This window comes from Streptomyces muensis (assembly GCF_021474425.1).
GTDB classification, from domain to species: domain Bacteria; phylum Actinomycetota; class Actinomycetes; order Streptomycetales; family Streptomycetaceae; genus Streptomyces; species Streptomyces muensis.
Genome location: NZ_JAKEIP010000026.1, coordinates 1 through 57671, shown reverse-complemented (window position 1 = coordinate 57671; position 57671 = coordinate 1). Strand labels below are relative to the sequence as shown.

Sequence of the window (57671 nt, the reverse complement as noted above, 5' to 3'; positions counted from 1 at the left end):
GAGATCCTGGTGAACCTCTCCGAGTCGGAGGACGTACGGATGCGGATGAGCGACCTCGCGTCCGCCACCCTCCAGTCCAAGAGCCGCCTGTCCCACCAGATCACCCGGATGGAGAACGCGAACCTGGTCCGGCGTGAGAACTGCGAGTCCGACCGCCGCGGGCTGTACGCGGTGCTCACCGAGCACGGCATGGAGACGATGCAGAAGGTCGCGCCGCACCATGTGGCGTCGGTGCGCAGGCACTTCATCGACCTGCTGTCCCCCGATTCCCTGACCGAGCTCGACAAGGCCCTCAAGCCCATCGCCGAGCATCTGCGCGGCCAGCGGGGACGCCCGTAACCCCTGGCGGAGCCCGGCGTCTAGTGAGCCCGCGGCAGGCGGAGTTCGAACAGGGCTCCGCCCGCCGGCGCCCGGCCCACGGTGAGCGTGCCACCGTGCCGTACGGCGATCTCGCGGGCGATGGCCAGGCCGAGACCGGCACCGCCGTCGTCGCGGCTGCGGGCCTCGTCCAGCCGGACGAACCGCTCGAAGATCCGCTCCCGGTCGGCCTCGGCCACCCCGTCCCCGTCGTCGCCGACGGCCACGACCGCCCACTCCCCCTGCCGGTCGACGGTCAGGGTGACCGCCGAGCGGGCGTGCCGTGCGGCGTTGTCCAGCAGGTTGGTGAGCACCCGCCCGACCTGCGCCCGTGACCCGGCCACCTCCACGACCCCCGCGTCCACCGTCACACCCGTACGCCCCTCGGCCTTCTCGCACGCCAGGGCGCCCAGGTCGAAGCGTGCCGGGGGTCCGGGGGCCGTCCCCGGGGAAGACGCGCCGGGGCCCTCCCCGGCGTCCAGCCGGGCGAGCAGCAGCAGGTCCGCCGCGAGGTCCTGGAGCCGTACGGTGTCCTCCACCGCGCCGTCGAGGTCGAGCAACTCGGGGTGGGCGGCGCCCACTTCGAGCTGGGTGCGCAAGGAGGCGATCGGGCTGCGCAGCTCGTGCGAGGCGTCGGCGACGAACCGGCGCTGGCGTTCCACCGAGGCTTGCAGGGCGGCCAGCGTCTCGTTCGTGGTCAGCGCGAGGCGGGCGACCTCGTCGTGCGTGTCCGGCACCGGCACGCGGCGCGCGAGGTCCTCGGAGGCGGTGATCGCGGCCATCTCGGTGCGGATGCCCTCGACCGGGCGCAGGGCGCGCCGGGTGACCAGCCAGGTGACGCCCGCGACGACGCCGAGCAGCAGCGGGAAGCCGATCAGCAGGACCGTCGACGCCGTGCCCACGGCGCTCTGCTCGGCCGAGAGCGGCGCCCCGGCGTACACGGTGAGGGTGCCCCTGTCCTCGAACTCGACCTCGACGGCGGCGAAACGGTAGTCGGCGGTCTTGCCGTCGAGGGTGGCGGAGCCGTTGCTGTAGTCGGTGTCCGTGCCGATCTCACCGGCCTCGGCGGCCTTGCCGGGTGCTCCGTCGTCGTCGGAGTCGTCGGCGTCCTCGCGGACGGTGCCACCGGTCGACGGCCGCGGGCGTACGGCGTCCACACCCGTGCCGCTGATGCTCTCCAGGTCCTCGCTGGCCGCGACCAGCGTCCCCTGCTCGTCGACGATCTGGACCGGACGGTCGTCGTCGTCGAGCGCGGACAGCTGGTCGTAGGGCCGCCCGTCGGACAGCTCGACGGCGATGTTGCGGGCGGTGCCCGCGGCATCCGCCGCCGCCTGGCCGGTCAGGTTGGACCGCAGCGACAGCAGTACGGCGGTACCGGCCGCGACCAGCGCCACGGCGACGACGAGGGTGGCGGCCAGGGTCGCCCGGGACCGGACCGAACCGAAGAGCCGGCGGCTCACGGCGAGGCCTCCCCTCTCTCCAGCCGGTAGCCGGCCCCGCGCACCGTCCGGATGAGCCCGGCGCTCAGCTTGCGCCGCAGGGTGCTGACGTACACCTCGACGATGTTCGGATCGCCCTCGTACGCGAAGTCCCAGACGTGCTCCAGGATCTCCGCCTTGGACACCACCTCACCGGCCCGCACCACGAGCTGCTCCAGGACCGCGAACTCCTTGGCGGTGAGGACCACTTCGCCGTCGCCGAGGAAGACCCGGCGCGCCGCGGTGTCGACCTTCAGGTTCCCGTGGACGTGCACGGGCGAGGCCCCGGCGCCCTGTCCGCCGCGCCGCAGCAGCGCCTTGACGCGGGCGACGAGGACGACGTACGAGAACGGCTTGGTCAGGTAGTCGTCGGCGCCGGTGTCCAGCCCCTCGGCCTCGTCGTACTCGCCGTCCTTGGCGGTGAGCATCAGGATCGGCACGTCGTGGCCGGCGGCGCGCAGGGCGGCGCAGACGCGGTAGCCGTTCATGCCGGGCAGCATGATGTCGAGGATCACGAGGTCGTACGTTCCCTCGCTCGCCCGGTAGAGGCCCTCCCGCCCGTCGTGGACGACGTCCACGGCGTATCCCTCGGCCGTCAGGCCCTTGGCGAGCGACAGGGCCAGCCGCTTCTCGTCCTCCACGATCAACAGGCGCATGCGTAAAGGTTCGCAAAGCGAAGCTGAAGATCTCTTCAGGGGGCTTCAGGTTCCTCTCAGCGTCGGTTCGGCAGATTGGTCCGCGTCGAAACGAAGTCATACGAGACGACGCAGAACGCGACCACCCGGGAGGGAACCCCATGAAGCGCAACATCGTCATCGCCACCGTCGCCGCCGCGGCCCTGATCGGAGGCGGCACCGTCGCGGCCTACGCGTCCGGTGACGACGACAGCGCGTCCACGCAGCGTCAGTCGACCGTCCGGGTCGCCGACGACCGGGACGACAGCGCGCAGGAAGTGGCGGAGGACAAGGCCGAGGACAAGGCGGAGGACAAGGCCGAGGCCGCGGACGACAGGGCGGACGACCGGGGCGACGACGCCACCGACGACCGTACGGCGGCCGACGGCGCCAAGGTCACCGCCGCCGACGCCATCGCGGCCGCGCTGAAGCACACGCCGGGCACGGCCGTCTCCGCCGACCTGGACGACGACCGCTCCGGCGTCTGGGAGGTGAGCGTCGTCAAGGCCGACGGCACCGACCACGACGTCCGGGTCGCCTCGGACAACGGCAAGGTGCTCGGCGCCCAGCGCGACGACGATGACGACAACGACGGCCGTGAGGACCTCGCCGCGCTGAAGGGCGCGAGCGTCGACGCCCGCGAGGCCGCCGAGGCCGCGGCGGCGAACGGCACCGTCACCGACGTCGACCTGGACGACGACGGTCCCGCCGCCTGGAGCGTGGAGACCACGAAGGGCGAGTGGAAGGTCGACCTCTCCACCGGCAAGGTCACCCAGGACCGCGACGACGACTGACCCGGCCGTCACACGACAGCCACACCGTCGCGAAGGGCGCCCTCTCCCCCGGGCGCCCTTCGTCATGCGATGAGGGCGGCGGCCAGTCGCCCGGGATTCAGCTCCGGGTCAGGCCCTCCACCAGTTCGTCCGCCGCGCGGTAGGGGTCCAGCTCGCCGGCGACGATCTTCTCCGCCAGTGCGCCGAGCCGGCGGTCGCCGTGGAGGTCGGCGATGCGTTCGCGCAGGGCGGTGACGGCGATGGTCTCGACCTCGCGGGCGGCGCGGGCGCGGCGGCGTTCGGCGAGGACTCCGCGCTCCTCCATCCACGCCCGGTGCTTCTCCAGGGCCTCCAGCACCTCCTCGACGCCCTCGCCGCGCGCGGCGACGGTCTTGACGATCGGGGGGCGCCAGTCGCCGGGGCCGCGGGACTCGCCGAGGCCGAGCATGTGGTTGAGCTCGCGGGCGGTGGCGTCGGCGCCGTCGCGGTCGGCCTTGTTGACGACGTAGACGTCGCCGATCTCCAGGATGCCCGCCTTCGCCGCCTGGATGCCGTCGCCCATGCCCGGGGCGAGCAGGACCACGCTGGTGTCCGCCTGCGAGGCGATCTCCACCTCCGACTGGCCCACACCCACCGTCTCGACGAGGATCACGTCGCAGCCCGCCGCGTCCAGAACGCGGATCGCCTGCGGGGCGGCCCACGCGAGGCCGCCCAGGTGGCCGCGGGTCGCCATCGAGCGGATGTAGACACCGGGGTCGGAGGCGTGGTCCGACATCCGCACGCGGTCGCCGAGGAGGGCGCCGCCCGAGAAGGGCGAGGACGGGTCGACGGCCAGGACGCCGACCCGCTTGCCCTGCTTGCGGTACGCCGTCACCAGCGCCGAGGTCGAGGTGGACTTGCCGACACCCGGTGAGCCCGTCAGCCCGACCACGTAGGCGTTGCCCGTGAGCGGCGCCAGTGCCGCCATGACCTCCCGCAGCTGCGGGGACGCCCCCTCCACCAGGGAGATCAGCCGGGCCACGGCCCGCGGCCGGCCTTCCCTGGCCTGGGCCACCAGGGTGGAGACGTCCTGCATCACAGCTCCGTTCACGAAAGAGGTCCTACGGGGTCGCGCCGAGCGGACTCAGGACTTGGGTACCCGCACGATCAGCGCGTCACCCTGACCGCCACCGCCGCACAGCGCGGCCGCGCCGACGCCGCCGCCCCGCCGCTTCAGCTCCAGGGCCAGGTGCAGGACGAGCCGCGCACCGGACATACCGATCGGGTGCCCCAGGGCGATGGCTCCGCCGTTGACGTTCACCTTTTCGGAGGACACTCCGAGGTCCTTCATTGACTGCACCGCGACGGCGGCGAAGGCCTCGTTGATCTCGATCAGGTCGAGGTCGGAGACCTCCAGGCCCTCCTTCTTCAGGGCGTGGGCGATGGCGTTGGACGGCTGGGACTGCAGGCTGTTGTCCGGTCCTGCCACATTGCCGTGGGCGCCGATCTCGGCGATCCAGTCCAGGCCGAGCTCCTGTGCCTTGGCCTTGCTCATGACGACGACCGCTGCGGCGCCGTCGGAGATCTGGGACGACGTGCCCGCCGTGATCGTGCCGTCCTTGGTGAACGCCGGGCGCAGCTTGCCCAGCGACTCCGCGGTGGTCTCGGCGCGGATGCCCTCGTCCTTGCTGAAGACGACGGGCTCGCCCTTGCGCTGCGGGATCTCGACCGGGGTGATCTCGGCCTCGAAGATGCCGTTCTTCTGGGCGGCGGCCGCGCGCTGGTGCGACTGGGCGGCGATCTCGTCCTGCTCGGGGCGCAGGATGCCGAGGCGGGCGTTGTGCTTCTCCGTGGACTCGCCCATGGCGATGTTCTCGAAGGAGTCGGTCAGGCCGTCGTACGCCATCGCGTCGAGCATCTCGATCGCGCCGTACTTGAAGCCCTCACGGGACTTGGGGAGCAGGTGCGGGGCGTTGGTCATGGACTCCTGGCCGCCCGCGACGATCACGTCGAACTCGCCGGCGCGGATCAGCTGGTCGGCGAGCGCGATGGCGTCGAGGCCGGACAGACACACCTTGTTGACGGTGAGCGCCGGGACGTTCATCGGGATGCCGGCCTTCACGGCGGCCTGGCGCGCCGGGATCTGCCCGGCCCCCGCCTGGAGCACCTGGCCCATGATCACGTACTGCACCTGGTCGCCGCCGATCCCCGCACGGTCGAGGGCGGCCTTGATCGCGAAGCCGCCGAGGTCGGCTCCGGAGAAGGACTTCAGTGAACCGAGCAACCGTCCCATGGGCGTACGCGCGCCCGCGACGATCACAGAGGTAGTTCCAGAAGACATGAGGTGCGATCCCCTTCCAGCTGGACAGCCGAGGAGTGAACGAGGGTTTACTTCGAATGTACTGAGTGGCACTCCGTGCCGTCACCGGGCCGTCGGTGTGATCGCGCGCACGTTGCGTAACCACCTCCGGGGCGCTGCACTGAATTCCATGCTGACGCGAATCGACCACATCGGGATCGCCTGTTTCGACCTGGACAAGACGGTGGAGTTCTACCGGGCCACCTACGGCTTCGAGGTGTTCCACTCCGAGGTCAACGAGGAGCAGGGCGTCCGCGAGGCCATGCTCAAGATCAACGACACCTCCGACGGCGGTGCCTCCTACCTGCAGCTTCTCGAACCGACCCGGCCGGACTCGACGGTCGCGAAGTGGCTCGACAAGAACGGCGAGGGTGTCCACCACATCGCTTTCGGTACGGCGGATGTGGACGGGGACGCCGCCGACATCAAGGGCAAGGGCGTACGCGTTCTGTACGAAGAGCCCCGGCGCGGCTCCATGGGGTCACGAATCACCTTCCTGCACCCCAAGGATTGCCATGGCGTACTGACAGAACTGGTCACTTCGGCGCCTGTTGAGTCACCTGAGCACTGACCCCCGTACATATGGGCCGGTAGGGTTGGGGGCGGTCGCCGCTCAGTCCAGGGTGACCCGGCCCCTCCGTCAAAGGTGGGACCGTTTCCGGGGTCCGGGTTTCGGGGGACGAGGGTGGGGCAACAGCCCGTGCTCCGCCGTTGATCTGACACCATTCCCCGGGGGCCCCGTTCGGCGGATGGACGGTGCTCGTATGGAGAGACTTGCGACCAGGGGACGGATGGGACCGCGCAGTGCGGGGCTACGAACGCCAGGAGCGAGAGCCGGCGGCTGACGTCGACCACCTCTCTCGGTTCGAGGCCGAGATGGATCGGCTGAAGACCGAGCGGGAAAAGGCGATCCAGCACGCCGAGGACCTCGGCTACCAGGTCGAGGTGCTGCGCGCCAAGCTGCACGAGGCGCGGCGGACCATCATGTCCCGACCCGCCTTCGACGGCGGGGACATCGGCTATCAGGCCGAGCAGTTGCTGCGCAACGCGCAGGTCCAGGCCGACCAGCTGCGCCAGGAGGCCGAGCGCGAGCTGAGCCAGGCCCGGGCGCAGACCCAGCGGATCCTCCAGGAGCACGCCGAGCAGGCCGCCCGGCTCCAGGCCGAGCTGCACCAGGAGGCGGTGACCCGCCGCCAGCAGCTGGACCAGGAGCTGGCCGAGCGCCGCCAGACCGTCGAGTCGCACGTCAACGAGAACGTGGCGTGGGCGGAGCAGCTGCGCGCCCGCACCGAGCAGCAGGCCCGCCGGCTTCTCGACGAGTCGCGCACCGAGGCCGAGCAGGCCATGGCGACCGCGCGCGCCGAGGCCGAGCGGCTCACCGGCGAGGCCCGCCAGCGCCTGACCAGCGCGGCCGAGGAGGCCCGCGCGGAGGCCGAGCAGATCCTGCGCCGGGCCCGGACGGACGCCGAGCGGCTGCTGAACGCCGCCTCGACGCAGGCCCAGGAGGCCACCGACCACGCCGAGCAGCTGCGCAGCTCCACGGCGACCGAGTCGGACACGGCCCGCCGGCAGGCCACCGAGCTCAGCCGGGCCGCCGAGCAGCGCATGGCGGAGGCCGAGGAGGCGCTGCGCAAGGCGCAGTCCGAGGCCGAGAAGCTGGTCGCCGAGGCGAAGACGGCCGCCGAGAAGGCGCTCTCCAGCGCCGAGTCGGCCAACGAGCAGCGCACCCGTACGGCGAAGGAGCAGGTCGCCCGGCTGGTCAGCGAGGCCACCAAGGAGGCCGAGTCCACCAAGGCGGACGCCGAACAGGTCGTCGCGGACGCCCGCGCCGAGGCCGAGAAGATCGTCGCCGAGGCCGCCGAGAAGGCCCGCACGATCACCGCCGAGGAGAGCGCGACCCAGCTGTCCAAGGCCGCCAAGACCGCCGAGGACGTCCTCAACAAGGCGCAGGAGGACGCGCAGAACACCACCAAGGCGGCGGCCGAGGAGGCCGAGCGGATCCGCACCGAGGCCGAGGCCGAGGCCGACCGGCTGCGGTCCGAGGCGCATGACATCGCCGAGCAGCTCAAGGGCGCGGCGAAGGACGACACCAAGGAGTACCGCGCCAAGACGGTCGAGCTCCAGGAGGAGGCCCGTCGGCTGCGCGGCGAGGCCGAGCAGTTGCGCTCCGAGGCGGTCGCCGAGGGCGAGAAGATCCGCGCGGAGGCCCGCAAGGAGGCCGTCCAGCAGATCGAGGAGGCGGCCAAGACCGCCGAGGAGCTGCTGTCCAAGGCCCGGCAGGACGCCGACGAGCTGCGCCAGAAGGCCACGACGGACAGCGAGAAGGTCCGCACCGAGGCCATCGAGCGGGCGACGACGCTGCGCCGGCAGGCCGAGGAGACCCTGCAGCGCACCCGCCAGGAGGCCGAGCGGCACCGCGAGGAGGTCGTCGAGCAGGCCGAGGGCATCAAGTCCGACGCCGAGCGGGCCGCGCGGGAGCTGCACGAGGAGACCGAGCGGGCCATAGAGGCCCGCCGCGCCGAGGCCGCCGAGGAGCTGACGCGCCTTCAGACCGAGGCCGAGCAGCGGCTCACGGCGGCCGAGCAGGCCCTCACCGACGCCCGCGAGGAGGCCTCGCGCATCCGGCGTGAGGCCGCCGAGGAGACCGACCGGCTGCGCTCCGAGTCCGCCGAGCGGATCCGTACGCTCCAGCAGCAGGCCGAGGAGGAGGCCGACCGGCTGCGCACCGAGGCCGCGTCGGACGCGTCCGCGTCCCGTGCCGAGGGCGAGGCCGTCGCCGTACGCCTGCGGTCGGAGGCCGCGGCCGAGGCCGAGCGACTGAAGTCGGAGGCGCAGGACACCGCGGACCGGGTCCGTGCGGAGGCGCAGGCCGCCGCCGAGCGGCTCGCCACCGAGGCGTCCGAGACGCTGGCCGCCGCGCAGGAGGAGGCCGCCCGCCGCCGTCGCGAGGCCGAGGAACTCCTCGGTTCCGCCCGGCAGGAGGCCGACCAGGAGCGCGAGCGGGCCCGCGAGCAGAGCGAGGAGCTGCTGGCCTCCGCCCGGAAGCGGGTGGAGGAGGCGCAGGCCGAGGCGGTGCGGCTGGTCGAGGAGGCCGACCGGCGCGCCACCGAGATGGTGTCGGCGGCCGAGCAGCACGCCCAGCAGGTCCGCGACTCCGTGTCCGGGCTGCACGAGCAGGCCCAGGAGGAGATCGCCGGGCTGCGCAGCGCCGCCGAGCACGCGGCGGACCGTACCCGCCGGGAGGCGCAGGAGGAGGCGGACCGGGTCCGCTCCGACGCCTACGCCGAGCGGGAGCGGGCCAGCGAGGACGCCGGCCGTGTCCGGCGCGAGGCGAACGAGGAGACCGAGGCCGCCAAGGCCCTCGCCGAGCGGACGGTCGGGGAGGCCATCGCGGAGGCGGAGCGGCTGCGGTCGGACGCCGCCGAGCACGCCCAGCGGGTGCGTACGGAGGCCTCCGACGCCATCGCCGAGGCCGACCAGGCCGCGTCGCGCACCCGGGCCGACGCCCGTGAGGACGCCAACCGGATCCGGTCGGACGCGGCGACGCAGGCCGACACCCTCATCACCGAGGCGCGTTCGGAGGCGGAGCGGCTCCAGTCGGAGACGATCGCGGAGGCCGACCGGGTGCGCACCGACGCGCTCGCCAAGGCCGAGAAGCTGGTCGGGGACGCCACGTCGGAGGCGGAGCGGCTGCGCGCCGAGGCCGCCGACACGGTGGGGTCGGCCCAGCAGCACGCCGAGCGGGTCCGCAGCGACTCCGAGCGCGTCAAGGCCGAGGCGGCCGCGGAGGCGGAGCGGCTGGTCAACGCGGCGCGCGAGGAGGCCGAGCGCACCCTCGAAGAGGCCCGCAAGGACGCCGGCAAGCGCCGGCAGGACGTGGCCGAGCAGGTCGACAAGCTCATCACGGAGACCACCGCCGAGGCGGACAAGCTGCTCACCGAGGCGCAGACGCAGGCGCACAAGACGACCGCGGACGCCGAGGCGCAGGCCGACACCATGGTGGGCGCGGCCCGCAAGGAGGCCGACCGGCTGGTCTCCGAGGCGACGGTCGAGGGCAACTCGATGGTGGAGAAGGCCCGTACGGACGCGGACGAACTGCTCGTCGGCGCCCGCCGGGACGCCACCTCGATCCGGGAGCGCGCGGAGGAGCTGCGCGACCGCATCACGAGCGAGATCGAGGAGCTGCACGAGCGGGCCCGCCGTGAGTCGGCCGAGACGATGAAGTCGGCCGGCGACCGCTGCGACGCGCTCATCAAGGCCGCCGAGGAGCAGTTGGCCAAGGCCCAGGCGAAGGCGAAGGAGCTGGTCTCGGAGGCCAACTCGGAGGCGGGCAAGGTCCGTATCGCCGCCGTGAAGAAGGCCGAGGGGCTGCTGAAGGAGGCCGAGCAGAAGCGGTCCACGCTGATCCGGGAGGCCGAGGAGCTCAAGGCCGAGGCGATCCGCGAGGCCCGGCGCACGGTCGAGGAGGGCAAGCGCGAGCTGGAGGTCCTGGTCCGGCGCCGCGAGGACATCAACGCCGAGATCTCCCGGGTCCAGGACGTCCTGGAGGCGCTGGAGTCCTTCGAGGCGCCGTCCGCGGCGAAGGACGGCGGGGTCAAGGCAGGTGCCACGGTGGGGGCACCCCGATCGGGTGGCAAGTCGTCAGACGGCTAGCGGGGCGTGCGCCTTCGGGTGTCTCCTGGGGCCTTTGACCAAGTTTTTGGCAAGCCGTCCGACGGTTAGCCACTCAAAAGGGGTCTCATTCTCCAGATCAAACACGTATCCGCTCGATGACACACCGCTTCGGCCCCTAGGATTCCACTTATCACCTCACCGGTCTCATTTGACAGGAACCCCATGAGCGACACTTCCCCCTACGGCTTCGAGCTTGTGCGGCGTGGGTACGACCGCGCGCAGGTGGACGAACGCATCTCGAAGCTCGTCTCCGACCGCGACAGCGCTCTGGCCCGCATCACCGCTCTGGAAAAGCGCATCGAGGAGCTCCACCTCGAGACGCAGAACGCCCAGGCCGCCGTCACCGACGCAGAGCCGTCGTACGCGGGTCTCGGCGCGCGTGTCGAGAAGATCCTCCGCCTCGCCGAGGAAGAGGCCAAGGATCTGCGCGAGGAGGCCCGCCGCGCCGCCGAGCAGCACCGCGAGCTCGCCGAGTCGGCGGCCCAGCAGGTCCGCAACGACGCAGAATCGTTCGCTGCGGAGCGCAAGGCCAAGGCCGAGGACGAAGGCGTCCGGATCGTCGAGAAGGCCAAGAGCGACGCCTCCCAGCTGCGTGCCGAGGCGCAGAAGGACGCGCAGTCCAAGCGCGAGGAGGCGGACGCCCTCTTCGAGGAGACCCGTGCGAAGGCCGCGCAGGCCGCCGCCGACTTCGAGACGAACCTCGCCAAGCGCCGCGAGCAGTCCGAGCGCGACCTGGCGTCGCGTCAGCAGAAGGCGGAGAAGCGTCTCGCGGAGATCGAGCACCGCGCGGAGCAGCTGCGTCTGGAGGCGGAGAAGCTGCGCACCGACGCCGAGCGCCGGGCCCGCCAGACGGTGGAGACCGCCCAGCGTCAGGCCGAGGACATCGTGGCGGACGCCAACGCCAAGGCCGACCGCATCCGTTCGGAATCCGAGCGCGAGCTCGCGGCGCTCACCAACCGCCGCGACAGCATCAACGCTCAGCTGACGAACGTCCGCGAGATGCTGGCCACGCTCACGGGCGCCGCGGTGGCCGCCGCCGGCACCCCGGCCGAGGACGAGCCGATCTCCCGTGGGGTTCCCGCCCAGCAGACCCGGTAACGATCCGGCGCACGTCTGCTGAATTTTGGCAAAGCCCTCTGCCACTGGGGTGGCAGAGGGCTTTGTCCCGTTTTAGCGTGGGCGGCATGATCGAGCTCGAGGGGCTGACCAAGCGGTACGGCGAGAAGGTGGCGGTCAACAACCTCACCTTCACGGTGAGACCGGGCATCGTCACCGGCTTTCTCGGCCCCAACGGCGCCGGGAAGTCCACGACGATGCGGATGATCCTGGGCCTCGACCACCCCACCGCCGGCCAGGTCCGTATCGACGGCAAGCGCTACGACCAGCTCAAGGATCCGCTCACGTACATCGGCGCGCTGCTGGAGGCCAAGGCCTGGCACGGCGGGCGCAGCGCCTTCAACCATCTGCTGTGCCTCGCGCAGAGCAACGGCATCGCGACGAACCGGGTGCGCGAGGTGCTGGAGACGGTCGGGCTGACGGCGGTCGCGAAGAAGAAGACCAAGGGCTTCTCGATGGGCATGGGCCAGCGGCTCGGCATCGCGGGCGCGCTGCTCGGCGACCCACGGATCCTGATGTTCGACGAGCCGGTCAACGGGCTCGACCCCGAGGGCATCCACTGGATCCGGAACCTGATGAAATCGCTGGCCGCACAGGGCCGGACGGTGTTCGTCTCCTCCCACCTGATGAGCGAGATGGCCCTGACCGCCGACCACCTGGTCGTCATCGGACAGGGGCGGCTGCTCGCCGACACGTCCATGGCCGACTTCATCGAGCGGAACTCACGGTCGTACGTCCGGATCCGCACCCCGCAGCGGGAGCTGCTGCTCGACGTCCTGCACACGGCCGGGATCATGGCGGTTCAGACCGGGGACGGGGCGTTGGAGGTCGACGGCAGCAAGGCCGAGCAGATCGGTGAGCTGGCGGCGCGGCACGGGGTCGTGCTGCACGAGCTGAGCCCGCAACAGGCGTCCCTGGAGGAGGCGTTCATGCAGCTGACCGCGGAGTCGGTGGAGTACCACGCGCACGCCGACGCCGTGCCCGGCGGACAGCAGCGGCCACCGGGACAGGAACGGCAGTCGTGGGGCAGCGAGTGGAGGAGGAGCTGAGCATGGCAGCCACCCAGGTCGTCCGCTCCGAATGGACCAAGATCCGCTCCGTGGCCTCCACCGTGTGGACGCTGTCCCTCGCCGTGGTGGTCACCATCGCCCTCGGGATGCTGATCTCGGGTCTGTCGGCGCACGAGTTCGACAACATGAGCGAGCGGGACAGGCTCTCCTTCGACCCGACGTTCATCAGCTTCGCCGGGATGAGCCTCGGTCAGCTCGCGCTGATCGTGTTCGGTGTGCTCGTCGTGTCGAACGAGTACAGCACCGGCATGATCCGCACCTCCCTGGCCGCCGTGCCGAAGCGCGGGACGTTCCTGGCCAGCAAGGTCGCGGTGGCCACCGGCCTCGCGCTCGTCGTCGGCGTCGCCACCAGCTTCGTCACCTTCTTCCTCGGGCAGGCGATGCTCGGCGACCACCGGGCCGAGATCGGCGACCCGGGGGTGCTGCGGGCGGTGCTCGGCGGCGGGCTGTACATGGCTCTCATCGCGATGTTCTCGATGGGCGTCGCCGCGATGCTGCGCTCGCCGATGCTGTCGCTGGGCATCCTGATGCCGTTCTTCTTCCTGGTCTCCAACATCCTCGGCAACGTCTCGGCGACCGAGAAGATCGGCCGCTATCTGCCCGACCAGGCCGGCAGCAGGATCATGCAGGTGGTCACCCCGATCGACGACGACAAGCCGTACGGCCCCTGGGGCGGGCTCGGGATCATGGTGCTGTGGGTGGTCGCGGCGCTGCTGGGGGGTTACCTCACGCTCAAGAAGCGGGACGCGTAGGCGCTCCGCTGGGAAGAGCCGCCCATGCCGTGGTTCGGCTGCGGCGCCGTCGTGGCTGTTCGCGCAGTTCCCCGCGCCCCTTTGGGGCGCGTCACCGAACCCGCGTCAGCGAGGGCCGTCTGCCGAGTTTTTACCTGCCCTTGAGTGGAACCGTCAGCGCCTAGGTATCCTCCTAACCCTTACGGGGGGCGTGTGCCCCGCTGTCCTGATCCTTTCGATGGGTGCGGAGCATGATCGAAGCAGTCGGCCTGACCAAGCGCTACGGCGACAAGACCGCTGTGTACAACCTGTCCTTCCAGGTGCGGCCCGGTTCCGTCACCGGCTTCCTCGGCCCCAACGGCTCGGGCAAGTCGACGACGATGCGGATGATCCTCGGCCTGGACAACCCGACCGCGGGGCACGTCACGATCGGTGGCTATCCGTACCGCAAGCTGCCCAACGCCCCCCGCCAGGTCGGCGCGCTGCTGGACGCCAAGGCCGTGCACGGCGGCCGCGCCGCCCGCAACCACCTGGTGTCCCTCGCCCAGCTGTCCGGCATCCCGGCCCGGCGCGTGGACGAGGTGCTGGGCGTGGTCGGCCTCCAGGACGTGGCCGGCAAGCGCTCCAAGGGCTTCTCGCTCGGCATGGGCCAGCGGCTCGGCATCGCCGCCGCGCTGCTCGGCGATCCTCAGGTGCTGCTGTTCGACGAGCCGGTCAACGGCCTCGACCCCGAGGGCATCCTCTGGGTGCGGAACCTGATGAAGTCGCTGGCGGCCGAGGGCCGTACCGTCTTCGTCTCCTCGCACCTGATGAGCGAGATGGCGCTGACCGCCGACCACCTGATCGTGATCGGGCGCGGCCAGCTGCTCGCCGACATGAGCGTCAAGGACTTCATCGCGGCGAACTCCGCGGGCTTCGCCCGGGTGCGTACGCCCGACACCGAGCCGCAGCTGCGCGAGAAGCTGGCCGGGGCGCTGACCGAGGCGGGCGGGCATGTGCTGCCCGAGCAGGACGGCGCGCTGCGGGTGACCGGGCTGCCGCTCCCCCGCATCAGCGACATCGCGCACGACACGGACGTACGCCTCTGGGAGCTGTCGCCGCACCAGGCCTCGCTGGAGGAGGCGTACATGCGGATGACGCAGGGCGCGGTCGACTACCGCTCGACGACCGACCAGAAGGCAGGGCTGCAGCAGCAGCTGCCGCCGGGCGCGCAGCCGCCGATGCCGGTGCCGGGGCAGGGCCAGCCCGGCTGGTACGCCCCGCCGCCGCCCCAGCAGGGCGGGCAGCCGTTCGCCGCGCCGCAGGGTCAGCCGGGGCCGTACGGCGGCCCTGGCGCGCCCGCTGCGGCGCCGGCGGCGGACGCGCCCAACCCGTACGCCCAGCAGACGCCCCAGGCGCCCCAGGCCCCGGCCCAGCCTCCGGCCGCGCCCGCACCCTCCGCCCCTGCCGCCCTGACCAAGCCCGAGGACGCCCGATGAGCACGCCCCAGCCCCCGATGCCGCAGACCGCCGCACCGAACTGGCAGGCGGCGCCCGGCTCCTCGTACCCCACCTACACCTCGCCGATCCCCGTGGTGCGCACGCACCTCGGGCACGCGCTCGCCTCGGAGTGGACGAAGATCCGCTCGGTGCGCTCCACGATGTGGACGCTCGGCGTGTTCGTGCTGCTCGTCGTCGGTATCGGTCTGGCGGCCGCCGCGCTGGTCGCCGCCAATTCCGCGGACGGCGGCGTGGGCGATGAGAACCCGCTGTCGCTCGGCTTCTTCGGGCTGCTGCTCGGCAGCATGTGCATCATCACGCTCGGCGTGCTGACCACCGCCTCGGAGTACGGCACCGGCATGATCCGGACCACGATGACCGCCTGCCCGTCCCGCGGCCGGGTGCTGGCGGCGAAGGCGATCGTGTTCTTCAGCGTCGCGTTCGTGGTGACGCTGGCGGCGTCCCTCGTCGTCGCCCTCGCCGATGTGTCCATGCTGGACGCGCGCGAGCCCACCGGCCAGGAGTGGCTGAAGGGCACGGTCGGCATCTCGCTCTACATCGCGCTGCTCGGCCTGCTCTCGCTCGTCGTCGGCTCGATCATCCGGCACTCCGCGGGCGCGATCACCATCATGATCGGCGTGCTGCTGGCCCCGCTGGTCATCGCGCTGTTCATGTTCTCGGAGTCGCTGCAGGACCTGCAGCAGGCCCTGTTCGAGTACTCCATCCCGAACCAGCTCAGCGTCTTCTACTCCCAGTCCCTCAGCAGCTCCGGCCCGTCCGGCTGGGACCCCCTGTGGATCATGCTGGTAGTGACGGCGGCCGCCTTCGCCGCCGCCTACGCGCTACTGGAGAAGCGCGACGTGTGAGCCTGCCCGGCAGACTCTGAGAACCTCAGAACTTCGGCGCGTCACGGGACCGCCGCACCCGCGTGGTGCGGCGGTCCTTGGCGTTCCAGCAGGCCTTGTGCCAGTGGCGGCGGTCGTCGACGCCCGCGTGGGAGGGCCAGGCGACGACGTGGGGGACGCCGTCGGGGATCAGTTGGTCGCAGCCGGGGCAGCGGTAGGCCTTGCCCTGGGCGCTGGCGCCCGCCACATGCCGTACGTTCCAGTCCTCGCCCTGCCAGCTCTCCGTGGACTGCCAGCCGCCGTAGCGGCCGGAGCGGTCGTCCTCGGCGCTGTGTCCGGACGAGCCTGCTCCCTTGGGTCGGTTGCGACGCGGGGACACGGAACACCTCACGGGGCTATACAGGATGCAGGGGCCATGTCCAGCCTACGCGGCGCGGGCGGGGGCACTCGTACGGCACCAACCCCCACAAGTCCCCCACGCCGACGATCGATTCTGCAGACAATCCGCAAATCTCTTCGCCAAGCCGTGTCCTCGGCACGTGTCAGACGGTTATGCCGGGTGGGGGAGCTCCACGTCGGAGCCAAGGAAGCAGGAAAAGGCAATGCGCGTAGGTAGTTTCGTGTTGGCGGCCCGGTTCCCGGGACAGGGCGAGGGGGAGGCGCTGCACCGCGCGGTCCGCTCCGCCGAGGTCGCCGAGGAAGCGGGGCTCGACACGGCCTGGGTCGCCGAGCACCACTTCGTGCCGTACGGCACCTGTCCGTCCGCGATCACCCTGGCCGCCTTACTGCTCGGCCGCACCCGGCGCCTGAGGGTCGGCACGGCGGTCAGCGTGCTGCCCACCGTCCACCCGGTGGCCCTCGGCGAGCAGGCCGCGCTGTTGCACATCACCTCCGGCGGGCGCTTCTCGCTGGGCGTAGGCCGCGGCGGGCCATGGGTCGACCTGGAGGTGTTCGGCTCGGGCCTCAAGGCGTACGAGGAGGGCTTCCCCGAATCCCTCGATCTGCTGCTGCGCTGGCTGCGCGAGCCCTCGGTCGCCGCCGCCGGCGAGCGCTTCGGCTTCCGCGAGGTCCCCGTCGTCCCCAGGCCGTCGGAGTGCCTCACGGACACCGAGGGCCCCGAGGTCGTCGTCGCGTGTACGTCACCCAAGAGCGTGCGGCTGGCGGCCGAGCGCGGGCTGCCGATGCTGCTCGGCATGCATGTGGGTGACGAGGAGAAGGCCGAGATGGTCGCCCTGTGGCGGGAGCACGCCCGCGCGGCCGGGCGACCGGCCGACGAGATCCGGGGCGCGGCCCATGTGTCGGCCGGTGTCTGCCAGATCGCGGACCGGCGCACGGACGCGGTGGAGACGCTGACGAAGGCGATGCCGGGCTGGCTCCGGCAGGGCCTGGAGGCCCATGTGACGGTGGACGGCCGCCATCGCGCGATGCGCGACCCGCTGGCGTACACCGAACTGCTCTGCGGACTGCACCCGGTGGGCACCCCGCGACTCGCCGCCGACCGCCTGGCGGCGACCAGCGAACGGACCGGCATCTCCCGTTTCGCCCTGCTCGTCGAGGGCTCGGGCGACCTGGCGGCGACCGAGGAGAACGTCCGTCGACTGGGCGCCGAAGTGCTCCCGCACCTCGGCTGAAAGGCCCTGTCCTGTCCCACCGCGTCGCCAAGGGGCTTGCCGCCCCGTACTGATTGCACCTCCCGCGTACGGAGCGGCAAGCAAGCGGCTTACTGCGTCAGCAGTCCCTGAGTTCCGGCGACTGGTTCAGCAGCTGGTTGCGCACCGAGGTGAAGCGGGCGAGCGTCTCGTCGACCGAGGCGTCAAGCGGGAACACCGCCACCCGGTGGCAGTTCTGGAAGGCCAGTCGCACCCCGAAGTGCCGCTGCAGCGCGCCGCGTATCGCGTCACTCGCGAGTGCACGCAGCAACTGGCCACGTGCCTGCTCGTCCGGCGGGGGCGTCTGGTTGTCGGCGAACTGACCGCCGTCGACCTTCAGCTGGGCCACCAGGGAGCTGATCATCTCCCACGCATAGGGCAGGGAGGTCCGGACGCAGTCGACGAAGGCTGCTTCATCGACCTCGCCTCGCTCGGCCTGTTCGAGTAGGGCCGGTGAGACGTCGAGCGACATGGGTTCTCCTCTCGCACCCCCGAAGAGCAGGGGTTGCCTGACAGATAAGGGAGTTCGCGATACCGAACACTCTGTGTACACGCCTCGCGACCTCCCGTTTAATACGGTAGGCAACAGACGGTGACGGCACCAGGAGAATGCGTACATGGGCGGTCTTCGTTAGGCGCACAATCGGCCAGAAATGAACAGGGGCAGTCCGGGGTCATACGGACTCCCCCAGGGCGAATCGCGTCGACACCGGCCCGTCGAGTAGCGTTGCGGACCATGCGTCTCGTCATTGCCCGATGCTCCGTCGACTACGCGGGCCGGCTCACCGCCCACCTGCCCTCGGCGCCCCGTCTGATCCTGGTCAAGGCGGACGGAAGCGTCTCGATCCACGCGGACGACCGGGCCTACAAGCCCCTGAACTGGATGTCGCCGCCGTGCACCCTGAAGGAGGGTGACGGCGAGCAGCAGGACGTCTGGACCGTCACCAACAAGGGGGGCGAGAAGCTCATCATCACGATGGAGGAGATCCTCCACGACTCCTCGCACGAACTCGGCGTGGACCCCGGCCTGATCAAGGACGGCGTGGAAGCACACCTCCAGGAGCTCCTCGCCGACCGCATCGAGACCCTCGGCGAGGGCTACACGCTCATCCGCCGCGAGTACATGACGGCCATCGGCCCGGTCGACATCCTGTGCCGGGACGCGGACGGGCAGACGGTCGCGGTCGAGATCAAGCGGCGCGGCGAGATCGACGGCGTGGAGCAGCTGACGCGCTATCTGGACCTGCTGAACCGGGATCCCCATCTCGCGCCGGTCCGCGGCATCTTCGCGGCCCAGGAGATCAAGCCCCAGGCCCGCGTCCTCGCGACGGACCGCGGGATCGGCTGCCAGGTGCTGGACTACGACACCATGCGGGGGATCGAGGACGACAAGCTGCGGCTGTTCTGACGCGCGGCGGTCGGCAGTTCCAGTTCTACGACGGTGAGGGCCGGGTCCGTTGAACGGACCCGGCCCTCTTGTCTTGATCAGTGCTCAGATCACAGCGTCCGAGCTGCTCGGTGAGCCTGCCTCACTCGTCTCCGGTGCGCTGGCCGAACTGCTCGCAGGGGCACTGGAGCTCGCCGGGCCGCTGGCCGAGTCCGAGGTGGACGGTGTGGGCGTCGGGGTTGGCGTCGGAGTCGGAGTCGGAGTCGGCGTGGGAGTCGGTGTCGGGGTCGGCGTGGGAGTCGGTGTCGGTGACGAGGACGACGGCTTCGATGTCGGCTTCGTCGGAGAACTCGTCGTACCGCCGCCGGAACTGTTCGTACCGCTTGGGTCGTCCGACGGCTCCGTGGCACCGCCCGTCGGCGTCGGGTCGTCCGACGTGCCGGGGGTGCCGTCGGGCCCCGGATCCGTCGGCCGGCTGGTCGCCGTGCCCGTGTCGCCGGAGGACTTGCCGTCGTCGCCCTCCACCTTGTCCGCGCCGATGCTGTCGTCGCCGATGCCCTGGCTGGCGGACGGATTGACGCCGACCTGGGTGGACGGGTCGCCCGGATCGTTGTCAGAGGTCGCGCCGAGGGTCACCACCGTGCCGAGCACCGCGACGAGCAGCGCGCCCGCGCCGGCGGCGACGAGGTTGCGGCGTGCGAAGTTCCGGACGCCGCCGCGGCCCTTGTGCGAGGCCGCCGACGACGGCGAGGAGGCCTGGTGGGTGACCAGGGTCGTGGCGTCCCCGCCCGGCGGCGGGAACGCGGCGGCCGGTACGCCTCCGGGCGGCGACTGCGACTCCTCGTACCGCGCGTCCGGCACCTCCTCCCCCGCCGTCGCGCCGAACGCGGCCACGCCCGGCGTCGTGCCGGAGCGGTCCGAGACCAGTGCGAGGGCGCGGCGGCCGGCGACGGTGCCGCGCTTGTCGGCGAGGGCGCCGCGCAGGCCGATGGAGGTCTCCAACTCGGCGCGGGCCCGGTCCAGCCGGCCGCCGCAGAGCGCGAGGATGCCCAACTCGTGGTGGAAGTAGGCCTGTTCGGTGACGTCACCGGCCAGGCGGGCGGCCTCGGCGCCGGCCCGCAGCGCCCGCTCCCAGGCGCTCCAGTGCAGCCCGGCCGCGAACGCGGGTCCCGCCGTGCGGGCGAGCTGCACGGACGGGCTCTCCTCTCCCTCGGCGGGCGCGGTCGTACCCGGCACGAGCACGCCGAGGGCGGCGAGCACGGCGTCGGCCTCGGCGCACACGCGCTCCGGGGTGACCGAGGGGTGGCCGGCCCACCAGGCGTAGTGCTGGGCGGCGGTGAGGGCGTTGTCCTGGACGTCCTCGGCGTATCCGGCGGCCTCCAGCTGGGCCTGCACACCGGCGGCCAGCCGGTAGCGGGAGCCGACCGGCGAGACAAGACCGCAGTCGGCGAGCTCGCCCAGCGCGGCGTCCGCGTGGGTGTCGCCGACCAGCGCGGGCAGATGCGCCTGGTGCGGCACCTCGCCGCCGAGGGCGACGGCGAACCTCAGGGCGCTGCGGGCCGAGGCGCTGAGCCGTGAGGCCAGCAGCGGCGCGGGGCCGGCCGCCTCGCCGAGGGAGGGCAGGGGCGTGTCCTCGCCGCGGCCCTCGCCGCCGTACGCCCCGTCGAAGGGCGCGTCGAACGGGGCGTCGGCCGGTGGCGGGGTGTCCTCGAAGACGCCGTACTCGTCGACCGCGTCGGCGCCGGCCCGTAGCCGGTCCCGCTGCCGCAGCAGGGCGCCGGCCTGGACGAACCTGAGGGGCAGGCCCTCCGACTCGAACCACAAGTCGCCCGCCCAGTTCGCCTCGTCCTCGGTGAGGACCCGGCCGACCTGGCGCTCCAGGAGCTCGACGCTCGCGGCCCGGTCGAACCCGCTGAGGGCGACCTCCTCGATGCCGGAGTCGGCGGACGGCGCGGGCACGTCGGGCGTGACGCCGAGCAGGAACGCGCACTCGGGGGTCGCGTCCAGCAGCTCGTCGAGGGCGGCGCCGCCGAACTCGATGTCGTCCAGGACGACGACCGCGCCGATCTCACGCACGAAGCCGAGCAGTTCGTCCTGATCCGGGCGGTGCAGGGGTGCGCTGTAGACGGCGTAGAAGAGGTCGTACAGCAGATCGTCCGGGGTGCGGTGGTAGCCGGTGAGCCGGACCACGCCGTCGGGGGCGAGGTCCGAGCAGTCCTCGGCGACGAGGTCGAGGAGGCTGGTGCGGCCGGCTCCCGGGGCGCCGACCAGGCGTACGGAGCGGCCGCGGGCGAGCATCCGTACCAGCTGTTCGCGCTCGTCCTGGCGGGCCAGCAGCGGCTCGGCGGGACGGGTCGGGCCGGGTGGGACGGGCGGCTTGGCGGCGCGGTCGACCTCGGCGCGTTCGGCCGGGGTCAGCTTCTCGGGCCGCGAGGGCCGCTCCGCCGGCGGGCAGACCTCGATCTCGCTGCCGTCGACGGGGTTGACGGTGAGCAGGAAGTCGCCCGAGACCAGCTGCACCGTGCGGGCGAGTGCGGGCGTGTGCTGTCCGAAGTCGGGTGTGAGGGGGTCCCTGGGCGGGCGATGGCGCGACGACTGGCCGTCACCGTCATGGCCGTACTCCTCGGGTCCCCGGTTGTTCGGGTCCATAGGTTTCAAGCCCCCCAAAAGCGTCGTGTGCGTAAGCCAAGCCCCTCCCGGCCTTGCTGCACACCGCGCTGTCGCTTCTGGTCCGGGCCCGCTGAGAAGGGTTTGTCTGGGCAGCGGGCAGCCGAACCCTAAACCTTTGCACAGTATCTACGACAGACCGGGGTGCCGCGCCGTCCGAGACATCACAGTCTCGTGAGGATTGTGCGTGACGTGCCCTTCGCAACCGGAACGCCCGACTGTCCCGCCCCACCCGTGCCGGGTGTCACACCCGAGGCAGGGACTCCACCCCGATGCCACCCTCGATCGCCAGGATCCGGTGCAGCCGGGTGGCCACCAGCAGGCGCTGCATCTGCGGCGGCACGCCGCGCAGCACCAGGCGTCGGCCGCAGCGGCCGGCCCGCCGGTGGGCCCCCATGATCACCCCGAGTCCGGTGGCGTCCCAGGAGTCCAGCTCGGACAGGTCGAGCACCAGATCGCCGACTCCGTCGTCGACGGCCGAGTGCAGGACCGTACGGGCGTCCGCCGCGCTGCGGACGTCGAGGACGCCCCCGACGACCAGTTCGGCGTGGTCGCCCCTGATGTGCATATGCGCTCCCCAAGCGTGCGTTGGTGCTCCGCGATGCGTTGCCTGTGCTGTTCCTGTGCCTGTGTTCGCTATGAGTCTTCGCTGTGGCCGGTGATGCAACCTCTGACTGCGTTGAGCGGTCAGAGGTTGCCGTCTGTAAGCGAACCGATACCGAATTCACCCCATCGCGTGATGGGCGTGGGGGCTGTGCGGTGGTCTACGAAACCTCAGTAGCTGTAAAAGCCTTGCCCGCTCTTGCGGCCGATGTCACCCGCGTCCACCATCCGGCGCATCAGCTCCGGCGGGGCGAACTTCTCGTCCTGGGACTCGGTGTAGATGTTGCTGGTGGCGTGCAGCAGGATGTCGACGCCGGTGAGGTCGGCCGTGGCGAGCGGGCCCATGGCGTGACCGAAGCCCAGCTTGCAGGCGAGGTCGATGTCCTCGGCGGTGGCGACGCCCGACTCGTAGAGCTTGGTGGCCTCGACGACGAGGGCGGAGATGAGCCGGGTGGTCACGAACCCCGCCACGTCCCGGTTGACGACGATGCAGGTCTTGCCGACGGACTCGGCGAACTCCCGCGCGGTGGCGAGGGTTTCGTCGCTCGTCTTGTAGCCGCGGACGAGTTCGACGAGCTGCATCATCGGCACCGGCGAGAAGAAGTGGACGCCGACGACCCGCTCGGGGTGCTCGGTGGCCGCCGCGATCTTGGTGATCGGGATCGCGGAGGTGTTGGAGGCGAGCACGGCGTCCTCGCGCACGATCTTGTCGAGCGTGCGGAAGATCTCGTGCTTGACCTCGAGCTTCTCGAAGACGGCCTCGATGACGACATCCGCGTCGGCGGCGGCGTCCAGGTCGGTGGTCGCGGTGATACGGGCGAGGGCGGCGTCGGCGTCGTGCGCCTCCAGCTTGCCCTTGCTGACGAACTTGTCGTACGACGCCTTGATGCCGTCGGTGCCACGCGTGAGAGCCTCGTCGGTGACGTCCCGCAGGACGACGTCCCAGCCCGCCTGAGCGGAGACCTGGGCGATCCCGGAACCCATCAAGCCGGCGCCGATGACGGCAAGCTTCCGTGCCACTGTTGCGACTCCCCTTTGAAACGCCTTACACCCTGTTTACGTTGCTCTTCGGCGGACCTTAGCGCTCGTGAGGGACTGTGTGACCGGTTAGTAACGCGAGTCACGTCTCATCTGACGGACATCACACCGGCACGGGTCACTGAGCGCCCCGGACGGCGTAGTTGAGCACCTTCTCGCTCAACAGCTCCTCGATCTCGTCGAGAAGCACGAGCATCTCTCGTGACACTTTGCCCGGATTGCGCCCGGCGACCGTCTCGCGCCCGATGCGGACGAACACCGCTTGGTGGATCCAGGCGATCTGACCGGCGATCAGCCCCGGCAGCGGGTCCGCGGCGTCCGCGCCGACCTCCTCGCGCAGGGTCGACTCCAGGTGGTCGTGGATCTCCTGCTGCATGCTCCACAGCCGTGAGCGCAGCGGCGGCGCGTCCTGGATGCAGCGCATGAAGCGGTCGTAGCCCTCCATGAGCCCGACCCGGGGCGAGACGACCTCGACCTCGGCGCGCAGCTCGCGCAGCACGGCCCGGGCGGCCGACCTCCCCGCCGCCCGGCCGCGCACCCGGACACGTCGGCGGAGCATGCCTCCGGCGGGAGAACCAGATCCGGGGGCCAGCCCACTGCTCAGGCAGCCCGCCAGGGCACCGTGCGATCGACCTCACCGTCCGGGAGGGCGAGATCCTCGGCTTCCTCGGCCCGAACGGGGCCGGCAAGACCACGACCCTGCGGATGCTGACGACCCTGCTGGCGCCCACCGGAGGCGCGGCCACCGTGGCGGGCTGCGATCTCACTACCGAGCGCGCCGAGGAGTTGGCCCGCGACCTGGGCCTGACCGACCTGCTGGACCGCAAGGCGGGTGCCCTCTCCGGGGGCCAGCGTCGGCGCCTCGACATCGCGATGGCGCTCACACACCGCCCGAAGGTGCTGTTCCTCGACGAGCCGACGACGGGACTGGACCCCGGCAGCCGGGCCGACCTGTGGGACCTGATCCGGCGGCTGCGCGACGAGTACCGCACGACCGTCTTCCTCACCACGCACTACCTGGACGAGGCCGACGCCCTCTCCGACCGACTGGTGGTCGTGGACAAGGGCACGATCGTCGCGGAGGGCACCCCGAGCACGCTGAAGCTCCGGTACGGCGGCTCCATCGACGCGACCCTCCAGGACACCTGCCTCGCCATCACCGGCCGCGGCCCCGCCCCGGCCGACGCCGCCCCCGTAGCCGTATAGGAATCCCACGAGATGCTGCTGCACGACACGGCCCTCATCTACGGCCGCTACGCCCGCAAGACCCTCCGCTCCCGCTTCGCCCTGTTCTTCGGCGTCCTGATGCCGCTGCTGTACCTGCTGTTCTTCGGTCCGCTGCTGACGGATCTGCCGCTGGGCGGGGAGGGCAGCTCGTGGCAGGTGCTGGTGCCCGTTCTGCTGCTCCAACTCGGGCTGTTCGGGGCGTCGTTCGCCGGCTTCACGATCATCATCGAGAACGGCTGTCGCTGGCCTCCCTGTCGTACGCGCTCGCGATGAAGGTCCGCACTCCGCAGGAGTTCGGGCCGGCGATCAACGCCATGACGATGCCGATGATGCTGCTGTCGGGCCTAATGCTGCCGATGACGCTGGGGCCGCGATGGCTGGACGTGCTGTCCCACTTCATCCCGTTCCGCTATCTGGTGGACGCGGTGCGGGACGCCTACGTCGGCTCGTACGCGACGACGCACATGCTGTACGGCGTCCTGGTCGCCGTCGCGTTCGCCGCACTGGCCGTGACGGTGGGCACACGCGTGTTCCGAACCGCCGGAGCGTAACTACGCTGGTCACATGGTCAATCTGACGCGCATCTACACCAGGACCGGCGACCAGGGCACCACCGCCCTCGGCGACATGAGCCGGGTCGCCAAGACCGACCTGCGGATCTCGGCGTACGCCGACGCCAACGAGGCGAACGCGGTGATCGGCACGGCCATCGCGCTGGGCGGGCTCGACGAGGAGGTCGTCAAGGTCCTCACCCGGGTGCAGAACGACCTGTTCGACGTGGGCGCGGACCTGTCGACGCCGGTGGTGGAGAATCCTCAGTTCCCGCCGCTCAGGGTCGAGCAGTCGTACATCGACAAGCTGGAGGCCGACTGCGACCACTTCCTGGAGGAACTGGAGAAGCTGCGCTCCTTCATCCTCCCCGGCGGCACCCCGGGCGCGGCCCTGCTGCACCAGGCCTGCACGGTCGTACGCCGGGCCGAGCGCTCCACGTGGGCCGCGCTGGAGGTGCACGGCGAGGTGATGAACCCCCTGACGGCGACGTACCTGAACCGCCTGTCCGACCTGCTGTTCATCCTGGCGAGGACGGCGAACAAGGAGATCGGGGACGTGCTGTGGGTGCCGGGCGGGGAACGCTAGCCGCCTAGCCCCGGGCCTTCTCCTTCTCCGTCACTGGGCTGTCGGCGGGCTCGCCCTTGGGCTGCTTCGGCCAGATCAGGTACGCCAACGCGACCAGCCCATGAATCCCCGCCGCCCGCAACGCCACCCACTGGAACGACCGCAGCGACGACGTGTCGCCGTCCCCGACGTACCAGATCGCCCCTTGGAGCAGGGCGAGGGCCACCGCCGCCGCGAGCAGCGTCCGCAGCCACAGCCGGCCCTCGTGCCGGGCCCGTGCCATGCCGTACTGCGGCGGCTTGGGCGGGCGGGGCGCGCCGGCCAGGCGATGGGCCGCGTGGCCGTCCAGCCAGCGGATCGTGTAGTGGCCGTACGCCACGGTGTAGCCGATGTAGACCGCCGCCAGCCCGTGCTCCCAGCCGGGCTCCGCGCCGTTCTTCAGGTCCACCGCCGTCGCCACGAACAGGACCAGCTCCAGCACCGGCTCGCACAGCAGCAGCACCACACTCGTACGGCGCCACTTCAGCAGGTAGCGGACGGCCAGGCCCAGGGCCAGCAGCACCCAGAAGCCCACCTCGCAGGCGATGATGAGGGCGACGATCACGACATGCTCCCTTCGGTCACCCTTCCAGGCTCCCGGCGGCCACGGCCCCTTTCGTCGTCGGCGGTGACGAAACCGCGGTACATCGAAAGATGCAGTCCAGGACCCTCCCGCGGAATCAGGCGTCGGCCGCGGCCACCGTGTTGGATGGAGTCATGGCCCTCCCCCGCCCGCACCGTTTCGACGTGTACATCGCCATCGGCGGGCTGCTCGGCGGCCTGCTGCTGGTGGGCATCGGCCTGGGCACGCGGACCGCCAAGGACCCGATCACGCTCTTCGACGGCCCCTGGCCGATGCTGGTGCCGCTCACCGTGATGGCGGGCTGCGAGCTGCTGCGCCGGGCGGCGCCCCGCGCGGCCCTGCTGATCGGCACGCTCGCGATCTGCGCGGACGTCTTCACCCAGGGCAGCCTGGCCACGCTCCTGATGTTCACCGACATCGTCTACGCGGCCGTGCTGTACGGCCCGCTCGCCTCGGCCCGCCGCATCCAGTGGATCACCGGTCTGCTCACGGTGGCCGGGACACTGGTGCCGTTCGCGGTGCTGCGTGTCCCGGAGGCGCTGCTGATCGGTGTGGTCGTCGGCGTCGTGGCGTACGCGCCCGCCTCCACGGGCTGGATCGTCCGCAACCACCGTGACGCCGCCGAGGCCGCCCGCCTGCGCGCCGAACAGACCGCGCTGCTCGCCGAGATGGACCGCGCCCAGGCCGTGACCTCGGAACGCGCCCGTATGGCACGGGAGTTGCACGACATGGTGGCCAACCATCTCTCCGCCATCGCCATCCACTCCACGGCCGCGCTCTCCCTCGACGATCCGAAGACCTCCCAGGAGGCGCTCTCGGTCATCCGGGAGAACAGCGTCGAAGGGCTCGCCGAGATGCGTCGGCTCATCGGCATCCTGCGGGACGCCGGCGGCGACACCGAGCCGGTCGCCGCGCCCACGCTCGACGGCCTCGACGCGCTGGTGGAGGGCGCCCGCGTCAACGGCCTCGACGTCCACCTCGACGCCGAGCCCGCCGACGTCCCCGCGCCCGTCGAACTCGCCGCCTACCGCATCGTCCAGGAGGCCCTGACCAACGCCCTCAAGCACGCCTCCCCCGGCCGGGTCACGGTCGCGCTCGCCATGGGGGCACCTCCCACGCCTTTCGGGCAGTGGGGGAGGGACGGCTGCCTCACCGTCACCGTGACCAGCCCCTTCGGCGACCGCGACGGGCCGCGCGCGCCCGGCTCCGGCGCCGGGCTGGTCGGGATGCGGGAACGGGTCGAGCTGCTGGGCGGCGCGTTCGAGGCCGGTCCCGTCGACGACCCGGACTCGACGGACGGCAAGATCTGGGTCGTACGCGCCACGCTTCCCGTGACCGAAGGAGACAGAGAATGATCCGCGTCCTGGTCGCCGAGGACCAGTCCGCCGTACGCGCCGGGCTGGTCCTGATCCTGCGCAGCGCGCCCGACATCGAGGTGGTCGGCGAGGCGGCGGACGGCGAGCAGGCGGTGGCCCTGGCCCGTGAACTGCGGCCGGACCTGGTGCTGATGGATGTGCAGATGCCGCGCCTGGACGGGGTGTCGGCGACCCGGCAGGTGGTCGCCGAGCGGCTGGCCGACGTGCTGGTGCTGACCACCTTCGACCTCGACGAGTACGTCTTCGGGGCGCTGCGGGCCGGCGCGTCCGGGTTCCTGCTGAAGAACACCGAGGCCAGGGACCTGCTGGCGGCGGTCCGCACGGTGGCGCGCGGCGAGGGCCTGATCGCCCCGGCCGTCACCCGGCGGCTGATCGCCGAGTTCGCCGCGAAGCCCGTACGGGAGCCGACGGCCGACCCGGCCGCCCTCGCCGCCCTCACCCGGCGCGAGCGCGAGGTGCTGTCCTGCCTTGGCGAGGGACTGTCCAACGCCGACATCGCGTCCCGGCTCGACATGGCCGAGGCGACCGTGAAGACCCACGTCAGTCGCCTGTTGGGAAAGCTGGAGCTGCGCAGCCGGGTTCAAGCGGCCGTGCTGGCCCAGGAGTTGGGGATCTAGGAGTCGGGGCACGGCCGTATACGGCCGCTGCCGACTGAGTGGTCCAGACCTATTGACCCGTGGTCCAGACCTTTCTATTCTCGCGGCACCGTGGGCGCGAAGGCTCAGTCGTGCCCCATACATCCCCAAGGAGGCGCAGCATGCGCTTCAGACACAGAGCCGTGGCGGGGTTCGCGACCCTGCTGCTGCCGCTGGCCGGTCTGGTCGGCCTCGCGAGCCCGGCAGAGGCCGCGACATCCGCCACCGCCACCTACGCCAAGACCCAGGACTGGGGCTCAGGCTTCGAGGGCAAGTGGACGGTGAAGAACACCGGCACCACCTCCCTCAGCTCCTGGACCGTCGAGTGGGACTTCCCCTCCGGCACCTCCGTCACCTCCGCCTGGGACGCCGACGTCACCTCCTCCGGCACCCACTGGACCGCGAAGAACAAGTCCTGGAACGGCACCCTCGCCCCCGGCGCCTCGGTCTCCTTCGGTTTCAACGGCGCCGGCTCCGGCTCCCCCGCCAACTGCAAGCTGAACGGCGGCAGCTGCGACGGCGGCACCACCGAGCCCGGCGACAGCGCCCCGAGCGCACCCGGCACCCCCAGCGCCTCCGACATCACCAACACCTCGGTGAAGCTCAGCTGGTCCGCCGCCACCGACGACAAGGGCATCAAGAACTACGACGTCCTGCGCGACGGCGCCAAGGTCGCCACCGTGACGACCACGTCGTACTCCGACACCGGCCTGACCGCCGGCACCGACTACTCGTACACCGTCCAGGCCCGTGACACCGCCGACCAGACCGGCCCGGTCAGCGGCGCCCGCGCGGTCCGCACCACCGGCGGCACCACCGAGCCGCCCACCGGTGACAAGGTCAAGCTCGGCTACTTCACCGAGTGGGGCGTCTACGGCCGCAACTACCACGTCAAGAACCTGGTGACCTCCGGCTCGGCCTCGAAGATCACCCACATCAACTACGCGTTCGGCAACGTCAAGAACGGCCAGTGCACCGTCGACGACACCTACGCCGCCTACGACAAGGCCTACACCGCCGACCAGTCCGTCAGCGGCACCGCCGACACCTGGGACCAGCCGCTGCGCGGCAACTTCAACCAGCTGCGCCAGCTGAAGGCCAAGTACCCGCACATCAAGGTGCTGTACTCCTTCGGCGGCTGGACCTACTCCGGCGGCTTCGGCCAGGCCGCCGCCAACGCGGCCGCGTTCGCCAAGTCCTGCAAGGCCGTCGTCGAGGACCCGCGCTGGGCCGACGTCTTCGACGGCATCGACATCGACTGGGAGTACCCGAACGCCTGCGGTCTGACCTGCGACACGTCCGGCCCCGCGGCCTTCAAGAACCTGATGTCCGCGCTGCGCACCGAGTTCGGCCCGAACTACCTGGTCACCGCGGCCATCACCGCCGACGGCTCCTCCGGCGGCAAGATCGACGCGGCCGACTACGGCGGCGCCTCCCAGTACCTCGACTGGTACAACGTGATGACGTACGACTACTTCGGCGCCTTCAACGCGCAGGGCCCGACCGCCCCGCACTCGCCGCTCACCTCGTACGCAGGCATCCCCCAGGCGGGCTTCAACTCCGCCGACGCCATCGCCAAGCTCAAGTCCAAGGGCGTGGCGTCCAAGAAGCTGCTGCTCGGCATCGGCTTCTACGGCCGCGGCTGGACCGGCGTCACCCAGGCCGCCCCCGGCGGCACGGCGACCGGCGCGGCCCCCGGCACCTACGAGGCGGGCATCGAGGACTACAAGGTCCTGAAGAACTCCTGCCCGGCCAACGGCACCATCGCCGGCACCGCATACGCCTACTGCGGCAACAACTGGTGGTCCTACGACACTCCGTCGACGATCGCCGGGAAGATGACCTGGGCCAAGAACCAGGGCCTGGGCGGCGCGTTCTTCTGGGAGTTCAGCGGTGACACCGCGGGCGGTGAGCTGGTGACCGCCATCAACGACGGCCTCAACTAGCAGACGTACCGAGCGACACGGACGTACTAAGCGACATTGACGCGCTGACCGGGCGGGGCTGCCTCAAGCCACGCGAGGAAACCGGTCAGCGCGTCTTCGCTCATGGCGAGTTCCAGGCGCGTGCCCCGGTGCAGACAGGTGAGGATCACCGCGTCGGAGAGCAGCGCCAGCTCCTCCTCGCCGTCGGGGACCCGACGGCCTGCCACCTCGATGGCGGAGCGCTCCAGGATGCGGCGCGGGCGGTAGGCGTAGGAGAAGACGCGGTACCACTCGATGCGGTCGCCGTTGTAGCGGGCGACGCCGTAGGACCAGCCCTTGCCGTTGGTGTCGGGTTTCTCCGGGACGTCCCAGCGCAGGGAACAGTCGAAGGTGCCGCCCGAGCGCTGGATGAGTCTGCGGCGCAGGCCGAAGACGAACAATCCCAGCACCACGAGGGCGACGACGATTCCGCACACAGTCAGAGCGAGGACCATCGACACCGACCTCCTCGTCTCCTAGGTAACGGAACGTAAAAAACTTCCATATCTGCCTCAGCCGCGACCGGCACCGGATTGCTCCGGTCCCAGCCGCGGCTGAGTGACGTCATCGCGTGCGCTCCCCCAGAGCCTAAAGGGCTCGGGAGGTGACCTGGGGGGTCAGCGCGCCGTCGCCGCCCGCAGGCGGACCTCCGCGCGGCGCTCGGCGGACGCGTCGTCGTCCCCCTTCGCGCGCTCGAGCGCCCGCTCCGCGCGCTGGACATCGATCTCGTCCGACAGCTCGGCGATCTCGGCCAGCAGCGACAGCTTGTCGTCCGCGAAGGAGATGAAACCGCCGTGCACCGCGGCGATGACGGTTCCACCTTCACTCGTACGGATGGTCACCGGGCCCGACTCCAGCACACCGAGCAGCGGCTGGTGACCGGGCATGACGCCGATGTCGCCGGACGTGGTGCGCGCGACGACCAGGGTGGCCTGGCCGGACCAGACCTCACGGTCGGCGGCGACCAACGCGACGTGCAGCTCAGCAGCCAAGGTGGCTCCTCGGGTCACCACCCGGCGGTTGTGCCGGGTGTTGGTTACAAGTCTAGTAGGCGTGGAAGAGGGGGCGGGACGTGCCCCGCCCCCTCACCAAGAGCTCAGTGGCTCACAAGGACCGGTGCGTCAGGAGACGCCCAGTTCCTTCGCGTTCTTCTTGAGGTCCTCGAGACCACCGCACATGAAGAACGCCTGCTCCGGGAAGTGGTCGAACTCACCGTCGCAGATCGCGTTGAACGCGGTGATCGACTCGTCCAGCGGCACGTCCGAGCCGTCCACACCGGTGAACTGCTTGGCGACGTGCGTGTTCTGGGACAGGAAGCGCTCGACGCGGCGGGCACGCTGGACGACCAGCTTGTCCTCCTCGCTGAGCTCGTCGATACCGAGGATCGCGATGATGTCCTGGAGGTCCTTGTACTTCTGCAGGATCCCCTTGACGCGCATCGCGGTGTTGTAGTGGTCCTGCGCGATGTAGCGCGGGTCCAGGATCCGGGACGTGGAGTCCAGCGGGTCCACGGCCGGGTAGATGCCCTTCTCGGAGATCGGACGGGACAGAACCGTCGTCGCGTCGAGGTGGGCGAAGGTGGTGGCCGGGGCCGGGTCGGTCAGGTCGTCCGCGGGGACGTAGATCGCCTGCATCGAGGTGATCGAGTGACCACGGGTCGAGGTGATGCGCTCCTGGAGGAGACCCATCTCGTCGGCCAGGTTCGGCTGGTAGCCCACCGCGGAGGGCATACGGCCGAGCAGGGTCGACACCTCGGAACCGGCCTGCGTGAAGCGGAAGATGTTGTCGATGAAGAACAGCACGTCCTGCTTCTGGACGTCACGGAAGTACTCGGCCATGGTCAGGCCGGCCAGCGCGACGCGCAGACGGGTGCCCGGGGGCTCGTCCATCTGACCGAAGACCAGCGCGGTCTTGTCGATGACGCCGGACTCGCTCATCTCGTCGATGAGGTCGTTGCCCTCACGGGTGCGCTCACCGACACCGGCGAACACCGACACACCGTCGTGGTTGTTGGCGACGCGGTAGATCATCTCCTGGATGAGCACCGTCTTGCCGACGCCGGCACCACCGAACAGACCGATCTTTCCACCCTTGACGTACGGGGTGAGAAGGTCGATGACCTTGACGCCGGTCTCGAACATCTCGGTCTTCGACTCGAGCTCGTCGAAGTTCGGGGCCTTGCGGTGGATGGACCAGCGCTCGCCGTCGTACTGCTCGTCGACGTTCAGCACCTCACCGAGGGTGTTGAACACCTTGCCCTTGGTGAAGTCGCCGACCGGGACGGTGATGCCGTCGCCGGTGTCGGTGACCGGGGCCTGGCGGACCAGACCGTCGGTGGGCTGCATGGAGATGGTGCGGACCAGGCCGTCACCCAGGTGCTGGGCGACCTCCAGGGTCAGCGTCTTCTTCTCGCCGGCGTTGGCCGGGTCGGCCACCTCGACGTGAAGGGCGTTGTAGATGTCCGGCATCGCGTCGACGGGGAACTCCACGTCGACGACCGGGCCGATGACCCGGGCGACGCGGCCCGTAGCCGTCGCGGTCTCAACAGTGGTGGTCATTTATCGGTCACTCCCCGCGGTCGCGTCGGCCAGGGCGCTGGCGCCACCGACGATCTCGCTGATTTCCTGGGTGATTTCGGCCTGGCGGGCCGCGTTGGCAAGACGGGAGAGCGTGTTGATCAGCTCGCCCGCGTTGTCGGTGGCCGACTTCATCGCGCGCCGCGTGGCGGCGTGCTTGGAGGCGGCCGACTGGAGCAGCGCGTTGTAGATACGGCTCTCGACGTACCGCGGCAGCAGGGCGTCGAGGACGTCCTCCGCCGAGGGCTCGAAGTCGAACAGCGGAAGGATCTCGCCCTTGGGGGCTGCTTCCTTCGCGACCTCTTCGAGGCTGAGCGGCAGGAGCTGGGCGTCCAGCGCCTGCTGCGTCATCATCGACACGAACTCGGTGTAGACGATGTGGAGCTCGTCCACGCCGCCCTCGGCCGTCTCCGTCTCGATCGCCTCGATCAGCGGGGCCGCGACCTTCTTGGCGTCCGCGTACGTGGGCTCGTCGGTGAAGCCGCTCCACGACTCCGCGATCTTGCGCTCACGGAAGTTGTAGTGCGCCACACCACGGCGGCCGACGATGTAGACGTCGACCTCCTTGCCCTCGCGCTCCAGGCGCTCGGTCAGCTGCTCCGCCGCCTTGATGGCGTTGGAGTTGAAGGCGCCGGCAAGGCCACGGTCGCTCGTCAGGAGCAGCACCGCGGACCGCGTGACCGTCTCGGCCTGCGTGGTCAGCGGGTGCTTGGTGTTCGAGCCGGTGCCGACCGCCGTGACCGCGCGGGTGAGCTCGGTCGCGTAGGGCGTGGAGGCCGCCACCTTGCGCTGCGCCTTGACGACGCGCGAGGCGGCGATCATCTCCATCGCCTTCGTGATCTTCTTGGTCGCGGTGACGGATCGGATGCGACGCTTGTAGACCCGGAGCTGGGCTCCCATGAGTCAGGTCCCTTCCTTACGTCACTTGGAGGCGCTGGTCGCCTTCGGGCCGGCCTCTTCGCCGAGCAGCTTGCCGTCCGCGGTCTCGAACTGCTTCTTGAACTCCGCGATGGCGTCGGCGACGGCGGTGAGGGTGTCGTCCGACATCTTGCCGCCCTCCTTGATGGAGGTCATGAGGCCCTGCTCCTTGCGGTGCAGGTACTCCAGGAGCTCCTTCTCGAAGCGGCGGATGTCGGCGACCGGCACGTCGTCCATCTTGCCGGTGGTGCCGGCCCAGACGGAGACGACCTGGTCCTCGGTGGACATCGGCTCGTACTGCGCCTGCTTCAGCAGCTCGACCATGCGCTGACCGCGCTCCAGCTGCGCCTTCGACGCGGCGTCCAGGTCGGAACCGAAGGCGGCGAACGCCTCCAGCTCACGGAACTGGGCGAGGTCCACGCGCAGACGGCCCGAGACCTGCTTCATCGCCTTGTGCTGCGCGGAACCACCGACTCGGGAGACGGAGATACCGACGTTCAGCGCGGGGCGCTGACCGGCGTTGAACAGGTCCGACTCCAGGAAGCACTGGCCGTCGGTGATGGAGATGACGTTGGTCGGGATGAACGCCGAGACGTCGTTGGCCTTGGTCTCGACGATCGGCAGACCGGTCATCGAACCGGCGCCCATGTCGTCGGAGAGCTTGGCGCAACGCTCCAGCAGACGGGAGTGCAGGTAGAAGACGTCACCCGGGTAGGCCTCACGGCCCGGCGGGCGGCGCAGCAGCAGGGACACGGCGCGGTAGGCGTCGGCCTGCTTCGAGAGGTCGTCGAAGATGATGAGGACGTGCTTGCCCTCGTACATCCACTGCTGACCGATGGCCGAACCGGTGTACGGCGCCAGGTACTTGAAGCCGGCCGGGTCGGACGCCGGGGCGGCGACGATGGTCGTGTACTCCAGCGCGCCGTTCTCCTCCAGCGCGCGGCGGACCGACGCGATCGTCGAGCCCTTCTGGCCGATGGCGACGTAGATGCAGCGGACCTGCTTGTTCGGGTCGCCGGTGCGCCAGTTGTCGCGCTGGTTGATGATCGTGTCGACGGCCAGGGCGGTCTTGCCGGTCTGACGGTCACCGATGATCAGCTGACGCTGGCCACGGCCGATCGGGGTCATCGCGTCGACGGCCTTGTAGCCGGTCTCCATCGGCTCGTGCACCGACTTGCGCTGCATGACCGTGGGGGCCTGCAGCTCAAGGGCACGACGACCGCTGGTCTCGATCTCGCCGAGGCCGTCGATCGGGTTGCCGAGCGGGTCGACGACGCGGCCGAGGTAGCCCTCGCCGACGGCCACGGAGAGGACCTCACCGGTACGGGAGACCGGCTGCCCCTCCTCGATGCCGCTGAACTCACCGAGGACGATGGCACCGATCTCGCGCTCCTCGAGGTTGAGGGCGAGGCCGAGGGTGCCGTCCTCGAACTTCAGCAGTTCGTTGGCCATGGCCGAGGGCAGGCCCTCGACCTTCGCGATGCCGTCGCCGGCAAGGGTGACCGTACCGACCTCCTCGCGCGAGGCCGCGTCCGGCTTGTACGACTGGACGAAGTTCTCCAGCGCGTCCCGGATCTCCTCCGGCCGGATCGTGAGCTCCGCCATCTGGGTTCCCTGCTCTCCTTGTTGGGCCCGAAGTTTCACTTTGGGGGTCTGGGGGCGACCCCCAGGATTCTTCTGCACGGCCCAACCAGGGCCGTCGTAAGTACGTACTGCCTATGAAGTTGCTGCTCAGCTCGCCAGTCGGCGGCCGGCGTCCTCGATGCGGTCAGCGAGGGAGCCGTTGATGACCTCGTCACCGACCTGCACCCGGATTCCGCCGACGACCTCGGGGTCCACGTCGAGGTTGAGGTGCATCGGGCGGCCGTAGAGCTTCGCGAGGGCGGCGCCCAGGCGCTGCTTCTGCCGGTCGCTCAGCGGCACCGCCGAGGTGACCACGGCCACCATGCGGTCCCGACGGTCCGCGGCGAGCTTGGACAGGGACTCCAGTCCCGACTCCAGGCTACGTCCACGCGGCGCGGTCACAAGACGCGTGACCAGACGCTCGGTGGTGACCTTGGCCCGGCCGCCGAGCAGGCTGCGCAGCAGCTCGCCCTTGGCCGATCCGGTGGCGGCGCGGTTGGTCAGCGCGGCACGGAGCTCGGTGCTCGAGGAGACGATCCGGCCGAACCGGAACAGCTCGTCCTCGACCTCGTCGAGCGTGCCCGCCTGCTGCGCGGCGGTGAGGTCGGCGGTGTTCGCCAGCTCCTCCAGCGCGTCCACCAGGTCGCGGGACTGCGACCAGCGGGAGCGCACCATGCCGGCCAGCAGATCGGCGGTCTCGCCGCCGACCTGACCGCCGAGCAGGCGCTGGGCCAGCTCGGCCTTGGCCTCGCCGGCCTGCGCCGGGTCGGTGAGGACCCGACGCAGCGACACCTCGCGGTCGAGCAGCGCGGTGACGGCGGCCAGCTCGTCGGCGAGCTTGGCCGCGTCGACGGACGTGTTGTCCGTCAGCGCGTCGAGACGCTCACGTGCGGCTGCCAGGGCCTCGCGGCTCGCTCCGTTCATCGCGCGGCCTCGGCCTTCTCCTCGAGGTCCTCGAGGAAGCGGTCGATGACACGGCTCTGCCGGGCGTGGTCCTCCAGGGACTCGCCGACGAGCTTGCCGGCCAGTTCGGTGGCGAGCTTGCCGACGTCCTGGCGCAGCGCGGAGGACGCGGCCTTGCGGTCGGCCTCGATCTGCGCGTGACCGGCGGCGACGATCTCCTCGCGCTGCCGCTGGCCTTCCGCGCGCATCTCGGCGATGAGCGTGGCGCCCTGCTCCTGCGCCTCCTGGCGCAGACGCGCGGCCTCGTGCCGGGCCTCGGCGAGCTGGGCCTTGTACTGCTCGAGGACGCTCTGGGCCTCGACCTGCGCAGCTTCGGCCTTCTCGATTCCGCCTTCGATCGCCTCGCGGCGCTCCTCCAGAACCTTGTTGATGTTCGGAAGCAGCTTCTTCCAGAAGAAGAAGAACACGATGGCGAAGGCGATGGTGCCGACGAGCAGCTCCGGGCCCGGAGGAACGAGCGGGTTCTGCTCTTCCTCGGCCGCCAGCTGTACCAGGTTGGCGATCACATCAATGCCTTTCGTGGAAAGGGTGGCTCGTCAGGGTTCGATCATCCGTAGACGAACGGCATGACGATGCCGATGAGGGCGAGCGCCTCACAGAAGGCGAAGCCGAGGATCTGGTTGGCACGGATCAGGCCGGCGGCCTCGGGCTGACGGGCAAGCGCCTGGGTGCCGTTACCGAAGATGATGCCGACGCCGACGCCGGGGCCGATGGCGGCGAGGCCGTAGCCGACGGAACCGATGTTGCCTTCGAGGGCGGCGAGGGTCTCCATGGCAGCCATGCTGATTCTTCCTTCTCTTTCATGGACCGGCGGGGGTTGGCCACCGGACGTTCTTGGGGGCTTGTGGTGCGGGGGAGGCTCAGTGGTGCTCGGCGAGCGCGCCCTGGATGTACGAGCAGGCCAGCAGCACGAACACGTACGCCTGGACGGCCTGCACGAAGAGCTCGAAGAGGATCATGACCATGGTCATGACGAAGGAGACACCGGCCGCCGGGATCATCCAGCTGTTCAGCAAGTACCAGGAGGCGACGGTGAACATCACCAGCATCAGGTGGCCGGCGAACATGTTGGCGAAGAGTCGCACCGCGTGCGTGAACGGGCGGACCAGCAGGTTCGAGAAGAACTCGATGACCATCACGAGCGGCAGTACCGGGCCCAGCGTCTTGTCGTAGCCGGTGACGTTCTTGAAGAAGCCGACGAAACCGTGCCGCTTGAAGGTCACCGAGACCCACACCACGTAGACGATGGCAGCCAGGACCATCGGGTAGGCGATGATCGACGAGACCGGGAACTGGGCCAGCGGGATCACGGACCAGATGTTCATGATCCAGATGAAGAAGAAGAGCGAGACCATGAAGGGGACGTACTTCTCGCCCTCCTTCTTGCCGAGGGTCTCGTACACGATGCCGCGGCGCACGAAGTCGTAGCCGGCTTCAGCGACCATCTGCAGCTTGCCCGGCACCACCTTCGCCTTGCTGAAGGCGAGCGTGAAGAAGGTGACAACCAGCAGCGTGGTGATGAGGGCAAGCAGCATCACCTTGTTGAACTCGAACCCGCCGACCGTGGTGATCGGCTTGAAGAGGAACGAGTGCAGGCCCGGAGCCGGGAAGCCGCAGCCGTTGTCGGACATGATCCGACAGCTCCAGTCAAAGGCGAGCTGGGTCTGGTCAGCACTCACCGCGGACTCCTTCGGCATGACGCATGGGTACGGCAACCTCGTTGTGTCGGCGCGGCGCGCAGCCGCGGTTCGGCACGGGACTGGTGTTACGGATGTGGGGGCGGCTGAGGGGCATCGAGCCTCGCGATTGAGCAGGCGTCAGCTCAGATGCCCGCGCCCGCGATGCCGCAGTTGGCACCGGACGATAGCAGGACTTCTCACACGCATTTATCTCGCCCCTACCCCTCACGACGAGTGCCCCGATTTTTCGGGCTTGTCGCCCGAGGAGTCGGGTTCGACGTAGAGGATCTTGGCTTTCATATGGGCCCGGGTCTGGGCCGCGATCCACGCGAGGGTGGTGGCGATCAGAGTGATCGCGAAAGCCTTGGGGTTGAACAGCGTGGTGTTCTTGAACACGCTCAGAAAGACGAACAGCAGCAGGATCTGCGCCGCGTAGAGCATCAGGCCCATCATCTGGAACAGATGCGGAAGCGATTTGGCAGTCCGCTGCAGGACGTAGAGGCCGATACCCATGAAGAGGATCGTGAGCACCGCCGCCACGAGGGCCCCGATCGCCCCCTTGCCACCGGCGACCACACCGCTGACGACGGCGGCAATCGCGCCGACGGCAGCCGTGGGCACGGCAGCCTGAAGGAGGATCCGGACGTCATTGGACGGCATGGCGGCAACTCCGCTTTCACGGTGGGGGCAGGGTGTCGTCATGGACGAGCGTAGTCCCGGGTCGAGAGAGAACCTCACGCCGGTGGACCGTCGCACTGCGGTCCTTCGGCTCTATCCGGGGGTTCTCGTGAACCGTATCACAAACTATTTGATGAGGTCTTTACCTGAACTGTGTGCTCGGTGTCACACATGAGGGTGACCCTGCGCGTCTGTGCAGAAACGGCGCCCACTTGTCTGGTACTGGGACGCTTCGTTCCCCCATGAGTTGGCAATGCTCTAGTCAGATTCTTACCTTGGCCGTCAGCGGGACGTTCCGGCTTTCCGTCGGTCCAGGAAGCGCGAACGGGCGCCGATGGCGGTCGCGCCGTTGACCCCGGCCACACCCGCACCCGCCCCCGCGGCGACCGGAGTGCGCGGTTCCTCCTCGGGCAGGAGGTCGTCGGCCCGGGCCTCGGCGGCGGTCTGCGGTGTGGTGGCCGCGGGCTCGGCGACGGCACCGCCCCGCCGATACCGCGGCGGTACGAACGCCTCGGCCCAGCGCGGCGCGCGCGGGGTGAAGCGGGGGAGCAGGAGGAGGGCCAGGCCGATGGCGCTGAGGAAGACCACGCCGAGGACGATCCACATGGACGCGGAGTTCACGGAGTAGGCGAGGGCGCCGAAGGCGATCAGGGCGGACCAGAAGTACATGATCAGCACCGCGCGGCTGTGGGAGTGGCCGATCTCCAGGAGGCGGTGGTGGAGGTGGCCGCGGTCGGCGGCGAACGGGGACTGGCCGCGCCAGGTGCGGCGCACGATCGCCAGGACCAGGTCCGCGGCCGGGATCGCGATGATCGTCAGCGGGAGCAGCAGCGGGATGTAGACCGGGACCGTCTGGTGCACGGCCTCCTTCTCGGAGCCGGCGAACAGCTTCAGCGCGTCCGGGTCGACCTGTCCCGTGATGGAGATCGCGCCCGCGGCGAGGACCAGGCCGATCAGCATCGAGCCCGAGTCGCCCATGAAGATCCGCGCCGGGTGCATGTTGTGCGGCAGGAAGCCCAGGCACATGCCCATCAGGATCGCCGAGAAGAGGGTGGCGGGGGCGGCGGCCTCGATGCCGTACGAGACCCAGACGCGGTAGGCGTAGAGGAAGAACGCGGCCGACGCGATGCACACCATGCCCGCCGCGAGGCCGTCCAGGCCGTCGACGAAGTTGACCGCGTTGATGGTGATGACGACCAGGGCGACGGTGAGCAGGGTGCCCTGCCACTGGGTGAGCGCGACCGAGCCGAAGCCCGGGATGGGCAGCCACAGGATCGTCAGACCCTGCATGACCATGACGCCGGCGGCGATCATCTGGCCGCCCAGCTTGATCAGGGCGTCGATCTCGAACTTGTCGTCCAGGACGCCGATCAGCCAGATGAGCGCCGCTCCCGAGAGCAGGGCCCGCGGTTCGTTGGACTTCTCGAAGACCGCGCTGAGGTTCGTGAGGTGGTCGGCGACCAGCAGGCCCGCGCACAGGCCGAAGAACATCGCGATACCGCCGAGCCGCGGAGTGGGTTCCCGGTGCACGTCACGTGCCCGGATCTCCGGCATCGCTCCGGCCACGATCGCGAACTTACGTACCGGCCCTGTCAGCAGATACGTCACCGCGGCCGTGATGCAGAGCGTCAGCAGGTATTCACGCACGGGCTTCCCCACAGGTCTCGCTGGCCATCTCAGCCCCACACCCTAGCGATGTACTCATACGCGACGCATATGTGTAGGGACTTCCGGGTAGCGACGATGGTTGCACGTGTGGCTGTGCACGCAGGTGCGTCTACCCCCGCTCAGCCGGGATACGGCGGAAATCTACCGGTGAGCTCCCGCACTTCTTCACGCGCCTTCTGGCTCTCCGTGTCCCCGCGCAGCACACCTGCGAGCAGCGCGGCGAGCCACGCCATCTCCTCCTCCCCCATCCCCTGGGTGGTCACGGCCGCCGTGCCCAGGCGCAGGCCACGGGCGTCGCCGTGCGGCAGCGCGCAGCAGTCCAGCACGATCCCGGCGGCGGCCAGCCGGCCGCGTGCGTCACGGCCGTCGACGCCGAGGGGCGCCGGGTCGGCGGTGATCAGGTGGGTGTCGGTGCCGCCCGTGGTGACGACGAGCCCCTCCGCGGCCAGCCCAGCCGCCAGCATCCGCGCGTTGGCGACCACCTGATGGGCGTACGCCGAGAAGGCCGGCGTCGCGGCCTCGCCGAACGCGACGGCCTTGGCCGCGATGGTGTGCATCTGCGCGCCGCCCTGGGTGAACGGGAACACGGCCCGGTCGATCCGCTCGGCGAGGTCCGCGCCGCACAGGATCATGCCGCCGCGCGGTCCGCGCAGCACCTTGTGCGTGGTGGCGCACACGACGTCGGCGTACGGCACCGGATTCGGCGCCGCGCCCCCGGCGACCAGCCCCATCGGGTGCGCGGCGTCGGCGATGAGATACGCGCCCACCTCGTCCGCGACGTCACGGAAGAAGGCGTAGTCGATGTGGCGCGGATAGGCGATGGACCCGCACACGAGCGCCTTGGGCCGATGGTTGCGGGCCAGCGTGCGCACCTGGTCGTAGTCGATGAGCCCGGTCTCGGCGTCGACGCCGTAGCCGACGAAGTCGAACCAGCGCCCGGAGAAGTTGGCGGGCGAGCCGTGCGTGAGGTGTCCGCCGTACGGCAGTCCGAGGGCGAGGACGGTGTCGCCGGGGCGCAGCAGGGCGGCGTACGCGGCGAGGACCGCCGACGAACCGGAGTGCGACTGCACGTTGGCGTGCTCGGCCCCGAACAGCGCCTTGGCCCGCTCCACGGCCAGCCGTTCGGCGACGTCGACCATCTCGCAACCGCCGTGGTACCGGGCGCCCGGATACCCCTCCGCGTACTTGTTGGCCAGCGACGACCCGAGCGCCGCCAGCACGGCCGGCGAGGTGAAGTTCTCGGCGGCGACGAGCTGAAGCGTCGTCGACTGCCGGTCGAGCTCCCCGAGCAGGATGTCGGCGAGCTGAGGGTCCTGACGGCGCAGGACATCGGCCTCGAGGGTATGGGTGACCGACATGATGGGCTCCGGGCGTGCGTCGACGATGACGTACGTCCAATGTAGGCCGGGGACGTCGGGGCCGCCCGGTGTTGTCACGCCTTCGCCGGCACCCGCGCCCGTGTCACGCCCGCGCCGGGACCCCCGTCAACGCCGTCACCACCGGATCCAGCGCCTCATGTATCTCCTCCCCCACCGACCGGAAGAACGTCAACGGCGCACCGTACGGGTCGTACACCTCATCCGCCTCCGCCGTCGGCGCGAGCAGCCACCCGCGTAGAGCCGCCGCAGCACGCACCAGGGCACGTGCGCGGAAGACCACGCCGACCCATCCCTGACGCGTCCCTCACACTGCTCGGCCCTGGCGGGCCTCCCAGGCATCGGGACGCTGCGGCGGACTCCGTCCGCCGGTTGAACCCGCCCCGTGTCACGCCCGCGCCGCAACCCCCGTCAACGCCGTCACCACCGGATCCAGCGCCTCATGTATCTCCTCCCCCACCGACCGGAAGAACGTCAACGGCGCACCGTACGGGTCGTACACCTCGTCCGCCTCCGCCGTCGGCGCGAGCAGCCACCCGCGTAGAGCCGCCGCAGCGCGGACCAGGGCGCGTGCGCGGAAGACCACGCCGTCCTCCAGGGGAGGGAGGGTCGCGGGGTCTATGGCCCGTACCAGTCGGGTGAACTCCTTGAGGGTGAAGGTGCGCAGGCCCGCCGAGTGGCCCATGGAGATGACCTGGGCGCGGTGGTCGCGGGTGGCGGTCAGGACCAGGTCGGCTCGGATGACGTGTTCGTCGAGGAGCTCGCGGCCGACGAAGCCGGAGGCGTCCGCGCCGAAGTCGGCGAGGACCGTCTCGGCGTTCGACTCCATGGGCGCGCCCTCGTGGCCCCAGGTGCCCGCGCTCTCCACGATGAGGCCGCCGCCCAGCACGCCGAGCCGCTGCGCCACGAAATGGCGGGTCAGCCGCTCGGTGATCGGCGAGCGGCACACGTTTCCGGTGCTGACGTGGAGGATGCGGAAGCTGTCGCGCGGGAGTCCCACGAAGGTCGTCGTGATCTCTGCCGCGCTTTCCCCGTTGCCTATGCCACGCCCCACATCAGGGGCTGTCAATTGGCCACCTCGAGGTCGGGTACGACCTTCCGCAGCTCGTCCGCGGAGATCGCGCCCTCGCGCAGGAGGAGGGGCACTTCGCGCGTCACGTCGACGATCGAGGACGGGACGTTGCCGGGGGTCGGGCCGCCGTCCAGATAGACGGAGACCGAGTCGCCGAGCATCTCCTGCGCGGCGTCACAGTCCTCGGGAGCCGGGTGGCCCGTGAGGTTGGCCGAGGAGACCGCCATGGGGCCGACCTCGGTCAGCAGCTCGATGGCGACCGGGTGCAGCGGCATGCGGACGGCGACCGTGCCCCGGGTGTCCCCCAGGTCCCACTGAAGCGACGGCTGGTGCTTGGCGACCAGCGTCAGCGCGCCCGGCCAGAACGCGTCGACCAGCTCCCAGGCCAGCTCGGAGAAGTCGGTGACGAGACCGTGGAGCGTGTTCGGGGACCCGATCAGCACAGGGGTGGGCATGTTGCGGCCCCGCCCCTTGGCCTCCAGCAGGTCGCCGACGGCCTCCTTGGTGAACGCGTCGGCGCCGATGCCGTACACCGTGTCGGTCGGGAGGACCACGAGCTCGCCACGGCGGACGGCGGACGCGGCCTCACGCAGACCCGTCGTACGGTCGGTCGCGTCGTTGGTGTCGTATCGCCGTGCCATGTCTAGCGGGCCTCCTCGTACACGAAGTACACGTACTGCGGGATCGAAGTCTGCGGGGCGGTCACGGCAGCGCCTTGCGGGCCGTCGCGAACCTCGGGCGGTTGTTGAGGTCGGGGTGGTCGGCCGCGTCGGCCCAGCCCCGTTCCTCGGTGAAGATCCACGGCACCTGGCCGCCCTGGGTGTCGGCGTGCTCGATGACGACGACGCCGCCGGGGCGCAGGAGCCGGTGCGCGGTCCGTTCCAGACCGCGGATGAGGTCGAGGCCGTCCTCGCCGGAGAACAGGGCGAGTTCGGGATCGTAGTCCCGCGCCTCGGGAGCGACGTACTCCCATTCGGTGAGCGGGATGTAGGGCGGGTTGGAGATGACCAGGTCGACCTGGCCGTCGAGGTCCGGGAAGGCGTCCAGGGCGTTGCCCTGACGCAGGTCGACCCTGGACCCCGCCACGTTCTTACGGGTCCAGTGCAGCGCGTCCTCGGACAGCTCCACGGCGTGCACGCGGGAGCGCGGCACCTCCTGGGCGAGGGCGAGCGCGATGGCGCCGGAGCCGGTGCACAGGTCGACGATGCAGGGCTCGACGACGTCCATCGCGCGCACCGCGTCTATGGCCCAGCCGACCACCGACTCGGTCTCGGGGCGGGGCACGAACACCCCGGGCCCGACTTGGAGTTCGAGATAGCGGAAGTAGGCCCGCCCGGTGATGTGCTGCAGCGGCTCGCGCTGCTCACGCCGGGCGATGACCTCCCAGTAGCGGGCGTCGAAGTCCGAGTCCTTCACGGAGTGCAGCTCGCCCCGCTTCACGCCGTGCACGAACGCGGCGAGCTCCTCCGCGTCGTTGCGCGGCGAGGGCACGCCGGCGTCCGCCAGCCGCTGGGTGGCCTGGGCCACCTCCGCGAGCAGCACGCTGCGGGGGCTCGGGGTTCGCCCCCCGGTGAATTGCTGCACGCAAGTCCTCCGTGTCGTACTCGTACGTGCGTACGTCCCTTACGTCTTCGTCCTTACGCGGCCGCCAGCTTCGCCGCCGAGTCCGCGTCGACGCACGCCTGGATCACCGCGTCGAGGTCGCCGTCCAGGACCTGGTCCAGGTTGTAGGCCTTGAAGCCGACGCGGTGGTCCGAGAGGCGATTCTCCGGGAAGTTGTAGGTACGGATCTTCTCGGAGCGGTCGACGGTGCGGACCTGGCTGCGGCGGGCGTCGGCGGCTTCCTTCTCCGCCTCCTCCTGCGCCGCGGCAAGCAGCCTGGAGCGCAGGATACGCATCGCCTGCTCCTTGTTCTGCAGCTGGCTCTTCTCGTTCTGGCAGGAGGCGACGACTCCGGTCGGAATGTGCGTGATGCGCACGGCGGAGTCGGTGGTGTTGACGGACTGGCCGCCCGGCCCGGACGACCGGTACACGTCGATACGGAGGTCGTTCGGGTTGATCTCGACGTCGATCTCCTCGGCCTCGGGGGTCACGAGGACACCGGCCGCCGACGTGTGGATACGGCCCTGGGACTCGGTCGCCGGCACGCGCTGCACGCGGTGCACGCCGCCTTCGTACTTCAGCCGCGCCCAGACACCCTGCCCGGGCTCCGGCGTCTGTCCGCCCTTGGTCTTCACCGCGACCTGGACGTCCTTGTAGCCGCCGAGCTCGGACTCGGTGGAGTCGATGATCTCGGTCTTCCAGCCCACGCGCTCGGCGTAGCGCAGATACATCCGCAGCAGGTCACCGGCGAACAGGGCCGACTCGTCGCCACCGGCTCCGGCCTTGATCTCGAGGATGACGTCCTTGTCGTCGCTGGGGTCGCGCGGGATGAGCAGGAGGCGGAGCTTCTCGGTCAGCTCCTCGCGCTGCTTGTCCAGCTCCTTGACCTCGGCGGCGAACTCCGGGTCGTCGGCGGCCAGTTCCCGGGCCGTCTCGATGTCGTCGCCGGTCTGCTTCCAGGAGCGGTACGTGGCGACGATCGGGGTGAGCTCGGCGTAGCGCTTGTTGAGCTTGCGCGCGTTGGCCTGGTCGGCGTGGACCGACGGGTCGGCGAGCTTCGTCTCCAGGTCGGCGTGCTCAGCGACCAGGTCCTCGACGGCCTCGAACATCTTGGGCTCCTGAACTGCGTAAGAAAGAAGGGGGAGGGCGGGCGACCAAAAACGCCGGTCCCGGCACGCCTGTGAGGGGCGCGGCCGTGGACCGGCGGATTGGAGCTCGCTACTTCTTGGAGCCGGCAGCAGCCTTGCCGAAGCGGGCCTCGAAGCGGGCCACACGGCCACCGGTGTCGAGGATCTTCTGCTTGCCCGTGTAGAACGGGTGGCACTCGGAGCAGACCTCGGCGCGGATGGTGCCGCTGGAGATCGTGCTACGGGTGGTGAACGACGCGCCACAGGTGCAGCTGACCTGCGTCTCGACGTACTCGGGGTGGATGTCGCGCTTCAAGGTGTCTCCTAGTTTCGGGAGGGCGCCGGGTCGCATCCGCGGGGTGCGGGGGCGTGAACCGGAGCCGACGTACCAGTCTGCCAGGACTGGTGTCCATCAGCCAAAACCGGGGGTGCCTGTTGTTTGTTCCCTGCGGGCCGGTGGGGGCTTGTCGCGCAGTTCCCCGCGCCCCTTTAGGACGTCACCACGCCCTTGGCATCACCGCTGGCCGTGCCCTTGGTGGCCGACTTCGGGATCGGCTTGTCGGCCTTCAAGGCCTCCCACACCTGCTTGGCCTTCGTCTCGGCCACGATCACCCGGTTCGGGTCCGCCGGGTCGTACTGGACCGGCATGGTGACCATGGTCATGTTCTTGGAGCTGATGCCCTTGAGGCTGTCGGTGAAGGACATGAGTTTGTTGACGGAGCCGAGGTCGGAGTCGGTGGTGACGGCCTTGGTGGCGGTGTTGGCGAGGTCGTAGAGGCGCTTGGGGTTGCCGAAGAGGTTGATGTCCTTGACCTGGTTGATCAGTGCCTTGATGAAGGCCTGCTGGAGCTGGATGCGGCCGAGGTCGGAGCCGTCGCCGACGCCGTGCCGGGTGCGGACCAGGCCCAGGGCCTGCTTGCCGGTGAGCTGGTGGGTGCCGGCCTTGAGGTCGAGGTGGCTGTCGGGGTCGTTGATGTTCTTGGTGGTGGTGACCTCGACGCCGCCGAGTTCGTCGATGAGCTTCTGGAAGCCGGAGAAGTCGACCTCCAGGTAGTGGTCCATGCGGATGCCGGTGACGGACTCGACCGTCTTCACGGTGCAGGCGGCGCCGCCCGTGGAGTACGCCTCGTTGAACATCACGCCGGACGCGGCGTCGTGCGTGTCGCCGCCCGTGTCGGTGCACCGGGGGCGGTCGACGAGGGTGTCGCGCGGGATGGAGACCACGCTGGCCTTCTTGTGGCCCTCGTAGACGTGCACGATCATCGCGGTGTCGGAGCGGGCACTGCCGTCGTCGGTGCCGCCGCCGAGGTCCTTGTTGCTGCCGGAGCGGGTGTCCGAGCCGAGGACGAGGATGTTCTCCGAGCCGTTGTCGACCTTCTCCGGGCGTTCGGTGCCGAGGGCCTGGTCGATGTCGACGCTCTTGATGTTGCCGTTGAGCTTGAAGTACAGGTACCCGGCGCCGGTGCCGCCCAGGATCACGATCCCGGCGGCCGTCCAGGCCGCGATCAGCAGGCCCTTGCGCCTGTCCCGGGGTTTGCGGCGGCGGCCCTTGGCGCGGTGGCGTGGACCTGCGGTGCCGGTCTCGCCCGGTATGCCGGGCTCCGGCGTGCTCTCGGCGGACACTGTGCTCCTCGGTTCTCGTCCGGTCGGTTACCCCCTGCTTTCAGGGACAGGCGTGGCCATTTGGCCCGTACCACACCATCGTCGCCCCGTCCGGTCAGACGGGGAAACTCGGAGAAGGGTTGCACAACGGACCGTGCCCACCGCGGGCGAGCGGTGGGCACGGTCCGTAGTCGGCGATCCCGGGCAGGCCGGTCTCACCTGCGGTTTCAGCCGAGGATGTCGTACTGCTTGTAATCGGTGCCGACGGACTTCGGTGTGCTGAAGATCTCGCTCGTGGCCTTTCCGGTGCCCGGGTAGAGGTAGAGCGTGCCGGCGGTGTTACGGGCCAGGAAGTCGGCCCTGCCGTCGCCGGTGACGTCGCCGACGGCATCGAAGCCGTTGTACGTCGCCCAGGTGCGCACCTTGATCCGGCTGGCGAAGGCGCCGGTGCCGGACTTGCCGGTGCCCTTGTACAGGTAGATGTAGCCGCCGGAGGAGCTGCGCGCGATCAGGTCCGTCCTGCCGTCGCCGGTGAAGTCGCCGTGGCCACGCAGGGAGTTGTACTGGTTCCAGCCGGAGCCGACCTTGACGCGGGTGGCGAAGGTGCCGTTGCCGTTGCCCGGATAGATCCACAGGTAGCCGGCGGAGTCGACGGAGAGCAGGTCGGGCTTGTAGTCGCCGGTGACGTCGCCCGGGACGACGATGCGGGTGCGGGTCTTCCAGTTGTCGGCGATCTGCTTGGTGGCCCAGCTGCCGGTGGCCGGCAGGTAGTGCGTCCAGAACAGGTCGCCGTCGGAGCTGCGCCGGTAGATCAGGTCCTGGTAGCCGTCCCGGTCGAGGTCGGTCTGCAGGACGAGGTTGGCGCCGCTCCAGTTGCCCCAGGACTCGCGTGCGGCGAAGGAGGTGCCGTTCGAGTCCTTCGAATAGCCGGTCCTCGTGGAGGCGTTGCGCAGCCACAGGTCGGCCCGGTGGTCGCCGCTGATGTTGGTGTCGTCGACGCGGGGGTAGGCGGCACCGACATAGGAGGTGACCTTGGCGAAGACGCTGTAGGCGCCCTTGGCGACGCAGTCCTGCACACCCCACGACACCACGCCGACGATCCGGCCGTTCACGACGAGCGGTCCGCCGGAGTCGCCGTTGCAGGCGGACGTCGTACCGGTGTCGCTGCCGCTGGCCGGCTGACCCGCGCAGACCATGTGGCCCTTGACGAACTCGCTGCCGTAGTAGCCGGCGCAGGTGGTGTCGGACTGGATGGGCAGCGTGGCCGTCTTCAGGGTGTCGGAGATGTCCTCGCTGGTGGAGCTGGTCCGGCCCCAGCCGTAGACCTTGGCGCTGGTCCCGGCGGCGTACGAGGCGGTGTCGCCGGACGTCGTCATGCGGATCGGCGTCGCCTTGACCGGGTTCGCCAGGGTGATGACGGCGATGTCGTTGTCGATCGTCGTCGCGTTGTACGACGGGTGGTTCCACTGCCGGTGCGGCAGGCTGACGGTGCCGCCGTGCAGGTCGCTGTCGCCGGCGTCGTCGGTGGTGGGCAGCTGGGCGGTGCCGGTGATAACGGCGCCGTAGGTGTGCCAGTCGTAGCCCTTGACGCAGTGCGCGGCGGTGAGGATCTTCGTCGGCGCGACGACGGCGCCCCCGCAGAAGAACCCGAGGTCGTCGGCCTCGTCGGCGGTGCCCTGGTCGTCGTAGTACCAGAGCTGCGCCATCCAGGGCGCCGAGGTGATGCCGGTGGTCGTGCCGCCGATGACCATGGGGCTCACGGTGGAGTCGTCGGAGGCGCCGGAGGTGCTCGCGCTGTACGACGACTTCGTCGGCGTCTCCCCCGCGGTGTCGTCACCGTCGACGGCACCGGCGACCCGCCGCTCCAGCTCGGCGAGCGAGGCCGAACTGGTCATGGGCTTCACGGTGGGCGTGGGCAGCGCGGTGGCGGCCCCCGCGGACGAGGTCAGCAGCGCGGCGGCGACGGCCGCGGCGACACCGGCGGCGGCGATGGGCAGCCCAATGCGTATCCGGCGTCTGTGACGACCACTGCCGGACAGGGTGGTGCTCAAGAAGGTCCCCCCAGGGATGCATGTGCAGGAAGGGGCGCATGGCTACGCCCGTCCCTATCAGCGCCAAAAGGCCGCCCCCCGTCACTGTGTGACGGGGGGCGGCCTCAACGCCTTAAGGGGCGCGGGGCTGTATTCAATTTGCGGCTCCGCCGCGCGGGCGCGATCAACCACGAACGACCCGCAGCCGACGTACAGCCAACAGCTCAACGGCGACTAGTCACCGTTACCCGGCGTCGGCGTCGTCTTCTGAATCTGCATCAGGAACTCGACATTCGACTTCGTCTGCTTCATCTTGTCCAGCAGCAGCTCGATCGCCTGCTGCTGGTCCAGCGCGTGCAGCACCCGCCGCAGCTTCCAGACAACCGCCAGCTCCTCGTTGCCGAGCAGGATCTCTTCCTTACGGGTACCGGACGCGTCCACGTCCACCGCCGGGAAGATGCGCTTGTCCGCGAGCTTCCGGTCGAGCTTGAGCTCCATGTTGCCGGTGCCCTTGAACTCCTCGAAGATCACCTCGTCCATGCGGGACCCGGTGTCGACGAGAGCGGTGGCCAGGATGGTGAGCGAGCCACCGTCCTCGATGTTGCGCGCCGCACCGAAGAAGCGCTTCGGCGGGTACAGCGCGGTCGAGTCGACACCACCGGACAGGATGCGGCCGGAGGCGGGCGCGGCCAGGTTGTACGCACGACCCAGACGGGTGATCGAGTCGAGCAGCACGACCACGTCGTGACCCAGCTCCACCAGCCGCTTCGCACGCTCGATCGCGAGCTCGGCGACCGTGGTGTGGTCCTCGGCCGGGCGGTCGAAGGTCGAGGAGATGACCTCGCCCTTGACCGACCGCTGCATGTCGGTGACCTCTTCCGGACGCTCGTCGACCAGGACGACCATCAGGTGGCACTCGGGGTTGTTGTGCGTGATCGCGTTGGCGATGGCCTGCATGATCATGGTCTTACCGGTCTTCGGCGGGGCCACGATCAGACCGCGCTGGCCCTTACCGATCGGCGACACGAGGTCGATGATGCGGGTGGTCAGCACGCCCGGGTCGGTCTCCAGGCGGAGCCGGTCCTGCGGGTAGAGCGGGGTGAGCTTGTTGAACTCCGGGCGGCCGCGGCCGTGTTCGGGCGCCATGCCGTTGACGGAGTCGAGACGCACCAGCGCGTTGAACTTCTCGCGCCGCTCGCCTTCCTTGGGCTGACGGACCGCACCGGTGATGTGGTCGCCCTTGCGCAGGCCGTTCTTGCGGACCTGGGCGAGGGAGACGTACACGTCGTTCGGGCCCGGCAGGTACCCGGACGTACGGATGAAGGCGTAGTTGTCGAGGATGTCCAGGATGCCCGCGACGGGGATCAGGACGTCGTCCTCGGCGATCTGCGGCTCCTGCACGTCGTCGCGGCCGCGACGGCCACGGCGGTCGCGGTAACGCCCGCGACGGCCACGCCGGCCGCCCTCGAAGTCGTCGTCGTCCTGCGGGCCGTTGTCACGCTGGCGGTCCTGACGGCCACCGCCCTGCTGCTGGCCCTGCTGGCGGTCCTGACGGCCGCCGCCCTGCTGGTCGTCGCCCTTGCGACGGTCACCGCGGTCACCGCGGTCACGGTCCCGGCCGCGCTCCCGGCGGTCGCGACGGCGGCCCTCGCCGCCCTCGCCGGCGTCGCCCTTGGCGTCACCCTGCTGGCCCTGCGGCTGCGCGGGCGTCTCGGCCTTCGGCTCGCTCTTCGCCTCGGCGGCGACCGTCTCGGGGGCGGCCGCGGGGGCACCGGCGTCGGCGGTGGCGCGGCGACGGCGGCGCTCGGCCGGCGCGTCGTCGCTGGCCGGCTGGCCGGGGATCTCGATCTGCTGCTGGGCCACGGCCTTCTCGGCGGGGGCCTCGGCGGCCTTGTCCGCCTTCTTCGCGGCGGCGGCCTCGTCGCCCGTACGGGCGCGGGAGGTGGCGCGGCGCTTCGGCTTGGTCTCGGTGGCGGTCTCGGCCTTCGCCGGGGCGGATCCCCCTCCGGCCTGCGCCTCCTTGATGACCTCGATCAGCTGGCTCTTGCGCATACGCGCCGTGCCCCTGATGCCGAGGCCGGATGCGACCTGCTGCAGCTCGGCCAGCACCATGCCCTCGAGGCCGGTACCGCGGCGCCGCCGGGAGCCGGCACCGCTGGCAGGCGCGGAGGCGTCCGTGGCGGGCGCGGCAGCGGTCTCCTCGACACGTGCGCCCATCAGATCGGTGGTGTCGCTCACGAAGGGTCCTTCCCTGGAGCGGACGTCGGCCTGTCTGGCTCGGCGACCGGTTGTGCTGTCCGGCTTCGGTCCTTGGTGTGTGGACCGTGCCGGGGCGGTGGTCCGCCAAAGCGGCGGAGGAAATATCTGGTGATGACGCTTCCCAGAGCCGTGGCACTCAGTGTCTGTGTCACTCGGCTCGGTCGCGCCGGTTCCGGAGCGTGCCCGGCAAGTCGCTCAGCGCCCGCGTACGAGGTACTGCCCGCGTACGTCGTACGGAACACAGTGCGGCTTGGGAGGCTCCCGGAAGAATGTCTGTCCCGGACGGGGACACGAAGCACCTCGCCATGGTGGGGTCGGGTGCAGACTTGAGGTTAACACTACCGGATCCAACAAACATTCCCCCTCTCGAAATCCGGCAACCGCGCGCTCCTAAATGTCACCGGAGGGAGCAAGCGGCAGCACGCTCGCTCCCTGCGCGTCGAGGTCGAGCCGGTTCGCGGCCCAGCCCTCGCCTGCCAGATGGGCCACCTTGTCGGCGCTGTCGGCATCGGCCAGCGCGAGCACGGTGGGTCCTGCTCCTGAGATGACTGCCGGGACTCCGTCGGCCCGCAGTCGCTCCACCAGCGCGGCGCTCTCCGGCATGGCCGGTGCGCGGTACTCCTGGTGGAGACGGTCCTCGGTGGCGGGCAGCAGCAGCTCGGGGCGCCTGGTCAGGGCCTCGACGAGCAGGGCCGCTCGGCCCGCGTTGGTGGCGGCGTCGACGTGCGGCACGGTGCGCGGGAGCAGGCCGCGCGCGGTCTCGGTGAGGACCGGCTTTCCGGGCACGAAAACCACCGGAACGATGGAATCGGCGGGATCCATCCTGATGGCCCGGGCGGCGCCGGCCTCCATCCAGGAGAGGGTGAACCCGCCGAGCAGACAGGCCGCGACGTTGTCGGGGTGGCCCTCGATCTCGGTGGCCAGCTCCAGCAGGGCCGCGTCGTCGAGCTTGGCCTCGCCGCCTATGGTCACGGCGCGGGCGGCGACGATGCCGGCGCAGATGGCGGCCGAGGAGGAGCCGAGGCCGCGGCCGTGCGGGATGCGGTTGGCGCAGACGATCTCCAGGCCGCGCGGCTGGCCGCCCAGCAGATCGAAGGCGGTGCGCAGGGAGCGTACGAGAAGGTGCTTTTCGTCACGCGGCAGCGTCTCGCTGCCCTCGCCCGCGATGTCGATGTGCAGCCCGGAGTCGGCCACCCGGACGACCACGTCGTCGTAGAGCCCCAGCGAGAGGCCGAGGGCGTCGAAGCCCGGGCCGAGGTTGGCGCTGGTGGCGGGGACGCGCACCCGGACGGCGGCGGCGCGGAACGCTGGACCGGCCATCGCTTGATGACTCTCCTTGAGCTGCGTGATTGTCGAAGACATTCGATGACGACATTCGATGACGTACGAAGACCCCTGGGGCCGCTTCCGGGCCGCGGAGACGGCGCGGCACCGCACCCCATGCGGAGGCATATGCGGCGGGCGGGTTCGGTACAGCCTATCGAAGGTAGGTTCTGTGGCGACATAGGGCGCACAGGAGGCGCACGATGCGTGTCGTATGCCCCCTGTGCACCCCCTGTAGGGGAATTCCCCAGGCGAGCGCCCTCTCACTCGCGTACGCGAGTCCCGTACGACGGGGCGGGCCCCCTTACGACGGGGTGTGGCCCGGTCGCGCGAGTGCTACGCCAGCCCGAGCCGCTCGGCCGCCGTCGCCGCGTCGACCGGGACGGTGACGGGCTGCGGGGCGCCGGCGACGGCCCAGTCGGGGTCCTTCAGGCCGTTTCCGGTGACGGTGCACACGATCGTCTGGCCCGGGTCGACCTTGCCCTGCTCGGCGGCCTTCAGCAGACCGGCGACGGACGCGGCGGACGCGGGCTCGACGAAGACGCCCTCCTGCGCGGCCAACAGACGGTAGGCGCGCAGGATTTCACGGTCCGTCACCTCGTCGATGAACCCGCCGGACTCGTCCCGCGCGGCGAGCGCGTACTGCCAGGACGCCGGGTTGCCGATGCGGATGGCGGTGGCGATGGTCGACGGGTCCTTGACGACCTCGCCGCGCACGATGGGCGCGGAGCCGGAGGCCTGGAAGCCCCACATGCGCGGGGTCCTCTTGGCGATGCCGTCGGCGGCGTACTCGGTGTACCCCTTCCAGTACGCGGTGATGTTGCCCGCGTTGCCCACCGGAAGGACGTGGATGTCGGGGGCGTCGCCCAGCATGTCCACGATCTCGAAGGAGGCCGTCTTCTGGCCCTCGATACGCACCGGGTTGACCGAATTGACCAGGGCCACGGGGTAGTTGTCGCTCAGGTCGCGGGCGAGCGTGAGGCAGTCGTCGAAATTGCCGTCGACCTGGAGGATCTTCGCACCGTGGACGAGCGCCTGGCCCATCTTGCCGAGCGCGATCTTGCCCTGCGGGACGAGAACGGCCGAGACCATGCCCGCGCGCACGGCATAGGCGGCGGCCGAGGCGGAGGTGTTGCCGGTGGAGGCGCAGATGACGGCCTTGGCCCCCTCCTCCTTCGCCTTGGTGATGGCCATGGTCATGCCGCGGTCCTTGAAGGACCCGGTCGGGTTCGCGCCCTCCACCTTCAGGTGGACCTCGCAGCCCGTGCGCTCGGAGAGCACCTGCGCGGGCACGAGGGGCGTGCCGCCCTCGCGGAGCGTCACGACCGGCGTGGTGTCGGAGACGGGCAGCCGGTCCCGGTACTCCTCGATGATTCCGCGCCACTGGTGGGTCATTGCTGGTTACTCTCCTTCAACCCGCATGATGCTGGCGACACCCCGCACGGTGTCGAGCTTGCGCAGCGCCTCGACGGTCCCGACGAGGGCCGCGTCGGACGCACGGTGGGTGACGACGACGAGGGAGGCCTCGCCGTCCTTGCCCTGCTGCCGAACCGTATCGATCGAGACACCGTGCTCGGCGAACACGGTCGCCACCTGAGCGAGAACACCCGGTTTGTCCGCCACGTCGAGGCTGATGTGATAGCGCGTGACGACATCGCCCATGGGCGACACGGGCAGGGCGGCGTACGCCGACTCGCCGGGCCCCGTTGCCCCGCTGAGCCGGTTGCGGCAGACGGCGACGAGGTCGCCGAGCACGGCGGACGCAGTCGGCGAACCGCCCGCGCCGGGGCCGTAGAACATGAGCTGACCGGAGGCGTCCGACTCGACGAAGACGGCGTTGTAGGCGCCGCGCACGGAGGCGAGCGGATGGGTCAGCGGAATCATGGCGGGATGAACACGCGCGGTGACGGACGCCCCGTCCTCGGCCCGCTCACAGATGGCGAGCAGCTTGATGGTGCAGCCCATCTCCTTCGCCGAGGCGAAGTCGGCCGCGGTCACCTCGGTCATGCCCTCGCGGTAGACGTCGTCGAGACGCACACGCGTGTGGAAGGCGATACCGGCGAGGATGGCGGCCTTGGCGGCGGCGTCGAAGCCCTCGACGTCGGCGGTCGGGTCGGCCTCGGCGTACCCCAGGGCGGTGGCCTCGTCGAGGGCCTCCTGGTATCCGGCCCCGGTCGAGTCCATCTTGTCGAGGATGAAGTTCGTGGTCCCGTTGACGATGCCGAGCACCCGGTTGACCTTGTCGCCGGCGAGGGACTCGCGCAGCGGCCGGATCAGCGGGATGGCACCGGCGACGGCGGCCTCGTAGTAGAGGTCCTTGCCGTTCGCCTCGGCAGCCGCATGGAGGGCGGCCCCGTCCTGGGCGAGCAGCGCCTTGTTGGCCGACACGACCGAGGCGCCGTGCTCGAAGGCGGTGGTGATGAGGGTACGGGCGGGCTCGATCCCGCCGATCACCTCGACCACCACATCGATGTCGCCGCGTTTGACGAGGGCGGTCGCGTCGGTGGTGACGAGGGCCGGGTCGATGCCCTCACGGACCTTGGAGGGCCGCCGTACGGCCACGCCCGCGAGCTCCACGGGGGCGCCGATGCGGGCGGCGAGGTCGTCGGCGTGCGTCGTCATGATGCGCGCCACCTCTGAGCCGACAACCCCACAGCCCAGCAGCGCCACCTTCAGCGGACGCGTACGCATCATCCGACCTCGTTTCCTCATACCGTCTACGGTTGCACCAGTCTCACTCACCGGACGGGAGTTTCTGCCCCTGGTCCGGATTGTGAGACATCTATTTCATTTGTACGGGGGCGAAAGACAGGAGATCTTCCACCCCCCGGTTCTTTTTCGGGTTACCCGACGTCGAGACGCAGGAGGTCCTCCTCCGTCTCACGCCGGACGATCACCCGGGACTCGCCGTCGTTCACCGCGACGACGGGCGGCCGCAGCACATGGTTGTAGTTGCTGGCCATGGACCGGCAGTACGCCCCGGTCGCCGGTACGGCGATCAGGTCACCCGGTGCCAGGTCGGACGGCAGGAACGCGTCCTTCACGACGATGTCCCCGCTCTCGCAGTGCTTGCCGACGACGCGGGCCAGCATGGGCTCGGCGTCGCTCGTCCGGGACACCAGGGCGACGCTGTACTCGGCGTCGTACAGCGCCGTACGGATGTTGTCCGACATGCCGCCGTCGACGGAGACGTACGTACGCAGCCCGTCGAGGGGCTTGATGGTGCCGACCTCGTAGAGCGTGAAGGCGGTCGGCCCGACGATGGCCCGCCCGGGCTCGACGGAGATGCGCGGCGTCCGCAGCTTGGCGGCCTCGCACTCACGGGTGACGATCTCGGTGAGCGCCTTGGCGATCTCGTGGGGTTCGCGGGGGTCGTCGTCGCTGGTGTAGGCGATACCGAGACCGCCCCCGAGGTCGATCTCGGGAAGCTCGACGCCATGCTCGTCGCGGATGTCCTTCAGCAGCCCGACGACGCGGTGCGCGGCGACCTCGAACCCGGACATGTCGAAGATCTGCGACCCGATGTGGCTGTGGATCCCGATGAGCTCGAGCCCGTCGAGCCGCAGCGCGCGCCGCACGGCCTCGGCGGCCTGCCCGCCGGCGAGCGGGATGCCGAACTTCTGGTCCTCGTGGGCGGTGGCGATGAACTCGTGCGTGTGCGCCTCGACGCCCACCGTGATCCGGATCTGGACCCGCTGCCGCTTGCCGAGTTCCTGCGCGATGTGGGCGACGCGGACGATCTCCTGGAAGGAGTCGAGGACGATACGTCCGACACCGGCCTCGATGGCGCGGCGGATCTCGTCCATGGACTTGTTGTTGCCGTGGAAGGCGATGCGGTCGGCGGGCATGCCGGCCGACAGGGCGGTGGCCAGCTCGCCGCCGGAGCACACGTCCAGGTTGAGCCCTTCCTCGTGCAGCCACCGCACGACGGCACGGGACAGGAACGCCTTGCCGGCGTAGAACACGTCGGCGTCGGCCCCGAACGCCCCGCGCCAGGCGCGGGCCCGGGCGCGGAAGTCGGCCTCGTCGAGGACGTAGGCGGGGGTGCCGTGCTGTTCGGCGAGGCTCTTCACGTCGACACCACCGACCGTGACGACACCGTCGGCGTCCCGGCCGACGGTCTGGGCCCACACCTTCGGATCGAGAGTGTTGAGGTCGGCGGGCGGGGCGGAGTAGTGGCCCTCGGGGAGGACGTCAGCGTGGCGGGGCCCGGCGGGGTGTGCGGAACGGCTCATGACTTTCGCAGGCTCTCTCAGAGGTGTTCGGGTGCGTCGATGCCGAGCAGGGACAGGCCACCGGCCAGCACCGTCCCGGCGGCTTCGGCGAGCGCGAGCCGGGAGCGGTGGGCGGCCGAGGGTTTCTCCGCACCCCGGGGCAGGACGGCGGGCAGCAGCGGCAGCACGGCATCGGCGACGCCGACGAGGTGCCGGGCGAGCCGATCGGGCGCGCGGTGCGCCGCCGCCTGGGCGAGGACGCGGGGGTGGTCGGCGAGGAGGGCGGTGACGTCGTGTCGTACGTCCCCGGGTTCCGCGCCGAACCCCAGGTCGGCGGCGTTACGGCTGACGGCCCGGGTGCGGGCGTGGGCGTAACGCACACGGAAGAGAGGGTTGCTCTCACGCTGGACGAGGTGCTCGTCGGTGATACGGGGCCGGTCGTGCCCGGCGGGGTACAGCAGCGCCCAGCGGGCGGCGTCACGGCCGAGCGGCAGCGGGTCGGCGGGCGCCGGCACGGGCCGTACGACGACGTCGGTCGGCGCCGGGGCCTCGACGCTGCCGTACGCGTCGACCCGCACGCCGAGAACGGCCTCCCACTCCGGCTGGGGCCGAGCCTCGCAGCTGGTGCGGACGAGGGTGCCTTGGGAGCGGAGGAGGCGGGCGAGGACGTCTGCGACGACGAGGGCACGGGGGTCGTGGGGGCAGTGCAGTTGCAGAACTCGCCTGCCGTCGACGAACCCGTATCGCGGCCCGCGCCGCAGGATCTCCTCGACGAGGGCGGCGGGTGCGGTGTCGCCCAGGCTGATGTTGATGAACCCCGGCCCGGTGACGACGACGTCGGCGACGCCGTCCGCGTCGGCGAGGTGCGGCCGGAGGATCTCGGCGACCCGCAGGGACGGTTCCCCGGCCGGGCGGGCGAGCTGGAGGGCGATGTTGGTGGCGTAGTCACCACAGCCACCGGGCCCGGGAACGGTCACCACGGCCCGCTCCGGCACGGCGACCCGCAGCTCCCCCTCATCGACAGCACGACGCACCGCGCACAGCACGGTACGGGAGAGCTCGACGGGGGTCACGGCGATGTGATCACCCTGGACGTGGTCATGCCCCGTCTCGACGGGCTGCGCACCGCCGCGCGACTGCGTT

51 protein-coding genes and 4 pseudogenes (1 of these 55 running past the window's edge) are annotated in these 57671 nt (G+C 70.3%); 18 read left to right on the top strand and 37 right to left on the bottom strand.

Annotated features, from left to right (window positions below; translation table 11 throughout):
• Positions 1-339, top strand: partial view of a MarR family winged helix-turn-helix transcriptional regulator gene (locus L0P92_RS10275; protein ID WP_234762217.1) — the 3' portion only. 138 nt of this gene lie to the left of the window's left edge; only the last 339 of its 477 coding nucleotides appear in the window; its start codon lies beyond the left edge, outside the window; it ends in the stop codon at positions 337-339.
• Positions 340-359: 20 nt separating this feature from the next.
• Here L0P92_RS10275 and L0P92_RS10270 read toward each other — a convergent pair whose 3' ends face one another.
• The gene (locus L0P92_RS10270) at positions 360-1817 is read right to left on the bottom strand and encodes a sensor histidine kinase (RefSeq protein WP_234762216.1); all 1458 of its coding nucleotides are present in this window, start codon (positions 1815-1817) and stop codon (positions 360-362) included.
• Positions 1814-2491, bottom strand: coding sequence for a response regulator transcription factor (locus L0P92_RS10265; RefSeq protein WP_234762215.1), 678 nt, complete (start codon positions 2489-2491; stop codon positions 1814-1816). Before L0P92_RS10265 ends, L0P92_RS10270 begins: the two co-directional genes overlap by 4 nt.
• A 140-nt stretch (positions 2492-2631) precedes the next feature.
• On the opposite strand from L0P92_RS10265, the gene L0P92_RS10260 reads away from it, so the two are divergent.
• On the top strand, positions 2632-3303 hold the full coding sequence (locus L0P92_RS10260; RefSeq protein WP_234762214.1) for a PepSY domain-containing protein: 672 nt from the start codon (positions 2632-2634) through the stop codon (positions 3301-3303).
• A 97-nt stretch (positions 3304-3400) separates the two neighbouring features.
• Here the strand turns inward: L0P92_RS10260 and meaB are convergent, their stop codons facing one another.
• Together meaB and L0P92_RS10250 are read right to left on the bottom strand one after the other, a co-directional pair.
• Positions 3401-4357: a methylmalonyl Co-A mutase-associated GTPase MeaB gene (meaB, locus tag L0P92_RS10255; protein WP_234762225.1), complete on the bottom strand. Its 957-nt coding sequence runs from the start codon at positions 4355-4357 to the stop codon at positions 3401-3403.
• 48 nt (positions 4358-4405) lie between these two features.
• Positions 4406-5602, bottom strand: coding sequence for an acetyl-CoA C-acetyltransferase (locus L0P92_RS10250; protein ID WP_234762213.1), 1197 nt, complete (start codon positions 5600-5602; stop codon positions 4406-4408).
• Positions 5603-5750: 148 nt separating this feature from the next.
• Between L0P92_RS10250 and mce the strand changes: the two genes are divergently transcribed.
• From mce to L0P92_RS10215, 7 genes are all read left to right on the top strand, one after another.
• Positions 5751-6191, top strand: a complete 441-nt coding sequence (mce, locus tag L0P92_RS10245; RefSeq protein ID WP_234762212.1) for a methylmalonyl-CoA epimerase — start codon at positions 5751-5753, stop codon at positions 6189-6191.
• Positions 6192-6424: 233 nt separating this feature from the next.
• Positions 6425-10273 (top strand): polarized growth protein Scy, encoded by a 3849-nt coding sequence (gene scy / locus L0P92_RS10240; protein WP_234762211.1) that lies wholly within the window; start codon positions 6425-6427, stop codon positions 10271-10273.
• Positions 10274-10456: 183 nt separating this feature from the next.
• Complete coding sequence (locus L0P92_RS10235; RefSeq protein WP_234762210.1) at positions 10457-11392, top strand: coiled-coil domain-containing protein; 936 nt, start codon at positions 10457-10459, stop codon at positions 11390-11392.
• An 86-nt stretch (positions 11393-11478) separates the two neighbouring features.
• A complete protein-coding gene (locus L0P92_RS10230) occupies positions 11479-12459 on the top strand; it encodes an ABC transporter ATP-binding protein (RefSeq protein ID WP_234762209.1) in 981 nt (326 codons plus the stop codon).
• 2 nt (positions 12460-12461) lie between these two features.
• The gene (locus L0P92_RS10225; protein WP_234762208.1) at positions 12462-13232 is read left to right on the top strand and encodes an ABC transporter permease; all 771 of its coding nucleotides are present in this window, start codon (positions 12462-12464) and stop codon (positions 13230-13232) included.
• Between the two features lie 230 nt (positions 13233-13462).
• Positions 13463-14689 carry an ABC transporter ATP-binding protein gene (locus tag L0P92_RS10220; RefSeq protein ID WP_234762207.1) on the top strand — a complete coding sequence of 409 codons (1227 nt, stop codon included), beginning with the start codon at positions 13463-13465 and terminating at the stop codon, positions 14687-14689.
• The gene (locus L0P92_RS10215; RefSeq protein ID WP_234762206.1) at positions 14686-15555 is read left to right on the top strand and encodes an ABC transporter permease subunit; all 870 of its coding nucleotides are present in this window, start codon (positions 14686-14688) and stop codon (positions 15553-15555) included. The genes L0P92_RS10220 and L0P92_RS10215 overlap by 4 nt, the downstream gene beginning before the upstream one ends.
• 25 nt (positions 15556-15580) lie before the next feature.
• Here L0P92_RS10215 and L0P92_RS10210 read toward each other — a convergent pair whose 3' ends face one another.
• On the bottom strand, positions 15581-15913 hold the full coding sequence (locus tag L0P92_RS10210) for an Rv1322 family protein (RefSeq protein WP_234762205.1): 333 nt from the start codon (positions 15911-15913) through the stop codon (positions 15581-15583).
• Positions 15914-16136: 223 nt separating this feature from the next.
• Between L0P92_RS10210 and L0P92_RS10205 the strand changes: the two genes are divergently transcribed.
• Complete coding sequence (locus L0P92_RS10205; protein ID WP_234762204.1) at positions 16137-17165, top strand: LLM class flavin-dependent oxidoreductase; 1029 nt, start codon at positions 16137-16139, stop codon at positions 17163-17165.
• A 97-nt stretch (positions 17166-17262) separates the two neighbouring features.
• On the opposite strand, the gene L0P92_RS10200 is transcribed toward L0P92_RS10205, so the two are convergent.
• On the bottom strand, positions 17263-17655 hold the full coding sequence (locus L0P92_RS10200) for an SCO5389 family protein (protein ID WP_111006621.1): 393 nt from the start codon (positions 17653-17655) through the stop codon (positions 17263-17265).
• A gap of 264 nt (positions 17656-17919) precedes the next feature.
• Between L0P92_RS10200 and nucS the strand changes: the two genes are divergently transcribed.
• Positions 17920-18591: an endonuclease NucS gene (gene nucS, locus L0P92_RS10195; RefSeq protein WP_234762203.1), complete on the top strand. Its 672-nt coding sequence runs from the start codon at positions 17920-17922 to the stop codon at positions 18589-18591.
• A gap of 84 nt (positions 18592-18675) precedes the next feature.
• On the opposite strand, the gene L0P92_RS10190 is transcribed toward nucS, so the two are convergent.
• The 4 genes and pseudogenes from L0P92_RS10190 to L0P92_RS10175 form a co-directional block, all read right to left on the bottom strand.
• Positions 18676-21219 carry an ATP-binding protein gene (locus tag L0P92_RS10190; protein ID WP_234762202.1) on the bottom strand — a complete coding sequence of 848 codons (2544 nt, stop codon included), beginning with the start codon at positions 21217-21219 and terminating at the stop codon, positions 18676-18678.
• A 262-nt stretch (positions 21220-21481) separates the two neighbouring features.
• A complete protein-coding gene (locus tag L0P92_RS10185; protein ID WP_030046661.1) occupies positions 21482-21805 on the bottom strand; it encodes an STAS domain-containing protein in 324 nt (107 codons plus the stop codon).
• A 206-nt stretch (positions 21806-22011) separates the two neighbouring features.
• Positions 22012-22860: a 3-hydroxyacyl-CoA dehydrogenase family protein gene (locus tag L0P92_RS10180; protein ID WP_234762201.1), complete on the bottom strand. Its 849-nt coding sequence runs from the start codon at positions 22858-22860 to the stop codon at positions 22012-22014.
• A 136-nt stretch (positions 22861-22996) separates the two neighbouring features.
• Positions 22997-23416 (bottom strand): annotated as a pseudogene (locus L0P92_RS10175) (TetR/AcrR family transcriptional regulator); the annotation flags it as partial.
• A 41-nt stretch (positions 23417-23457) separates the two neighbouring features.
• Here L0P92_RS10175 and L0P92_RS10170 point away from each other — a divergent pair.
• The 3 genes and pseudogenes from L0P92_RS10170 (at position 23458) to L0P92_RS10160 (ending at position 25242) form a co-directional block, all read left to right on the top strand.
• Positions 23458-24084 (top strand): ABC transporter ATP-binding protein, encoded by a 627-nt coding sequence (locus L0P92_RS10170; protein WP_372497227.1) that lies wholly within the window; start codon positions 23458-23460, stop codon positions 24082-24084.
• Positions 24085-24096: 12 nt separating this feature from the next.
• Positions 24097-24656 (top strand): annotated as a pseudogene (locus L0P92_RS10165) (ABC transporter permease).
• A 13-nt stretch (positions 24657-24669) separates the two neighbouring features.
• Entirely contained in the window at positions 24670-25242 is a 573-nt protein-coding gene (locus tag L0P92_RS10160) for a cob(I)yrinic acid a,c-diamide adenosyltransferase (RefSeq protein WP_234762200.1), read from the top strand.
• Between the two features lie 4 nt (positions 25243-25246).
• Here L0P92_RS10160 and L0P92_RS10155 read toward each other — a convergent pair whose 3' ends face one another.
• Complete coding sequence (locus L0P92_RS10155) at positions 25247-25825, bottom strand: hypothetical protein (RefSeq protein ID WP_234762199.1); 579 nt, start codon at positions 25823-25825, stop codon at positions 25247-25249.
• 152 nt (positions 25826-25977) lie between these two features.
• On the opposite strand from L0P92_RS10155, the gene L0P92_RS10150 reads away from it, so the two are divergent.
• The 3 genes from L0P92_RS10150 to L0P92_RS10140 all read left to right on the top strand — a co-directional run bounded on the left by L0P92_RS10150 (position 25978) and on the right by L0P92_RS10140 (position 29800).
• Positions 25978-27198 carry a sensor histidine kinase gene (locus L0P92_RS10150; RefSeq protein WP_234762198.1) on the top strand — a complete coding sequence of 407 codons (1221 nt, stop codon included), beginning with the start codon at positions 25978-25980 and terminating at the stop codon, positions 27196-27198.
• Positions 27195-27836, top strand: a complete 642-nt coding sequence (locus L0P92_RS10145) for a response regulator (protein WP_234762197.1) — start codon at positions 27195-27197, stop codon at positions 27834-27836. Before L0P92_RS10150 ends, L0P92_RS10145 begins: the two co-directional genes overlap by 4 nt.
• Before the next feature lie 140 nt (positions 27837-27976).
• Positions 27977-29800, top strand: a complete 1824-nt coding sequence (locus L0P92_RS10140) for a glycoside hydrolase family 18 chitinase (RefSeq protein ID WP_234762196.1) — start codon at positions 27977-27979, stop codon at positions 29798-29800.
• Between the two features lie 26 nt (positions 29801-29826).
• Here L0P92_RS10140 and L0P92_RS10135 read toward each other — a convergent pair whose 3' ends face one another.
• The 26 genes and pseudogenes from L0P92_RS10135 to nrtL form a co-directional block, all read right to left on the bottom strand.
• Entirely contained in the window at positions 29827-30273 is a 447-nt protein-coding gene (locus tag L0P92_RS10135; protein ID WP_062717680.1) for a DUF2550 domain-containing protein, read from the bottom strand.
• Positions 30274-30435: 162 nt separating this feature from the next.
• Positions 30436-30810, bottom strand: a complete 375-nt coding sequence (locus L0P92_RS10130; RefSeq protein ID WP_030049636.1) for a F0F1 ATP synthase subunit epsilon — start codon at positions 30808-30810, stop codon at positions 30436-30438.
• Positions 30811-30939: 129 nt separating this feature from the next.
• Positions 30940-32376, bottom strand: coding sequence for a F0F1 ATP synthase subunit beta (gene atpD, locus L0P92_RS10125; protein ID WP_234762195.1), 1437 nt, complete (start codon positions 32374-32376; stop codon positions 30940-30942).
• On the bottom strand, positions 32377-33294 hold the full coding sequence (locus L0P92_RS10120; protein ID WP_234762194.1) for a F0F1 ATP synthase subunit gamma: 918 nt from the start codon (positions 33292-33294) through the stop codon (positions 32377-32379).
• Between the two features lie 21 nt (positions 33295-33315).
• Positions 33316-34917, bottom strand: a complete 1602-nt coding sequence (gene atpA, locus L0P92_RS10115; protein ID WP_234762193.1) for a F0F1 ATP synthase subunit alpha — start codon at positions 34915-34917, stop codon at positions 33316-33318.
• 126 nt (positions 34918-35043) lie between these two features.
• On the bottom strand, positions 35044-35859 hold the full coding sequence (locus L0P92_RS10110) for a F0F1 ATP synthase subunit delta (RefSeq protein ID WP_234762192.1): 816 nt from the start codon (positions 35857-35859) through the stop codon (positions 35044-35046).
• Positions 35856-36404, bottom strand: a complete 549-nt coding sequence (locus L0P92_RS10105; protein ID WP_234762191.1) for a F0F1 ATP synthase subunit B — start codon at positions 36402-36404, stop codon at positions 35856-35858. Before L0P92_RS10105 ends, L0P92_RS10110 begins: the two co-directional genes overlap by 4 nt.
• A gap of 41 nt (positions 36405-36445) precedes the next feature.
• Complete coding sequence (atpE, locus tag L0P92_RS10100; RefSeq protein ID WP_152771297.1) at positions 36446-36679, bottom strand: ATP synthase F0 subunit C; 234 nt, start codon at positions 36677-36679, stop codon at positions 36446-36448.
• A 79-nt stretch (positions 36680-36758) separates the two neighbouring features.
• Positions 36759-37595, bottom strand: coding sequence for a F0F1 ATP synthase subunit A (gene atpB, locus L0P92_RS10095; RefSeq protein ID WP_505016538.1), 837 nt, complete (start codon positions 37593-37595; stop codon positions 36759-36761).
• 207 nt (positions 37596-37802) lie between these two features.
• Positions 37803-38237, bottom strand: coding sequence for a Cg1360 family ATP-synthase-associated protein (locus tag L0P92_RS10090; protein WP_234762190.1), 435 nt, complete (start codon positions 38235-38237; stop codon positions 37803-37805).
• 300 nt (positions 38238-38537) lie between these two features.
• Positions 38538-39902, bottom strand: a complete 1365-nt coding sequence (locus tag L0P92_RS10085) for an MraY family glycosyltransferase (RefSeq protein WP_234762189.1) — start codon at positions 39900-39902, stop codon at positions 38538-38540.
• Between the two features lie 140 nt (positions 39903-40042).
• Positions 40043-41281: a serine hydroxymethyltransferase gene (gene glyA, locus L0P92_RS10080; RefSeq protein ID WP_234762188.1), complete on the bottom strand. Its 1239-nt coding sequence runs from the start codon at positions 41279-41281 to the stop codon at positions 40043-40045.
• Between the two features lie 103 nt (positions 41282-41384).
• Positions 41385-41585, bottom strand: a pseudogene (locus L0P92_RS10075) (protein-tyrosine-phosphatase); the annotation flags it as partial.
• Between the two features lie 102 nt (positions 41586-41687).
• Positions 41688-42368 (bottom strand): arsenate reductase/protein-tyrosine-phosphatase family protein, encoded by a 681-nt coding sequence (locus L0P92_RS10070; RefSeq protein WP_234762187.1) that lies wholly within the window; start codon positions 42366-42368, stop codon positions 41688-41690.
• On the bottom strand, positions 42365-43012 hold the full coding sequence (locus L0P92_RS10065) for an L-threonylcarbamoyladenylate synthase (protein ID WP_234762186.1): 648 nt from the start codon (positions 43010-43012) through the stop codon (positions 42365-42367). The genes L0P92_RS10070 and L0P92_RS10065 overlap by 4 nt, the downstream gene beginning before the upstream one ends.
• Before the next feature lie 61 nt (positions 43013-43073).
• A complete protein-coding gene (gene prmC, locus L0P92_RS10060) occupies positions 43074-43913 on the bottom strand; it encodes a peptide chain release factor N(5)-glutamine methyltransferase (RefSeq protein ID WP_234762223.1) in 840 nt (279 codons plus the stop codon).
• A 95-nt stretch (positions 43914-44008) separates the two neighbouring features.
• Positions 44009-45082 (bottom strand): peptide chain release factor 1, encoded by a 1074-nt coding sequence (gene prfA, locus L0P92_RS10055; protein WP_234762185.1) that lies wholly within the window; start codon positions 45080-45082, stop codon positions 44009-44011.
• 109 nt (positions 45083-45191) lie between these two features.
• Positions 45192-45416, bottom strand: a complete 225-nt coding sequence (gene rpmE, locus L0P92_RS10050) for a 50S ribosomal protein L31 (protein ID WP_019753312.1) — start codon at positions 45414-45416, stop codon at positions 45192-45194.
• Between the two features lie 173 nt (positions 45417-45589).
• A complete protein-coding gene (locus L0P92_RS10045; protein ID WP_234762184.1) occupies positions 45590-46723 on the bottom strand; it encodes an LCP family protein in 1134 nt (377 codons plus the stop codon).
• A gap of 206 nt (positions 46724-46929) precedes the next feature.
• On the bottom strand, positions 46930-48711 hold the full coding sequence (locus L0P92_RS10040; protein ID WP_372497226.1) for a trypsin-like serine protease: 1782 nt from the start codon (positions 48709-48711) through the stop codon (positions 46930-46932).
• Between the two features lie 255 nt (positions 48712-48966).
• Positions 48967-50970 (bottom strand): transcription termination factor Rho, encoded by a 2004-nt coding sequence (gene rho / locus L0P92_RS10035; protein WP_234762182.1) that lies wholly within the window; start codon positions 50968-50970, stop codon positions 48967-48969.
• Positions 50971-51381: 411 nt separating this feature from the next.
• Positions 51382-52311: a homoserine kinase gene (gene thrB / locus L0P92_RS10030; RefSeq protein WP_234762181.1), complete on the bottom strand. Its 930-nt coding sequence runs from the start codon at positions 52309-52311 to the stop codon at positions 51382-51384.
• 339 nt (positions 52312-52650) lie between these two features.
• Positions 52651-53709 (bottom strand): threonine synthase, encoded by a 1059-nt coding sequence (gene thrC, locus L0P92_RS10025; protein ID WP_234762180.1) that lies wholly within the window; start codon positions 53707-53709, stop codon positions 52651-52653.
• A gap of 6 nt (positions 53710-53715) precedes the next feature.
• The gene (locus L0P92_RS10020) at positions 53716-55008 is read right to left on the bottom strand and encodes a homoserine dehydrogenase (protein WP_234762179.1); all 1293 of its coding nucleotides are present in this window, start codon (positions 55006-55008) and stop codon (positions 53716-53718) included.
• A 149-nt stretch (positions 55009-55157) separates the two neighbouring features.
• A complete protein-coding gene (gene lysA, locus L0P92_RS10015) occupies positions 55158-56549 on the bottom strand; it encodes a diaminopimelate decarboxylase (protein ID WP_234762178.1) in 1392 nt (463 codons plus the stop codon).
• A 17-nt stretch (positions 56550-56566) separates the two neighbouring features.
• Positions 56567-57601 (bottom strand): ArgS-related anticodon-binding protein NrtL, encoded by a 1035-nt coding sequence (gene nrtL, locus L0P92_RS10010; protein ID WP_234762222.1) that lies wholly within the window; start codon positions 57599-57601, stop codon positions 56567-56569.
• A 3-nt stretch (positions 57602-57604) separates the two neighbouring features.
• Between nrtL and L0P92_RS10005 the strand changes: the two are divergent.
• A pseudogene (locus L0P92_RS10005) lies at positions 57605-57671 on the top strand (response regulator); the annotation flags it as partial.

Coding starts and splice junctions, on each gene's coding strand:
- L0P92_RS10265 (WP_234762215.1), bottom strand. CDS start 2,491: ATGCGCCTGTTGATCGTGGAGGACGAGAAGCGGCTGGCCCTGTCGCTC.
- L0P92_RS10110 (WP_234762192.1), bottom strand. CDS start 35,859: ATGAACGGAGCGAGCCGCGAGGCCCTGGCAGCCGCACGTGAGCGTCTC.
- L0P92_RS10215 (WP_234762206.1), top strand. CDS start 14,686: ATGAGCACGCCCCAGCCCCCGATGCCGCAGACCGCCGCACCGAACTGG.
- prfA (WP_234762185.1), bottom strand. CDS start 45,082: ATGTTCGAGGCCGTCGAGGACCTGGTCGCTGAGCACGCCGACCTGGAG.
- L0P92_RS10160 (WP_234762200.1), top strand. CDS start 24,670: ATGGTCAATCTGACGCGCATCTACACCAGGACCGGCGACCAGGGCACC.
- atpA (WP_234762193.1), bottom strand. CDS start 34,917: ATGGCGGAGCTCACGATCCGGCCGGAGGAGATCCGGGACGCGCTGGAG.
- L0P92_RS10065 (WP_234762186.1), bottom strand. CDS start 43,012: ATGGCACGGCGATACGACACCAACGACGCGACCGACCGTACGACGGGT.
- atpB (WP_505016538.1), bottom strand. CDS start 37,595: ATGCCGAAGGAGTCCGCGGTGAGTGCTGACCAGACCCAGCTCGCCTTT.
- L0P92_RS10250 (WP_234762213.1), bottom strand. CDS start 5,602: ATGTCTTCTGGAACTACCTCTGTGATCGTCGCGGGCGCGCGTACGCCC.
- lysA (WP_234762178.1), bottom strand. CDS start 56,549: ATGAGCCGTTCCGCACACCCCGCCGGGCCCCGCCACGCTGACGTCCTC.
- atpE (WP_152771297.1), bottom strand. CDS start 36,679: ATGGCTGCCATGGAGACCCTCGCCGCCCTCGAAGGCAACATCGGTTCC.
- atpD (WP_234762195.1), bottom strand. CDS start 32,376: ATGACCACCACTGTTGAGACCGCGACGGCTACGGGCCGCGTCGCCCGG.
- L0P92_RS10135 (WP_062717680.1), bottom strand. CDS start 30,273: ATGGTCCTCGCTCTGACTGTGTGCGGAATCGTCGTCGCCCTCGTGGTG.
- L0P92_RS10200 (WP_111006621.1), bottom strand. CDS start 17,655: ATGTCGCTCGACGTCTCACCGGCCCTACTCGAACAGGCCGAGCGAGGC.
- L0P92_RS10190 (WP_234762202.1), bottom strand. CDS start 21,219: ATGGACCCGAACAACCGGGGACCCGAGGAGTACGGCCATGACGGTGAC.
- L0P92_RS10235 (WP_234762210.1), top strand. CDS start 10,457: ATGAGCGACACTTCCCCCTACGGCTTCGAGCTTGTGCGGCGTGGGTAC.
- L0P92_RS10225 (WP_234762208.1), top strand. CDS start 12,462: ATGGCAGCCACCCAGGTCGTCCGCTCCGAATGGACCAAGATCCGCTCC.
- mce (WP_234762212.1), top strand. CDS start 5,751: ATGCTGACGCGAATCGACCACATCGGGATCGCCTGTTTCGACCTGGAC.
- L0P92_RS10120 (WP_234762194.1), bottom strand. CDS start 33,294: ATGGGAGCCCAGCTCCGGGTCTACAAGCGTCGCATCCGATCCGTCACC.
- L0P92_RS10150 (WP_234762198.1), top strand. CDS start 25,978: ATGGCCCTCCCCCGCCCGCACCGTTTCGACGTGTACATCGCCATCGGC.
- L0P92_RS10205 (WP_234762204.1), top strand. CDS start 16,137: ATGCGCGTAGGTAGTTTCGTGTTGGCGGCCCGGTTCCCGGGACAGGGC.
- L0P92_RS10185 (WP_030046661.1), bottom strand. CDS start 21,805: ATGCACATCAGGGGCGACCACGCCGAACTGGTCGTCGGGGGCGTCCTC.
- L0P92_RS10140 (WP_234762196.1), top strand. CDS start 27,977: ATGCGCTTCAGACACAGAGCCGTGGCGGGGTTCGCGACCCTGCTGCTG.
- L0P92_RS10260 (WP_234762214.1), top strand. CDS start 2,632: ATGAAGCGCAACATCGTCATCGCCACCGTCGCCGCCGCGGCCCTGATC.
- thrB (WP_234762181.1), bottom strand. CDS start 52,311: ATGGCCGGTCCAGCGTTCCGCGCCGCCGCCGTCCGGGTGCGCGTCCCC.
- L0P92_RS10220 (WP_234762207.1), top strand. CDS start 13,463: ATGATCGAAGCAGTCGGCCTGACCAAGCGCTACGGCGACAAGACCGCT.
- L0P92_RS10145 (WP_234762197.1), top strand. CDS start 27,195: ATGATCCGCGTCCTGGTCGCCGAGGACCAGTCCGCCGTACGCGCCGGG.
- L0P92_RS10230 (WP_234762209.1), top strand. CDS start 11,479: ATGATCGAGCTCGAGGGGCTGACCAAGCGGTACGGCGAGAAGGTGGCG.
- thrC (WP_234762180.1), bottom strand. CDS start 53,709: ATGACCCACCAGTGGCGCGGAATCATCGAGGAGTACCGGGACCGGCTG.
- meaB (WP_234762225.1), bottom strand. CDS start 4,357: ATGCAGGACGTCTCCACCCTGGTGGCCCAGGCCAGGGAAGGCCGGCCG.
- L0P92_RS10090 (WP_234762190.1), bottom strand. CDS start 38,237: ATGCCGTCCAATGACGTCCGGATCCTCCTTCAGGCTGCCGTGCCCACG.
- L0P92_RS10020 (WP_234762179.1), bottom strand. CDS start 55,008: ATGATGCGTACGCGTCCGCTGAAGGTGGCGCTGCTGGGCTGTGGGGTT.
- glyA (WP_234762188.1), bottom strand. CDS start 41,281: ATGTCGGTCACCCATACCCTCGAGGCCGATGTCCTGCGCCGTCAGGAC.
- nucS (WP_234762203.1), top strand. CDS start 17,920: ATGCGTCTCGTCATTGCCCGATGCTCCGTCGACTACGCGGGCCGGCTC.